Genomic DNA, 57671 nt, shown 5'->3' with positions numbered 1-57671 from the left:
TTCTTCACGACGATCCGTCATCACAGTCTGCACCATTCGACCGATTACGAGAGCACCCGGTGCAATTACGCCAATTCGCTGATTTTGCTGGACCGCGTATTCGGCACCTATCGTGAGGGCGAGGCCAGCGTGGTCGGTCAGGACGACCTCAAGCGACTGTCGATCCGCGAACAGTTCGCCTTTCCGTTCAAGCCGCTGATCGAACGCATCAGATCCCCGATCGCCTGACAGGCCCCCATCGCCTGACAGGCAAGGTCGGACAAGAGAGGCGCATCGGCACAACATCCGCGAAGATGGCCGGTCGTCATAAGAAAAGAACGTCTCCCGAAAGTCCGGCGCAGGCAGGCCGGGTGCGGGAGCCTCAGACCAAGGACAGGGAAGCAACATGACAGATCGCGCGAAATTGAGGGCAGTTCTGCTGTCCGCGACGATATTCACCGGCACGCTGGGCGCCATGCCCGCTCTGGCCCAGGATGCCTCCGCAATAGCCGAGGACTCCGGCGATGCCATCGTCGTCACCGGCACGCGCCGTGCCACCACGATCATGGACACGCCGATCAACATTTCCGCCATCGGCGCCGAGGAACTCAACCGCCAGCGCATCGACGACGTGCGCGACCTGGCCGACTTCACTCCCGGCCTGACGATCTCGGACACGGGTCCGGGTTCGACCGGATCTATCGTCCTGCGCGGTCTCAATGCCTCCGACGTCAGTGCCGATGGCGCGAATTACGACGATTCGCTTGGCATCTACCTCGGCGAAGTGCCGCTCTACTACGACTTCAAGCTGCTCGACATCGCCCGCGTCGAAACCCTGCTCGGGCCGCAGGGCACGCTCTACGGGCTGGGTACGCTCGCTGGCGCGATCCGTTACATTCCCAACCGCCCCAACACCGACGCCTGGGAAGCCTCAGGACACGGCCGCCTCTACGCCAAGGGCCATTCGGACAACTTCGGATACCAGGCGGACGGGATGATCAACATCCCGCTCGTACGCGACCATGTCGCCTTCCGTTCGGCCACCGGTTACTACTATGACCCCGGCTTCATCGATTCCCCGCTGCTGCTCCAGACCCCCGGCGTTTCGCTCCCGCAGCCGGGCGGCACCGACGGCGTGACCCAGCCGGAGTTCGCCGCCAACTTGCGCCGCCGCGAGGACCTCAACTTCGAGCGCACCTTTACCACGCGCAACCAGTTGCTGCTCCAGACGACGGAAGACCTCAAGGCGATCTTTACCTACGCCTTCCAGCGCACCAAGACCGACGGCGCGCAATCCAACAGCGCCGGCGTCATGGGCACGGGCAAGTATCAGAACGCCAGCCGTTATGAGGAGCCGGTGAACCGCCGCGCCCACCTCGCCAGCATGGAGATCGACGCGAACATCGCCGATATCGTCGACCTGGTCTCGACCACGGCCTACACCAATGTGCGCAGCCGTTCGCGGGGTGACAATACCGACCTTCTGCTCGATCTCGACTATGATTACGAACTGTTCCCGGCCTTTTCGAGCTGGAACGAGAGCGACGGTCGTCGCAAGCAGTTCAACCAGGAAATTCGACTGGTTTCGCGCCATGGCGGGCCGTTCAACTGGGTTCTCGGCGGTTTCTACAACCGGCAGAAGTACCATAACGACTATGCCGAGCACACGCCAGGCCTGTCCGACTTCTACGGCGTGACGGGCAATCCGGACGACCTCGAATATGTCAGCTACACCAAGTCGAAAGTCACCGAAAAGGCGATCTTCGGCGAAGGCACCCTGAAGGTCCTGCCGGGATGGCAGGTGACCGGCGGCGCGCGCTACTTCAAGTACTCGTCCGACGTCCAAGGCGCGCTGGTGCTGCCGCTGCTCGGCGATCCGCTCAGCCCCTATGACGTCGATCCGGCGGGCGGCAAGGCGAAGAAGGACGGCTGGGTCTGGAAGCTCAACACCTCCTACAACTTCACCCCGGACCTCATGGTCTACGCCACCTATAGCAAGGGCTACCGCATCGGCGGCCCGAACCGTGTCGCTCCCTGCCCCGATCCGGTACCGGCCGACCAGCAGAACGCCTGCGCCCTGCCGAACGAGATCCAGTATGGCCCCGACAAGACGAAGAACGCCGAAATCGGCGTACGCATGCAGCTGTTCGACCGCAAGCTGGCCTTCAACTTCGACGTCTTCCACATCAAGTGGGACGGCATCCAGGTCGACTCCGCTACTTATTACGGTGTGACCGGGATCACTGTGAATGGCGGCTCGGCCAAGTCGCAGGGCTTCGAAACCTCGTTCCAGTTCAAGCCGGTGCCGGAGCTTTCAATCCAGGGCACCTACTCTTACACCGATGCCAAGCTGACCGAGGACGTTCCGGGCATCATCACCATCCGCACGACGCCGAACGACTATGACGGACGGCCGAAATTCACCCAGCTCGACGCACTCGACGGCGACCGCCTGCCCGGCTCGGCCAAGAACTCGGGCAGCCTCGGCGCGACTTACACCGTTCCGATGGGCGAAGGCAGTGTGAGCGCTAACTGGACGGCGACCTACCGCGGCAACGTGGTTTCCCGGATCGGCTGGGATCGCGGCTATGGCGACAAGATCCCCAGCTACGTCCTCCATCGTGCCAGCCTGACTTACGAGACCGACAAGTACTCCGTCAGCCTGTTCGCGAACAACATCTTCGACAAGTACGCCGTCGTCTCGGTGGGTCAGGATCGCTCGCGCATCGGCGTCAACGACGGGGTTGCGGTGCGCTACTACCGCCAGGCCGTGATCACGCCGCGCACGGTCGGCGTCGAGGCCCGCATCAAGTACTGACCGGACTTACGACCCAGACGTGGAATAATGCGCCGCCGCCCGAAAGGGCGGCGGCGTTCTGCTATCCGGTCGCTATTCCCTGCTCTTCCAGCCACACGCGGGCGGGGACAAGCGCTTCTTCATAGGCCCGCCACTTGCCGATCCCGTCGCGGTTCATCGGCCGCCGCACTTGCGCGGCACTCGGCGTGGCGACCGCCGCGCGGTTTTCGTGGAACGACAGGCAGTTTTCGTCCCAGTCCAGTCCGCAATGAGCCAGCAGCCTGCGCGTCTCCCCCTCCTGATCGGCCACCAGCCCCTCATAGGACAGCTGCAGAACCGCGCCCGGCCACAGCCGCTCCCATAGGGCCATGAGCCGGTTGAACCGCGCATAGTAGCGCGCGGCGTCCATGAGATCGTAGGAATAGGCGTAATAGGCCGACTGGCTCGCAAAGAGGTTCTTGTAATTGCTCCAGAGCGTGTCCAGCGGTCCGCGTCGCAGGCAGACCACCCGCGCATCCGGCAGTGCCCGCAGGATATGGCCGATGTAGAGGAAGTTCGCCGGAAGCTTGTCGGTGAAGCGGGGCTTGCCCTGACTACAATGGACTTTCGCCCGCGCCAGATAGGCCTCACCCAGCGCGGCCGGATCGATCGTCCCGCTTGCCGCGACGGTATCGGCATCGAGCACGCGGCGCGACCCTGTGCCCGCCAGTTTCTTGACCGCCAGCGGCATCGCCTGCAACTCGCCCGCCGCCTCCACTTCGGGGTGCGAGGAGAGAATGCGGTCGACCAGTGTCGTGCCCGTGCGCGGCATGCCGACGACGAAGATCGGCGCTTCCCCGCGGCGCCCCTCGCCCTGTGCCAACGATGCGGTCCCACCGGAAAACAGCGCCTCGATCGCATCGAATATCGCCTCATCCTGCGCGAAATCGTAGCCGAGAACCTGTTTCTGCACCTGATTGGCAGCGGAAAGATGGCGCAGCGACCCTGCCGTATCGCCGAGATCTTCCAGTTCCTTGGCCAGCGCATAACGGATGCGCAGTCCATCGGCAGGAACCGGGTTCTTCTCCAACGCCGCCTGCAACCGAGCGACATGATTGGCCTCGGCCGTCTGGCGAGACAGGATCGCGAGCGCATAGTGGACGCGCGCATTGCCGGGGTCGCGCGACAGGATCGTCTCGTAGTGCCCGCGCGCCTGATCGACCTTGCCGGTAAAGCCGCTCGCCGCGGCCAGATTATAGCGATATTCGGCGTTCTGCGGATCGCACGCCACCGCCGCGGTGAACGGTTCCAGCGATCCTTCGTGATCGCCCAGCCGCGCCAGAACGCAACCGATCGTGTCGAAAGTGAGCGCATCGTCCGGCCCCGCCGCCATGGCCCTGCGCGCGATCACCGCAGCCTCGCCATCGCGCCGGACGAGGACCAGGAGCTTCGCCAGTTGCGCCAGATGCTCGGCCTGCCCCCCGCGCTCGACGGCCGCCTCGATCAGAGCAATGGCCTGCGCGACCTGTCCCTCCCCGGCAAGCGCCATGCCGAGCAGAAAATACCCCTCGGGCCGATCGGGAGCGCTTTCGATCAGTCGTTTCGTCGCGGGCACGGCTTCGGAAAGATCGCCGCGCGCAATCGCACGTCGCAGTTCCTGCTCAAGCATTGCAGGAGCGCCGTTCGAAAGGAAAAACGTCTTTGTCCATCGCGCCTTGCCTCGATCGTGGCCCCTGCCGATTTTCTGCCAAGAAAATGGATGAAGCGGAAGCCTGTCCGGAACGACAAATGGCCTTACGCCCCAAGGATCTGCGCAAACCGCCTACTCAGTGGTCAGATGTGCGAGTTTCTGGCGCGCGCGATAGATCCGCGTCTCCACTGCCTTGCGGCTGATGCCCAGAATTTCGGCGGCCTCGTCCTGCGACAGACCCTCGATCGCGCAAAGCAGGAGCGGCTCCTTCAACTGGACCGGCAAGGCCGCCAGCGCGGTATGGATGTGTTCGACTTCGCGGCGCGAAGCCAGTGCCTGCTCGGGATCGTGATCCGGGTCGGCAACGCCCGCAGCTTCCTCTATCGGCAAGGCGAAGGTGAAGAAGCGCCGCACTTTGCGACGCCGTGCCCAATCGTGGCACTTGTTGAGCGCGATGCGCAGAATCCACGCCCGAAACGGCCGTGCGGGGTCGTATCGGCGCAGCGCCAGGAAAGCGGCCACGAAGCTCTCCTGCGTCACATCCAATGCGTCGGCCTCGTTGCCAAGGTGCCCGCGCACCATGCGAAACACGGCATCCCGGTGCGCATCCATCAGCGCGGCGAACCCCGCCTGCCGGCCGGCGAGCGCCGCTGCCACCGCTGTCCGCTCATCCGGCGGTGTATCGAGTTCCCGCCCGGCCACGCCGGGTCAGTCCTGGGGTGCGGTCGTCAGTGCCTCGGCAACGGCCTTGTCGAAGCGCGCGGTCTGGTCGGACCGCAGCACGGCGCGCATGGCGAAGACGTGGCGAAGCGTCGCCTTCTGCAATTCACCCATGGCCATGTGCGAGCGGTCGACCGCCTTTTCCACGTCCGGGCCATAAGTATGTTCGTGCTCGATCGCACGGGCCAAGTCTGCGTTGGCGGCCCGCAACTCACCTTCCAGTTCGCTGCGATGCGCCTCGAAGCCCTGTTCCAGCGCATCGATCCGGCGGCGCTGCTCGCTATCGAGATCGAGTTCCCGGTGGAGCAGAACGTGAATCCGGCTCTCGTCCGGGGCGCCCGCGCGAAGCTTCTGGCCGATCCACAGCGCCCCCAGCGCGACCAGGAAAGAAACGAGCGCAACGAAACCGTAGCGCGAAACCTGCCCCACGGGTCAGGACGCCAGCAAATGGGACGGTGCGGAAGAAGGCATGCCGAGCAGCGGCTCGACCTGGGCATGCCGCGGCTGCGGAGAGGCGGCAGGGAGCGACAGACCGCCCCACAGTCCGACGACAGCGGCTACCCCGCAAGCCAGCCCGATGCCGCGCCGCCCCGCGAGACGCTCCCGCCCGGCAGCGAGGCCCGCCATCACGGCGCCGTCCATCGTGCCCAATGCTCCGGGCAGCGGCTCACTGCGCAGCAGCGAAAGCATATCGTCGATTTCGTTCATTCGGCCCGGTTCCACTTCAACCCTTATGCGGCGATACGCGCGGAAGACGGCCATCCCTCGAAACCTGCGAAAATTTTTCGAAGGGAAGCAAGGAACGGGTTCCGCTTCCTGCCTATGGTTTCCGCTAGCCCCAGGCAAGCCCGAGACGGGGCGCAGCCCGCCCCCGGCATGGCGATGTGGCATCCAGAACGGCATACGCGACCGATTCCGCGCTGCGGCTTCTATAATCATGTCATTCAAGGAGTGATCATGATCCGTTACGTCAGCCCTTCCTCGATGCTCGGTGTCGTCGGTCTTGTCTGGCTTTTCGCGCAAGCAGCCAAGGACCCGCGCCCCCAGGCGTTCTTCGAAATGCACACGGATGAGATGGTCTCGACACTGGCAGACTGCTCGACCGGCCTGCACTTCCCCCAAGAAGAGTGCCGCGCGGTGTCCGCCGCATTCCGCGACTTGTGCGACGGTCGCTATGCGCGTTCCGTCGATTGCAGCCTCGACCGCCCACTGCGCCACTGACGCAGCCCACTTCGACTGTCAGACGATAAGGTTCGGAAAAGGCAGCTGCGTGACGGCGACGGCAGGGATCGTGCCGTGATCGAACCGCAGCGCCTGTAGCTGCCCACGCGGCGCCGATGCGCTCAGGAGTCGGGCCGCTACGGCAGGCCAGCCCACCACACGGCCGCGCAAATATCACCACCTCGCCGATGCCGGTCGTCGCATGCCTCTACCAGGCAACGGATGAAAACCGGGCTTGGAAGCCGCCAGTGCCGACTTCGCGAATGCCCTGTTCGAAGCATTCACGATACTGAAGGTCGGCGGAAAGCGAGAAAGTCAGGCTGCGAGTTGCAGATCCTCTGCCACCGGAGCTTCCGGTGCCGCTTCAAGAATGGCTTCGGCAGGAACAGTCTTCTGATCGAGCACGGGCATATACCGCTCGGCCACGACGACATTGCGGCGATAGGCGAAATAGAGCGACATCAGGGAGAACATGGGACACCTCGGAAGCAGCCTTTGCTGCATTGCAACATGTCGCTTATGTGATCGCCCCGGCGCTTGCATGCAAATGCAAGGTCCTCGCCCTTAGTTGCATGAAACGCATCCTCTAGGTTTTCGAAAATTCAAGCGGGAGCCGGTTCCGCGAAAATCGGCGCAAATCAAGATCGATCCATCATATAAGTGATGGTTTTCATGGAGTTTGATGCAGCCGCCCGCTAGATTGCAGTTAGCTGCAGCCTCCTTACACAAGCGCCGTCGATACCGTTCGCTATGCTCCACCGACGCTTGCAGCGATCTCAATCGGAAATCTTCCACCTCTACTGACGCCTCGAAATAAGCCCAGCACGGGAATGAGCTAGTCTATTGCATCATGTAGCGGGAATAAGTTGCGTGAATTGCAACGACAACTTCAAGTCTTGCAACTCTTTGACACAAAGAGGGAAACAAGGACTCCTTCCCGGACACGGTCGAGCTTGGCTGCCTATCAATCTTGAGGGTGATCTGTTCCTGCCGGAACCAGATCACCCTTCATTTCTCCTTACTTTCCATATGGTCAGGTGGCTTCACCCGACCCCAAAGGGCTTCAACCCTTGTCCAGCTCGGCCGCGGCGATCGCGGTGAGATTGAGAATGCCGCGCGCCGTGACGCCCGGCGTCAGGACGTGGATAGGCTGGGCCAGTCCCATCAGGATCGGCCCGACCGTCGGCGAACTGGACGAAGCCGAAAGCGCCGTCAGCGTGATGTTGGCCGCATCCAAATTCGGCATCACCAGCAGGTTCGCCGGTCCCTCGAAACGGGCATCCGGAACCAGACGGTCGCGCAAGGCCTGGCTGAGCGCGACATCGGCGTGCATTTCGCCATCCACCTGCAAGTCCGGCGCTGCCGCCTTCACGATCTCCAGCGCCGCGCGCATCTTGCGTGCACTCGGACTATGCGAGGCGCCGAAGTTGGAGTGCGAAAGCAGTGCCGCACGCGGACGCAGGCCGAACTGCTTGATCTGCTCCGCGCCGAGCCGCGCCATTTCGGCAATCTGCTCCGGCGTCGGATCGGGCACCATGTGCGTGTCGGTAATGAACAGCGCACCGGCATCGAGGATCAGGCCGGAGAGCGCATAGACGCGGCTGATATCGGGCGCCCGGTCGATCACGCGCAGGACGTGCTCGATCTGACCCCAGTATTCCGAACGTCCGCCGACCAGCGCCGCCTCGGCGCGGCCGGTGCGCAGCATCAGGGCTGCCGTGACGGTCGGGCGGCGATAGACATGGCGCAGTATCTCGTCCGCCGGCACGCCCTTGCGCGAGGCAATCGCGCGATAGGCCTCGACGAGATCGGTCATGACCTCGTGATCGGTTTCCGGGTCGATCACCTCGACATCGCGGTCCAGTTCGAAGCTGAGACCGAGGTCGGGCAGCTTCGGCTCCAGAATACGGCGGCGGGCAATGATCGTCGGGCGCGCAATTCCTTCATCGAGCACGTCCTGGATCGCACGCAGCACGCGCACGTCTTCGCCTTCGCCGTAGACGATCTTGCGTCCGGAACCGCGCGCAGCTTCGAAAACGGGGAGCATGAGCTGGCCGGAACGGGTGTTCTGGCGGGTCAGTTTGCGCTTGTATTCATCGAGGTCGATCGTCTTGCGAGCGACACCGCTTTCCATCGCCGCGCGGGCGACGGCCGTGGCGATCTCTCCGATCAGGCGCGGATCGAACGGGGTCGGGATGATATATTCCGGCCCGAACACCAGCTTGCGGCCGCCATAGGCCTGGGCCACGCTATCATGCGCAGGCAGCCGCGCGAGCGCCGCGATGGCTTCCGCCGCCGCCGCCTTCATCTCCTCGTTGATCGCCGTCGCGCCCACGTCGAGCGCACCACGGAAGATGTAAGGGAAACACAGGACGTTGTTGACCTGATTCGGATAGTCCGAACGTCCGGTAGCGATGATCGCGTCCGGGCGAACGTCGCGGGCGAGTTCGGGGCGGATTTCCGGTTCGGGATTGGCGAGCGCGAAGATCAGCGGATTGGGGGCCATCAGCGGCAGCCATTCCTGCTTGAGCACGCCCGGCGCGGAAAGGCCGAGGAACAGGTTGGCACCGGGCAAGACTTCGGGAAGCGAGCGCGCATCGGTCTGGCGGGCATAGCGCGCCATGTTGGGCAGCATGCCCTCGCGGCCCGAGTGGATCACGCCGTCCTTGTCGGTAAGCGTGACGTTCTCGATCGGAAGGCCCATCGACACCAGCAGGTCGACGCAGGCCAGCGCCGCAGCGCCCGCCCCCGAAGTGACGAGCCGCGCTTCCGCCAGGGTCTTGCCCTGAAGCACCAGCGCATTGCGCACGGCGGCGGCAACGACGATGGCGGTGCCGTGCTGGTCGTCATGGAACACCGGAATGTTCATGCGCTTCTTCAGCTCGGCTTCGATATGGAAGCACTCGGGCGCCTTGATGTCTTCCAGGTTGATGCCGCCGAATGTCGGCTCCAGCAGGGCGACGGCTTCGATGAACTTCTCGGGATCGGTGGTGTCCACCTCGATGTCGAACACGTCGATATCGGCGAACTTCTTGAAGAGGACGGCCTTGCCTTCCATCACCGGCTTCGAGGCCAGCGCGCCGATCGCGCCGAGGCCGAGCACGGCCGTGCCATTGGAGATGACCGCCACGAGATTGCCGCGCGCGGTATAATCGAGTGCCTTGCTGGGGTCCGCAGCGATTTCCTCGCAGGGTGCGGCGACCCCGGGAGAATAGGCCAGCGCGAGATCACGCTGGTTTACCATGCGCTTGGTCGGCTCGATGCGGAGCTTACCCGGCTGCGGATGGAGGTGATAATCGAGAGCGGCGCGGCGGAGATTGTCGTCCATGGCGCTCTCCATAGGCAAAGGATTCGCGCTTGCCTATGCCTTCCTGACCAGCATCTTTTCCTCGCCTTGCAGAAGCATCCCTACACAATCGGCCGGGTTGCGTCGGCCATTCCGGCACGTCCGCCGCGCCTCTGGGCGTCGGAGCAATGTTATCCACAGACCATTTCCAATCTTCCTGAAGCCCTTCAGCAGGCTCAACCAGTGTCTAAAAGCACCGCAAACTGGGGCTTAAGAGCACTTGTCCCGGCACCACACCTTCCAATTCTGACTGTCATCAGAATGACTTGTTCACTTTGGTGCAAGGCCCCTCCGCCCAATCGGTGGCTGCCCGGAAGAGGGCCGGGGAAGATAAGTTACTGGAGTTAGAATATGCGTATTGCACTTGTTTCGCTCGCCGCTGTTGCCGCCGTCGCTGCCGCCTCGCCCGCTTTCGCGAACGAGACCCGCGTCGAAGCCCGCACCGGCGTGATCTGGGACGGTAGCGACAGCGATGCCGTGGCCGGTGCCGCCATCGGCTACGACTACGATCTCAACGACAAGTTCTTCGTGGGTGTCGAAGGTTCGGCCGACAAGGTGCTGACCGACAACACCCGCGTCTCGTGGGGCGTCGGCGGCCGCGCCGGTGTGAAGCTCACCCCCGCCACCAAGCTCTATGCCGCCTCCACCTGGCAGTCGAAGTTCACCAAGTACGGCAACAGCGCCGTCGGCGTGGGTGGCGGCATCCAGCAGGACCTCGGCAACAAGTTCTACGGCAAGGTGGAATACAAGCACCTGATCGTCGGCGACAACACGCCGGACGCGGACCTGGGTCTCGTCGGCGTCGGCATGAAGTTCTGATCTGACGGCTTCGCTCCGGCTGCCATCACGGCCAGCCACCGGGAAAGCCGGGCGCAAGACGTAGGAAAGGGCGGCTCGAAAGGGCCGCCCTTTTTTCGTCCCCGGCGCCGCCCGTGAATTTTATCCACCCCCATTCCGTCAGCCTTCGTTCTTCGATATCGATAGGGTTTCTCGGGTGGGATCGAGATCACCAATCGGGACTGAGAACAATGACGGAATTTGCGTTGGGACTGGCGATCCTCGCCGCCGCGAGCCTGCCTGCCGCGACGGAGAACGAGGAACTGGAAGCCTTGACCGGCCGCGCGGCGGTGGAAAGGCTGGCGGGCAACACGCTGGAGGAAGACGATTCCGCCGTGTCCGGCGCCCATATCATCTTCCTCAAGCCCAACGGCATCGCCCGGATGCGGGAACACGCGCCTCAGGGCAAAGGTCAACCGATCATGAAGCAGCGCTGGACGATCAGCCCCGACGGCCTGCTCTGCGTTTCCGAGAGCAGCCGCCCACAGGACCGTGATACCGAATGCGCCAGCATCTCGATCAGCGGAGACCGCGTGGAAATGAGCGTGCCGGACCTCGACGAGCCGCTGACCGCGCGCCTGCTTCCGGGCAATCCCTACAAGCTCTGATTTCCAGAACCCATCACGCGGCGCGCAAATCGAAGGCGCGCCGCGAGGCTTCCACTTCGCCCAGGTTCTCCAAGGTCCAGCGGTAGAGCGCCTTGAACGGCGCATGGAGCGAATGACCCAGCGCGGTGATCTCATACTCGACGCCGACCGGCGAAGTCGGGATAACCCGTCGGTGCAGCAACCCGTTGCGCTCAAGCTTGCGCAGGCACTGGGTGAGCGCCTTCTGCGTCACCCCTTCGAGATGGCGCTTGATAGCATTGAAACGCATCGGCCCCGGCACCAGCACGGTCAGCACCATCATCGACCACTTGTCCGCGATCTGGTCGAACAGTTGGCGGCTGGGACAATCGATGGTGAAATGCTGGCATTCGGGCAACGCGGTTTCCTCCAGTATACTTAGGCGATCAAAGGTGCCTCATTGACGCTAGGTTTACAGTTTATACCTAGGGGCAACCTGTTTCAACGGAGACCTGCCCGCATGTCGGCATCTGATACCGAAATCCTGTTCCGCCCCTTCACCATCGGTTCGCTCGAACTGCCGAACCGCATCGTGATGGCGCCGATGACGCGCGGCTTCGCGCCCGAAGGCATTCCCGGAGCGCCGCAGGCGGCCTACTACCAGCGCCGCGCCGAAGGCGGCGTCGGGCTGATCCTGTCCGAAGGCACGGTGATCGACCGCCCGGCCTCGCGCAACATGGCGGGCATTCCGCTGTTCCATGGCGACGCGGCCCTGGCGGGCTGGAAGAACGTGATCGAGGCCGTCCATGCAGCCGGCGGCAGGATGGGGCCGCAGATATGGCATACCGGATCGACGGTCGGCCCCGATGGTTGGGACCCCGGCGTTCCGGTCGAAAGCCCCTCCGGCCTGCTCGCGCCGGGCACGCCGCGCGGCCAGGCGATGAGCGAGGAAGACATCGCCGATGCCGTCTCCGCCTTCGCCCGCGCCGCCGCCGATGCCAAGCGCCTCGGCTTCGACACGGTCGAACTCCACGGCGCCCACGGCTACCTGATCGACCAGTTCTTCTGGTCGGGCACCAACGAACGCGCCGACCGCTACGGCGGCGCCACGATCCGCGAGCGCTCGCGCTTTGCAGGCGAAGTCGTCTCTGCCGTGCGCGAGGCGGTGGGTCCGGGCTATCCGATCATCCTGCGCCTCAGCCAGTGGAAGCAGCAGGACTATCTCGCCCGTCTGGCCGAGACGCCCGACCTCATGGCCGACTGGCTGCAACCGCTGGTCGATGCCGGGGTGGACGTGCTCCACTGCTCGCAGCGCAGGTTCTGGGAGCCGGAATTCGCCGAGATCGACGGCGAGAACGGCCTCAACTTCGCGGGCTGGGCCAAGAAGCTGACCGGCGCGGCAACGATCAGCGTCGGCTCGGTCGGTCTTTCCGGCGAGTTCCTCGCGGCCTTCGGCGGCGAAAGCTCCACGTCCACCAAGCTGGACGGCCTGATCGAGCGCATGGAACACGACGAATTCGACCTGATCGCGGTGGGCCGCGCGCTGATCGCCGATCCGGACTGGGTTTCGAAGGTTCGCGAGGGTGAAGCCGCCAAGCTCAAGGGCTTCAACGCCGCCGCTCTCGGCGAACTCGTCTGACGCATGATCGCGGAGCGCCAGTCGGCGCTCGGCGATAGCATTTCAGGCCTTGGCCCACTCCCCAAGGGTCACGTAGTCGATCTTGCCCGTGCCCAGCACCGGCAGCGCCTCGACCCGGCGAATGTCGCGCGGGACCATGAGTTCGGTGATGCCGCTCGCTCGCGCCCATTCCTGAAGCGCCTTCGCATCGGGCGCTTCGACTGACGTGAAGAGCACGAGCTGCTCGCCCTTCTTCGGATCGGGCCGGGTGACGACGGCATGTTCCGCGCCCGGCCAGACCGCCGCGGCATAGCCCTCCACCGCCGGAAGCGAGACCATCTCGCCGCCGATCTTGGCGAAGCGCTTGGCGCGGCCACGAATGGTAACGAAGCCCGCCTCGTCGATGGTGACGATATCGCCGGTGTCGTGCCAGCCCTCCCCCGGCGGTTGCAGCAGGCCCGGCGCAGAGGCGAGGAGATAGCCCGCCATCACGTTCGGCCCGCGAATGGCGAGGCGGCCGCCCTCGGCAATGCCCGGCACGGTCTCCAGCTTCGCCTCGATCCTCGGCAACAGGCGGCCCACCGTTCCGGCCTTGAAATGCATCGGGGTGTTCACCGCGATCACCGGGGCGGCCTCGGTCGCGCCGTAGCCTTCGAGGATGCGCAGGCCGAACTTCTCGGCATAGACCTTGCGCGTCTCGTCGCGGACTTTCTCGGCGCCCGCGAAGATGTAGCGCAGCGAGTAGAAGTCGTAGCCGTGCGCCATACGGGCATAGCCGGAGAGGAACGTGTCGGTGCCGAATAGGATCGTGGCATTGGCGTCATAGGCCAGCGCGGGCACGATGCGGTAGTGCAACGGGCTCGGATAGAGCACCGTGCGGATGCCGTTCAGCAGCGGCAGCAGGGTGCCGCCGGTCAGGCCGAAGCTGTGAAACACCGGCAGCGCATTCAGCACCACGTCGCTGCGGTTGAAGTCGATCCGGGCGGCCAATTGCGCGCAGTTCGACAAGAGGTTGCGATGGGTGAGGACCACGCCCTTGGGCGTCCCTTCCGAGCCGCTGGTGAACAGGATCACCGCCGGGGCATCGGGCGAGATCGCCAGTTTGCGGTGACGGCGGGCAATGCCGCCCTTGCGCAGCGCCGCTCGGAGCTTGGCGCCGCCGGAGATCGTCGCGGCCACCTCCTCCAGCCGGACCACCGCGATCCCGTCCGCCTCCAGCGCCGCGACGACATCGTGGAGCTTGGCCTGCTCGACGAAAGCATCCGCCGTGACGACGGTGCGGATTTTCGCCGTCGCGCAGGCCGAGCGCAGGTTGGCGAGGCCCGCCGTGAAGTTCAGCATGGCGGGAACGCGGCCATAGGCCTGCAGCGCGAAGAAGGCGACGACGACGCCGTTCACGTTCGGCAGCAATACGCCGACATTCTCGCCCTGCACGGTGCGCGCCGCGAGCTTTCCGCCCAAGAGCTGCGCCCCGATCAGCAGCCGGTCGTAGCTCAGCGGCTCGCGCTTGACGTCCTCCACCACTTTGGCCTTGCCGCCGTGGAGCGCGCGGGCGTCGCAGAGCGCCTTGAACAGGGTCTCCTGCGTGTCGGTGGTGTCGAAGATCATGCCGCTCATCTCGTCGTAAAGACGGCGGCCCGCGATGGCGCGGCGCTCGCGGGCGCTCATCTCGCCCTCGATCGAGAACCGGCGCTGCGGCAGGACGGTCAGCGTGATCTTGGGGAACCAGCGGCGGTGGACTTTGCCTTTGAGATAGGAGAACGGCGTGCGCTGCGGCCCGTCGAGACGCACCGGCACGATCGGCGCATCGGCCTTGTCGGCGACCATGCCGGGGCCGTCGAAAACCTTCATCAGCGCGCCGGTGACAGTGATGCGCCCCTCGGGGAAGATCACCAAGGTACGCCCCTCGCGTACGGCCTTGACCATGGCTTTCGCGGCCATCGGGTTGGTTGGATCGACCGGGAAGGCCTCGAACAGCTTGAGGAACGGCTGCACCCACCAGGCGCGGGAAATCTGGGTGTTGATCGCGAAAGTCGGCTTGCCGGGGAGGAAAGCGCCCAGCAGCACGCCGTCGAGCAGGCTGAGGTGATTGACCACCACGACCGCGCGCTCGCCGGGCTGGGGCATGTTCTCGATGCCCGTTACCTCGACGCGGTAGAGCGCTTTCAGCACGCCCCGGATCACGCTCTTGAACAAGGTCTCGGGCAGGAGCCAGATGCTTACGAGCGCCACGAACAGCGAGGCAAACCCCAGCGCGCCGATCAGGCCCGGCACATCGACGCCCGCCGAGAGCAGCCCGGTAATCGCCAGCACGACCAGAACTGTCACCGCCGCATTGACGATATTGTTCGCCGCGATGATCCGCGAGCGTTCCTCGGGGAGGCTGTACATTTGCAGGATCGCATAGAGCGGCACGATGAACATGCCGCCGGAGAAGGCGATCACCGCGAGATCGGCGAGGATGCGGAAGGTGCCCGGCGTCGCCAGGAACTGCTCGAACGAAGCACCTGCCGTGCGTACAGAGAAGTCGCTGGTCGAAAGCCAGAGGTCGATCAGGCCCAGCGCCAGACCCAGCGCCGAGATCGGCACGTAGCGCGCGGAAACCTCGCCGCCGAGCAGCTTGTTCACCGCCAGCGAGCCGAGCGCGATCGTCACCGAGAAGATCACCAGGAACACCGTCGCCACTTCCTGCCGCGCGGCAAGCGTCCCGCTGACCAGCGGCGCGAACTCGGAGACGAGCACCGCGCCTGCTGCGAAGAACCAGCTGATGCCGAGGATCGAGAGCCAGACCCCGCGTCCGTGGCGCGCGGTCCTGAGGATATGCATCGTTCCGCGCCAGAGGTTCCAGTCGATCGGATGTTCCCCGCGAACCGGCGGCGCGGGCGGAATGGCCAGCGCGGCGAGATAGCCGAACATGGCGATCCCCATCGCCGCAAGCCCCGCCTCCCAGGCCGGGATCACACCCGCCAGAAGTTGGCCGCCGAGGATCGCGAGGAACGTGCCTGCCTCGATCAGCCCGGTCCCGCCCATGATTTCGTGGCGGCCCAGGTGCTGCGGCAGGATCGAATACTTGACCGGCCCGAACAGGGTGGAATGCAGCCCCATCAGGAACAGCGCGGTCATCAGCGCGGAGATCGACTGGAACCAGAACCCGGCCAGCCCGATCGACATGATCGCGACTTCCGCCAGCTTGATCCAGCGCACCAGCCGCGCCTTGTCGATCCGGTCGGCCAGTTGTCCGGCGAGCGCCGAGAACAGGAAATAGGGCGCGATGAACAGACCTGTGGCCGCCGCCGCCAGCATCTCCGCCTTGTCCGGCTCGCTGGCGAAGATGCTGAAATTCGCCAGGAACAGCATCGCGAACTTCAGCAAGTTGTCGTTGAACGCCCCCAGGAACTGGACGACGAACATTGGCGCGAAGCGGCGCTTGGCCAGCAGCGAAAGGTCAGGTGCGGACATGTCTCTCTTCCCCCATCGGACCGATCGCCGGTAGCCGGTTCCTCACGCGCCGCGCTTCAGCCGCCGCAGCGCACGGCGTAATCGGCAACCGAGGGATCCTCGTTATCGCCAACGGTGGTGACTGCAAGAGCGGCTTCGGGGCGCTTGTAGTCGAAAGCGCAGAAACCGAAGCCCGTGCCCGAGCAACTCGCCACTTCGGTTACGCCCTTTGCCGCGAGATCCGCCTCGCGCGAATCCTCGCGCCCCTCGGCATCGCCATTGCCGACGGCATCCCAGCCTGCCTTGGCCAAAGCCTTGCGCGCCTTGGTGATCGGCATGCCGTAGATATTGGGAATAGGCGTACCGCCGCCGCAGGCCATTTCCTTTCCGGCCAGCTTCTGGATGACCAGCCCCTTCCCGTCGACGACCCGGATATCCGCGAACGGCGCCGGGACGATGTCACCGTCCCAGATACGCAGCGAATCCTCCTCGAACGGGAGAATTTTCGCGATGCTCTGCTTGCTAGACGAAGGCGCGTAGGCGATCGCGATGATCGTCTCGCCGTCGAAAATCGCGACATTGCCCTTGCCGATCTCGCAGGACCCGCTGGTCGCGGGTTCGAACGATCCGGCAAAGCTGACGGCGCGGTACTTGCCGATCCGCCCTTCCCCGGTTACGCCCCAACCGGCCTTCGCCACCATGCGGGCAGCGGGCGACTGCGGCGCCTTGAGCAACCAGTCGCATTCGGACTGCGAGGATGCGCTTGCAGGTGCCTTGGGCAGCTTCGTCACCGGGTTGAATGCGACGGCGGCGATGTTCGACTTGAAACTGTCGCCCTCTTCCTGCGCCGCATCTTCGGCGGCTGCAGTTTCCTCGGCGGCCTGACTGGCGCCTTCCTTTTTCGCGTCGTCTTTCGAAGAGGAACAGGCCGACACCAGCGTCAAAGTGGCCAGCGCGACAGGCAAGATCAACTGCTTCATCGTGTCATTCTCCTTGGAACCATCGGCCCACGAACCATCATGTTCGGAAACTGCCACGGTAATGATCGGTGTTCAATATTATTTCGAACACTGCTCAATTACAAAGACAGTCATATCTGCTCGACCATGTCGCCGACGAGACCGGGACAGTGCATGCTGCCCGCATCCCGGACACCGCAACACCGTCAGCGGCATCGAAAGGTGGAAAGAGCGGCCATCAAGACTATGAAATCCCTTTCACAATACCCTGTCGATCGGACATCGGCATGAGCGACGTTTCCCGTGAGGATCGAGGTATAGGGCGAATGCGCCGCGTTGTGCGAGATTTTCGGCGCATCGAACCCCGCACTTCTGATCCATGCCTGCCCATTATGCGAAACCTTCGATAGAAGCCTGTTATCGTTCGCGTTTTTTCAGAGACGCGGCCCTCCGCTTCTCCAGCGGCTGTCCGATTTCACCGGACCAGACCCTCAACATCGACGTACAGGTTGCCCAAGATGAAGACTGACTATGGCCTCCCCGATCCCGCAGGCCTGCTCCCCGACCGGCCGATTGCGATAAGGCGGCCCGGCTTTGCCGATCGCTTTCGCATGCTGTTCTTCGGCGTAACGCTGGGACTGGTCTCGATCGGCACGATGGTCGTGGTCTGGCCCGGCCTCTACGCCGACTATCGCATCCTGCGCGATCCGGTCGAAGTTCCCGAGGCCTCGCTCGTCAGCAGCGAGTGCAAGACGAAGAAAATGAGCGTCAACTGCGAAGCCGGCATCGCCTATCCGCGCGACGGACAGACGCAAATCCGCTCGGTCGAGTTCTCATTCATGAGCCTCACATCCGGCGACTACGAGACCACCATCGTCGCCGAAAAGGGCAATCCGGACAACATCACCCTGTCGCTCGCCATCGACGAGTTCTGGAACCGCTTCATCGGTTCGGCGGTGATCGTGTTCGGATTGGGCGCCGTCGCAGTGCTCATGGTGCGGCGCTTCCTCCATCTTTCCGCCACGCTGAAGGCGCTCAAGGAACCCGCGCGCCTGCAAGCGGTCTGGGCGCGCATTACCTTGAAAAGCACGAAATGGGGCAAGACCCGGATCACTTATTACCCGATCGTAGGCCTCAAGAAGGGCTTGGGCATCGTCAGCCTGTTCCCGAAGAACGAGACCCCGTGGATGCACTATGATCCGGCACAGAACGAGACGTTCGCGCTGGCCGTGCGCCATCCCGGCGCACTGCTTCCAGTCATGCTCGACGAGGAATTCGACCGCCTCGACCTGAACCCGCAGGAAGTGGCCGAGGCTCGCACTGCCAGGGACCGGCTGGCGCAGCATATCCCCGGCTGACAGGCCTGCGCAGGCGCGCGACTTCAGGTCGCCGCTTGCGCCCCCACTTGCGCCGCAGCCAGGCTTTCCCGCACGCGGGCGAGCGCCAGTTCCACCGGCTCGCGCTCGCCCATGAGCGCGAAACTGCCGTTGATGTCGAACATGCAATGGCCATGGACCGTCGCCACCAGCGAGCGCGCCAGGCGCGGTGCCTGCGCGCGGCTGTCGGCGGGAAGGACTTTAGCCACTTCCTCCACGACGAGTTCGGTAAGCTGACCGCGCAAGGCATCATGCTCTTCCGGCAGGCGGATGTCCGGCGGCAGGTGATGGTCGTAGATCGCCATCCATGCATTGCGATTGGCGCGGGCGAAACCGAAGTAGCCCTCCACCAAAGAGCGAATGCGGTCGTCCCCGGCACTGCCGAGGGCCTGGCGCATGTAGTCGGTCCACAACACGAACGTACGCGTGTTGATGGCAATGATAAGCTGGTCGTAGTTGCCCATCACGTTGTAGAGCGTACCGATCGAATACCCGATACGCTTGGCCACTTCGCGCGCGGAAAACCGCGAAAATCCGACGTCGGCCATGTGCTTGTGACCTTCGACGATGAGCATCTGCTCCAGCTCTTTGCGGCTGTGATCGGATCGTCTTCCCATATGCCGACAATCCTAACGATCCCTGTTAGAAATGTACAGCGTCCAATTTTATATTGAACATCGATTAATTTCGTTATACCCCTTTGCGGAAATCAACAGGTTGAGGAATGCCCATGCCCTGTTTCCACGCAGAGACCCATCGCTTTGCCCTCCGCACGCTTGCAGCTTGCGCGCTGGCGCTTTCCAGCGCGATGGCGGCCCCGGTCATGGCCGCCCAGCCTGATGCCGCCATTGCTGCGCTCAGCCGCCTGTCCGCCGCCCAGCTCGACACCGGCGCCGGACCGGGCAATGCCTTCCTGAAGGGCTTCTTCCCCCAAGGCTGCGGGGCGCCGGGCGGACCACCCGCACCGCAATTCGAAGCATTCTGCGCCTGGTCGTCCGCCGACGAGGCCGATTTCGACCTGCTCGTCGGTCTGCAGGACCGCAGGGTCGTGAGCGTGGTGACCGAGCCTTACGCGCTCGACAGGACGCTCTGGGAATGCCGCCCGCTCTACGAGAAGAGCGACGAAGTGCCTTCGGACCTCCAGGTCTGCAGCGTGCGCAGTGCAAGCATCGCGGACCGCGCGAACTGGGCAAGGTCGTGGAAGACCTTCCTCAGCGCGGTCAACTGAGGAGCATCCGATGTTCAAGTCGATCCTGATCTCCACGCTCGCCTTATCGGCTCTCGCAGGCGCAGCCCCGGCCATGGCGCAGACACAAGCCGAACCGCCCACACCGCGTTACGACGATCTGATGAGCGCAATGTGCAAGGCTCCGGCGCAGGACCGTTCCTGCGTCCTCGAAGGCAAGCGCCTGACATACTGGCTGAGCTTCGACAGCGCCGTGGGCGGCCGCAGGCTCTATACCGCCGTCGCCACCGCCCAGAACGAGGCCGAGCCAGGCGAAGCGCAGGATTTCGGCCCCGGAATGAAGCTCTCACTGGCACAGGTCACTTATGCGCTCGAAGGCGGTGCCTGGAAGCTGTTGGCGCGCCAGATCGATTTCGGCGCCGTCTATTCCAGCGGCGCCGCCGGAAATCCGCCGATGGACGATGACGGCGTCCCGCTGTTCCGGCAGGCGGTCGGCGACAGCGTGTTGATCGGCTATCCAACGCTCGCCATGGCAAACGAAGGCATCAGTATCCACGCATACGGCATGTTCCGTTCCGCGCCCGCCGGTCGCTGGATCTACGCGGGCGACATCGTGACCGGCTCCGACAACGGCGCGGGATGCGATCCCCAGGAAGAGCCACGAAGCTGTTATTCCAGCATCGGCACGCTCAGCCTCACCGGGCGCACCAAGGGCGGCTGGCCGGAAGTGAAGGCCGATCCGACCGGCAGTCTCTACGACCTCAAGACCGGCAAGGTGCGCGGCGCGACGGCAGCGGATGCAAGCTTCTGGACCTTCGACACGGCCAAGGGCGTCTATGCCGCCCCCAAGCGCCGCTGAGGAGAAACGCTGGCATGACCCCCCGCTTCCCGACCGTATTGCTGCTGGGCGCCGCGCTGGCAGCGAGCGCCACATCGACGCCCGCCCCGGCTGCCCCCAAAACGACGACAAGCACGAGAATCGCCTCGTTCCAGACCTTCTTCTCCCAATTCCGGCAAGCGGTTCTGGCCAACGATCGCAACCGCGTCGCCGATATGACAGCCCTTCCCTTCAACGACTTCAGCGGCGGCGAAGTGGATCGCAGCGCTGCCACGAAAGCGCAGTTCCTCGCCCATTACGACCGGATTTTCACGCCCGCCGTGATCGCCGGAATCCGGGCAGGCAAAATCCGCTCCTTCAAGCCCGGTAGCGATGATGGCGAAGCGCCCGGTCCGATCTCCAAGGGCGAATATCTTCTCGATATTCCAGAGTACGCCGACCAGCTGATCTTCACCCCCACCCCATCCGACTATCGCCTGACCCGCATTCCCTTCTATTCCTGACCCGCAACCCGCGAGAGGACTGGCGATGGCCACCGAATATACAGACATCATGCCTTCGGGCGATGAAACCGGTGAATGGCCGCTGCGCGCCTGGGGCCTCGCCCTGCTCGGCGGCCTCGCGGGCCTGGCCATCTACTGGATCGTCCGCCCGGACCATTATCGCGCCGATTTCGCCGCAATCCCGGTCCGCCTCGCTCTGGCCACTTTCCTTGGCATCGGGGCACTGGTCTTCGGGTTTCTCATCGAGCGAACCCGCATCCACTGGAGCGCGGCCTGCGCGGCAATCGGCGGGGCCGTCGTCGCGCTGACGATCTACTGGAACGGCCCGTTCGGCGGAAGGCACAGCGATGAGCCGTGGCGGATCGTCTGCGCCGTACTCGCCATCGCCGTCGCGGCGCCGCTGTTCCAGGCCTGGCGCGATGCCCATCCCGCGGGCCGCGCGGGAGAGGCCGGAAAGTTCGCCATCCCCTATCCCGAGGCCCACAGTCACGCCTGGACCAATGTGGTGCTGTGGTGCGCGGCCTGGGTCTTCGTCGGTGTGGTCTGGGCCATGGTCCTGCTGCTGTCCGAACTGTTCCGCCTGATCGGCATCAACCTGCTCAAGGAACTGCTCGACAAGGACTGGGCGGCGCTTTGCCTTACCGGCGCGGCGCTCGGCGCGGGCATCGGCCTTCTTCGCGACCGTGACGGCATCCTGCGCCTGCTCCAGCGCGTAGTGACGACGATCCTTTCGGTGCTGGCGCCGGTGCTGGCGCTCGGCCTGGTGATCTTCCTCGCCGCCATCCCCTTCACCGGCCTCAAACCCCTGTGGGACGCGACCCGCTCGACCAGTCCGATCCTGCTCGGCTGCGTGATCGGCGCGCTCTCGCTCGCCAATGCCGTGATCGGCGACCGCACCGCGCACGAGGCACGCAATCGCTTGCTTCAGGCCAGCGTCGCAGCGCTGGGCATTGCAATGCTGCCGCTCGGGACGATCGCGGCGATTTCGACCGGCCTGCGCATCCAGCAATATGGACTGACGCCGGATCGTCTCTGGGCCGTCGTCTTCACCGCCATCGCCTGCGCCTACGGCCTTGCCTATTTCTTTGTGCTGGTGCGATGGCGCATCGCCGCTGCCCCGCACCTGCGTATCGCCAACTTGCGCCTGGCGGGTGCACTGTGCCTCGTTGCCCTGGTGCTCTCGACGCCGCTGATCAACTTCGGCGCCCTCTCCACCCGCGACCAGCTCACCCGGCTGGAAAGCGGGCGAACCCCGCTCGACAAGTTCGACTGGCGCGCCCTTCGCTTCGACTTCGGCCGTTCCGGCGAAGCAGCCACGCGCCGCCTCGCCGAAACCGGCCGCACGCCCGCGATCCGCGCCGCCGCAAGGAAAGCCCGCGATGCACAGAACCGCTGGTCGCTCGATCCCGTCTCGCTCGAACTGAAACGCCAGCCGATCGAGGCCGAACGCCTGCTCGTCCTGCCGCGCGGCACCCGGCTTCCCCAGAACCTCCAGGACCAGCTCAACGGCTACGCGGCCTGCGGTTACAGCGGCGCCTGCACGGTGCTCCATACGCCCGGCAGCGACGAGGCGGTGATCGTTACCGCCAATGACAGCAACCTCTGGAAACTCGAAAACGGCAAGTGGAACAGCGCACCGGCACGGCCAGTCGTGTCCGGCAAGGCGGTTTACGAACGCCTGGAAGCCGCACTCAAGGCTGGTAAAGTCGAGACGCGGACCGTGACCCGCCGTCAGGTCTTCATCGACGGGCAGCCGGTCGGGCAGGACTTCGAATAGTCCGGACAAGCGAAAAGCCGCTCCGCCGTCATGCAGCGAAGCGGCTTTTCGTCATTCAACCGGCTATATAGTCCTTCCGGAATTGCTGCAGTTGATCGTTGCGCCAGAGATAATGCTTGATCTCGCAGTCCAGGCTATCCAGCGAGAAAGCCGATCCGGCGCCGAAAACACTTTCCCTGACAATACAGTCGGCACCGACGAATTCCTGCCAATCCTTCTGGGCCTCGTCGAGATAACGGGCCGCTACCGCGTAATCGGTTGCATCCGGCCCCTTGCCCTTCAGCACCTCATGGATCTGCACAAGCAGGCGGTCCTGGGCGGCCTTCAGTCCGTCGCGATACTCGCGCATGCAGTAGGCCTGTGCCACGCTGGAGCTGTCCCCATCGCTACACTGGCCGGCATCGTCGTCCACTTGCGTGTCCTGTGCAGAGGCGCCCTGCGGCGCCAGGGATGTCAGCATGGCCAGAGCGAACAGGGCGGGCAGCTTCACGGATTTCATCGGAAGTTCCTTGTCTTGAAACAGGGCAAATTCATTTCGCACGCCGCAGCAGGACGAACCCGCCGATGACGAATGCGACCGCGATCAGCGTCATCGGGATGCCGAAGATCAGAACGAAAAAGAACAGCGCGGTACCCTCGTCACGGCCGGGACTGCCCGAATACCCCATCAGCGCCGAACCCAGACCGCCAAGGAACTGGGCAAGAACGGCCGCTCCCACGACGATGCAACCCCAGCCATTGCGCCGCGAGGGCATGACCCGTCGTACGAGCAGCCATGCCACGGTAATCGCCAGAACGAGAGCGGGAAGGAAGGCCAGCGGCATTGCCGCCCCGGCGAGGCCCGGAACCGCCGCGAGGATCATCGCGAACAGCGGTTGCGACAGCCACCCCGCGATCAGTCCGACCGCGCCCGGCACGATCCATTCCGAAGCGGAAGACCTCATCGCCCCGCCTCGCAGGCAGAAAGCGAAACGACTGCTCCGAACTTCAACGATGCCATTGTGCGGCCTCACTGCAAGGAAAGTCCCGGCAGCAGGCCTAGATCACAATTTACCCATGTTCAATATTTAATTGACCATCGATCAATTAAACCTGCTGGAGCCAGTTCCGCAGCAGAAAATTGATCTGCTCGGGATGCTCCAGCGCGGCCATGTGCCCGCACGAGCCGATTTCGTGATAGCTGGAACCGGCAATGCGCTCATGAATCTCGCGCGCATGATCCGGCGGCGTGATGCGATCGCCTTCGCCCACCACGACCATCGTCGGCACGCGGATCGCCTGAAGTCCCTCCAGCGAATCGGGGCGTGTCATGATTGCCTGCTGCTGGCGGATGAAAGCATCTCCGCCGACACGCGAAGCCATGCCGCGCATCTCGTCGGCCACGAGACCTTCCGTATGATCGGCGTGGACCAGCTGGCCCAGCAGCTTGTGGGTAATGCCCACGAACTTGCCACGTCGCAGCGATTCGATCCCGATCTTGCGCTGCAGGGTGCGCTCCGGCGTATCGCTGCGTGCGCTCGAATTGATGAGGGCAAGGCGCGAGACGCGCTCAGGCGCGCGGCGCATGATTTCCAGCGCGACGTAACCGCCCATCGACAGCCCGGCGAGCGAGAACCGGCGCGGCGCGGCAGCCAGGGTGCGCTCGGCCATGGCGCCGATCGTGTCGTCCAGAGTGAGGTCGGCGACCATCGGCGCCGCCACGTCGGCCAGCGCGTGAATCTGGCGACGCCAGAGCGCCTGATCGCAGAGCAGGCCCGGCAGGAACACGACCGGCTCCAGCGCTGCACCCGCTGCCGGGACGCGCTCGGCGCCCCAGTTCCGGTCCGCCACCACATTGCCAATGCTCTCGATCGCCAAACTTGCCATGTCTAATCTCCTGAGGCCCAGATGGGCTTGCGCTCTTCATCTGTCCAATTCATGATGATGACGATCTTGATACATTTTAGGTATGACGTGGAACTCCGGCACATCCGCTACTTTCTCGCCGTCGCCGAAGAGCGGCACTTCACACGGGCGGCCCAGCGCCTGGGCATCGGGCAACCCCCGCTCAGCCACCAGATCAAGGACCTTGAGCGCGAGGTCGGCACACCGCTGTTCCACCGCATCCCTCAGGGCGCCGAATTGACCGAAGCCGGACACGCCTTCGAGGAACGGGTGCGACAGATACCCGAGATCGTCGCCGATGCGGTCAGCGCCGCACAGCGGGCGGCAGCGGGCGAAACCGGCCGCATCCGCGTCGGCTTCACCGGCTCGGCCGCCTTCAATCCGCGTGTCCCCCGGACGATCCGCGTCTATCGCCGCCGCTTCCCCGATGTCGAACTGAGCCTGGCCGAACACAATTCCAACGGCCTTGTCGAAGGACTGAGGAACGGCACGCTCGACGCCGCCTTCCTGCGGCCCGACGCCGTGGACAAGCAGGGCCTGCGCCTGTTCCATCTCGCCGACGAACCGCTGATCGCCGCGCTCGCTTCCGCCCGCATGCCGCACGGCGACCCGATCCGGTTGGAACAGCTTGAACAGGACCCCTTCATTCTGACCCCACGCGCCCTTGGCCCCACGCTGTTCGATGCGACGCTGGAGGCCTGCCGACAGGCCGGTTTCGAACCCGTGCTCGGGCAATCAGCTCCGCAGGTCGCCTCCGTCCTCGCGCTCGTGGCCGCGGAACTGGGCGTGGCGCTGGTGCCGGAATCGATGCGCGACGCCTCGTTCAAGGGCGTGACCTATCACGACCTCGAAGGCGATCCCCCGAAAGTGGCCCTGGCTCTCGCCGTCCGCAGCGACGAACGGGCCGCCACGGTCGCCGCCTTCACGGCAGAGGCACGCTTCCCGTCCGAATCGGAGCAGGATTGAATGCCGAAACACGATTGAACGATTGCATGGATCGGCAGCGCCGTTTACCCGGCGCTAACCATCCTCCAGTAGTCATAGGCAATGTCCCGCAGCCCTTTCAGACGCGTCCGCCTGTCGCTGCGCGAAGCCGTTCTGACCGCCACCTCCTACTTCGTCTGCGCCGCCATCGCGCTGCAGCTGACCCGTTTCGACGGCGGGATCGCCATCGTCTGGCTGGCCGGTCCGGTGCTCTTCGCGCGCCTCAGCACCACGCCGCGCTGGCGCTGGGGGGCGATCATCCTGGCCTGCGTTCCGGCAGCCTTCAGCGCCTCGTTCCTGTTCGGGATACACGGCCTGGCCGCGATCCCGCTGCCGCTGCTCTGCATTGCCGAAGCCTGGCTCGCCGCTTGGCTGATCCGCCGCCTCTATCCGCGCTTCGGACGCTTCCAGTCCCTGCCGGAAGTCGCCTCGTTCCTGCTTGTGGCGGGAGTCCTCGTCCCGGCGCTCACGGCATTCGGAGCCGCCCTTTCCGCACACCTGGCCCGCGACCTGCCCTACTGGCCGGCCTGGCGCGACTGGTACGCAGGCCATGCGCTCGGCCTGGTGACGTTCGCGCCGCCCTTGCTGCTCGCCTTGCGCGGCGAGGCACGGCAATGGTTTGCTGTCTCGGAAAAATCGCGGATGCGGGAAGCCCTGCTGCTTCTCGGCCTCGTGGCGCTGACGTCGCTGGCGACTTTCGGTCAGGAGAGGATTCCGCTGGTGATCCTGCCGTTCCTCCCCACGATCGCGGCCACCTTGCGGCTGGGGCGGTTCGGCGCGGTATCCTCGATCCTGATCCTGGTGACGATCGGCCTGTCATTCTCGCTGGCCGGGCACGGGCCGACCACGCTGCTGGATCTGCCGATGGGGCAGAAGTTCCAGGTCCTGCAGATCTATTTCGCCACGATCGTTCTCACCATTCTGCCACTAGCCGCCGAGCTGCGCTCCCGGCGGCGACTGGTGGACCGGCTCCATGCCGCCGAGGCGCTGCACCGGCTGGTGCTGGACCGGATGAGCGACATCGTCGTCAGGGTCAACGCGGCAGGCGTGGTGCGCTATGCCTCGCCCTCGGCCTCGCGGGTTTCCGGTTACGACCCCAGCGAACTGGTCGGCCAATCGATGTTCCGCCTGGTCCCGCCGGAGGATCACGACATCATCGTCGAAGCACGCCGCAAGGCGCTCGCCGATCCCGAAAATCATGCGATCATCGAATATCGCGTCCGCCGCAAGGACGGCACGCTCGTCTGGGTCGAAAGCCACATGCGCAGCATCGTCGACGATCACGGCCGCACGACCGGAACCGTAAGCATCATCCGCGAGGTCACCCAGCGACGTCTGCTGGTGGAGAATCTCACGGCGCAGGCCATGACCGATCATCTCACTGGCGCCTGCAATCGTCGGGCATTCGACGAATCCCTCCGGAGCCTCCTCGCCGAACGGCAGCCCTCCGGCACGGACGAAAGCGTCGCGGGATGCCTGGCAGTGTTCGATCTCGACCATTTCAAACACATCAACGACCGTTACGGCCATGGCGCAGGAGACGAGGTGCTGGTCCGCTTCGTCTCGATCCTGCGCGGCGCAGTGCGTGACGGCGATGTCGTCGCACGTCTCGGCGGCGAGGAGTTCGCAGTCCTGCTGGGCGGATTGACCGTCGATCAGTCCCATCTCGTCTGCGAGCGCATCCGCACCCGCTTCGAAGAGACCAACATCCTGGATTCGTTCGGCAACAGCGTGCAGGCCACCGTCAGCATCGGCATCGCCCCGCTGGTTCATGGCGGCGAAAGCCGGGAAATCCTTTCCCAGGCAGACGATGCCCTCTATCGTGCCAAGCGCGACGGTCGCAACCGCACGAGCCTGCCGATTGCCGTCCCAACCGACGAAAAGCGCAGCGCCTGATCGCAGCACCCGTTGGTGTTTCCATCACGTTCTTGCCGAAACCCTTGCGTTTCCGCGCTCCGGGCTTCACAATGCTGCAATGCAAAATCACGCGTATTCCATTCCGGCCTGAAAAACGAGCATGATCGATACCCGACTTTCCCTGATGGAAGCGATTTCGTTCCGTCGCACCGTTCATGCCCGCTATAACGGCGGCATCGTCAAGCTCGCCCCGCATCTCATGTTCGAGCGGCATGGCGATCTTTTCGTCAGCGCCCTCAACCTCAGCAAGGCCTGGCGCTCGCCCGAAGAACAGCGCCTCGGCCAGTTCAAGCTCGCCGGACTCGAAGTCACCGAACTGCTCGACGAAGTCTTCGAGCCGCTCGCCACTTACGAAGCCGCCACGCCGCGCATCGACGACACCCTGCTCCTGGCGGTCTGACCGGCTGAGCCGCGCGCTTTCGGTCAAGACATGACGGATCTCTTCGCCGGTTCCGCACCGCAGCATCGACTACCGCTGGCCGCCCTGCTCCGTCCTGCCTCGCTGGACGAAGTGATCGGCCAGGACCATGTGGTCGGGGCAGGATCGATCCTGCGCCGACGGGTGCGGGCGGGTTCGCTCGGCAGCGTGATCCTCTACGGCCCGCCGGGAATCGGCAAGACCTCGATCGCGCGGGCCGTAGGCGCCATGCTGGGCAAGACCTTCCGCCCGCTCAATGCCACGCGCGCCGGAGTCGCGGAAATCCGCAAGCTCGCGGACGAGGCGCGCGTCCATCCGCTGCTGATCTTCGTCGACGAAGTGCAGCGCTTTTCCGCCACCCAGACCGACGACCTACTGTCGATCTGCGAGGAAGGCATTGCCGACTTCATCGGCGCGACCACCGGCAATCCCTACCACGTCCTCACCCCGGCGCTGGTCTCCCGCTCGACCATCCTCAAGCTGGAACCGCTCTCCATCGCCGACATGGAGAAAGTCGTGCACCGGGGGATCGACCATCTCCGGGCAAGCGGCGTGGCTCTGGGGGTGACGCCCGAGCAGGTCCGCATGATCGCAGGCCGTTCCGGCGGCGACGCCCGGCGCGCGCTGACCACGCTGGAAAGCCTGGCGCTCGGCCACGAGGACGCCGCGTTCGATGTGACCGACGCGATGCTGGAGGAGGCCTATGCCGCCGCTCCGGTCAATCACGACAGGTCCGGCGATGCCCATTACGACGTGGTTTCCGCTTTCGTGAAATCCATGCGCGGTTCCGATCCGGACGCCACGCTCTACTGGCTCGCGCGCCTGATCCACGGCGGCGAGGACCCGCGCTACATTGCCCGCCGGATCATGATCCACGCTTCCGAGGACGTCGGCCTCGCCGATAACACCGCCTTGCAGACGGCAGTGGCGGCGCTCCACGCGGTGGAGAAGATCGGTTATCCCGAGGCCCAGATCGTGCTCGCCCATGCCGCGCTGCACGTCGCCCGTGCGCCGAAGTCGGCCTCGTCCTCGCGGGGGGTTGCGGCAGCGCTGCAATTCGTCGCCGCACAGCCGCCAGCGCAAGTGCCGCTCCACTTGCGCGACGCCCATTACAAGGGCGCCGAAAAGCTCGGCCATGTCGGCTATCAATGGCCGCACGACGATCCGCGCGGCTGGGTCGACCAAGTCTATTCGCCGATACCCAAAGGTTCGCTCTACCGCAGCGAGGCGCGCGAGGCAGGCACGTTCGAGCGCCGCGCCGACGAACACTGGCGCCGCGTGACCGGCATCGACCAACCCCGCCGCGACGGCGAGTAGTGCAAGACGCGCCCAACCCGCCCAACATGAATCTTTTGTAACCTCGCCTCCACGCCCGCTCCATGGCGGCAGGACTAGAAAGGTCATGCGGCCCGGGAGCCGAATGTGACATTCGCACCCTCGTCATTGCCTCCGGTTTTCGGGCCGCACCTTCCGAAAGACCAATGAAACTCCGGGCGGCGTTCCCCCACGCCGCCCGGACTTTTCGTGAGGCACGCCGTGGCTGCACCGATTTTCTTCGACCCTACCGGAAACCGGCGCGTCCGGGTCCGTCGTCTGTCGTTCCTCGCCCTGCTCTCGGCCATCGCCGCCTGCGCCGTCTTCGCGACGACCGTGGCCAGCGTGCCCGCACCGCCGCCCCTGCCGATCGCCTACGAGCATGCCTCGCCGCTGCCGTTCCGCGCACAGATCGGCCACCTGACGCGGCGCGCCCGCAAGTTCCTGTTCGGCAAGCCCGCCGTTCCCGCCGCCACGCCCGGCGCGAAGCCGATCACCGTCGGCTTCTATACGCCGTGGAGCGACGACAGCGCCACATCGCTGGAACGCCATATCGACCGGCTCGACTGGGTTGCCCCCGCCACGCTTTCAATCGACCAGACCGGCGCGCTCAAGATCGACGACGACGCCCGGCTCGACCACCTGCTGGCCACCGCCCTGCATCGCCCGCTCGTCGTGCCGGTGCTCCAGAATACCATCGACGGCGACTGGCAAGGCGATGCCACGGCCGCGCAGCTTGCCAATCCCGTCGGTCGTCATGCGCTGGAATCGCAGGTTTCCGCCTATCTCGACAAGACCGGCTATGCGGGCGTCATGGTCGATTTTGAGACCATGCCCAGCGGCAGCCTGCCGAACCTGCGCCTGTTCCTGAGCGAATTGCGCGCCCAGCTTGCCCCCAAGCACCGTATCGTTTCGGTCACGATGCCGATCGACAATCCGGACTGGTCGACCCGCGCTTTCGCAAGCGTGGCGGACCGGCTGGTGCTGATGGCCTATGACGAACACTGGCAGGGCGGCACGCCCGGCCCGATCGCCTCGAACCCGTGGTTCGCCCAGAAGCTGTCCCATGCGCTGGCAGGTTTGCCGCAGGGCAAGGCGATCGTCGCGCTCGGCGAGTATGCCTACAACTGGCACGACGGCAAAGCCGACAGCATGACCGTCGAGGAAGCCTGGCTCGACGCCCACGACAGCGGTGCCGCGCCCCAATACGATGCCATGAGCGGCAACACCGGCTATTCCTACGACGATCAGGGCCATCGCCACGACGTCTGGATGCTCGATGCCGCCGCCACCTGGAACCAGATGCAGGTCCTCTCGCGCCTTGGCGTCGGCGACATCGCGCTCTGGCGCCTCGGTTCGGAAGACCCCGGATTCTGGAGCACGGTCAAGGCCTGGAGGACCGGTGCGCGCCCCAACCTCACGCATCTGGTGCAGGCCGCCAATGTCGACGTGGAAGGCCAGGGCGAAATCCTCGACGTGACCGCCACCCCGCAGGACGGCAGCCGCGCAGTCCAGTTCGACAAGACCACCGGCATGATCTCCGCCGAGAGCTACACCCGCCTGCCGACGCCCTATGTCGTCCACCGCACGGGCGCCCTGCCCAAGAAGCTCGCGCTGACCTTCGACGACGGCCCGGACCCGACCTGGACCCCGCGGATCCTCTCGATCCTGGAGCAGTACCACGTTCCGGGCACCTTCTTCATGATCGGCGAAAATGCCCTCACCAATCGCGACCTCGTCAAGCGCATCGCCGACGACGGCGACGAGATCGGCAACCACAGCTACACCCACCCGAACATGGCCGAGGAAGCCGCGACCGGCATCGGGCTGGAACTGAACGCCACCCAGCGCCTGATCGAGGCCACCACCGGCCATTCGATCCGCCTGTTCCGCGCGCCCTATTTCGGAGACGCCGAGCCAACCACCGCCGACGAACTCGTCCCCGCCGCGATCGCCCGCGAGCACGGCTATACCGTGGTAGGCCTTCACGTCGATCCGGACGACTGGAAGCGCCCCGGCGTCCAGCACATCATCGACAGCACCATCGCGCAGGTGGAATCGGCCACGCCCGACCGCTCGGAAAACGTGATCCTGCTCCACGACGGCGGCGGCGACCGTTCGCAGACCGTGGCAGCTCTCCCCGTCATCATCGAGCGGCTGAAGCAGGACGGCTACACGTTCGTCCCCGTCTCCACTCTCGCCGGTCTCTCGCACGACGCAGTGATGCCCAAGGTGGACGGCGTGGACCTCGCCGCCGTGCGCGCCGACGTCGCCCTGTTCGGCGCGCTCGCGGCGATCCTCGTCGGCCTGAACTGGACTTTCTTCTTCGCGATCTCGCTGGGTGTGCTGCGCTCGATCGGTCTCGCCTCGCTCGCCAGCCTGCTGCGCCGCCCGCAGCCGATGGCAGCGCCGGAAGACACCTGCGACCCGCTCGTCACCGTCATCATCCCCGCCTACAACGAAGAGCGCGTGATCGAGGCCTCGGTGCGGCGCGTGCTCGAAAGCGACTACCGCCAGCTCCAGATCATCGTCGCCGACGACGGCTCCAAGGATCGCACCAGCGCCATCATAACCGAAGCCTTCGCCGACAATTCCCGCGTCGAACTGCTGACGCTCGTGAACGGCGGAAAGGCCGCTGCGCTCAACCGCGCGCTCAAGGATGCGCGCGGCAGCGTGATCGTGGCGCTCGATGCCGATACCCATTTCGAGGTCGAGACGATCTCCCGCCTCGTGCGCTGGTTCGCCGATCCCGCCATCGGCGCAGTGGCGGGCAATGCCAAAGTCGGCAACCGCGTGAACCTCGTCACCCGCTGGCAGGGCGTGGAATATGTGACCGCGCAGAACCTCGAACGCCGCGCGCTGACCAAGCTCGACGCGATCATGGTGGTGCCCGGCGCGGTCGGTGCCTGGCGGCGCGAAGCGCTCGACGATGTCGGCGGCTATCCGGAAGACACGCTGGCGGAGGACCAGGACCTCACCATCGCCATCCAGCGCAAGGGCTGGAAGATCGCCTACGACGAAGATGCCGTGGCCTGGACCGAGGCGCCGGAAAGCTTCAAGGCCCTGTCGAAGCAGCGCTTCCGCTGGTCTTTCGGCACGCTCCAGTGCCTGTGGAAGCACCGCGGCACTCTGGTGAAGGGCCGTCCTTCCGGCTTGGCCTTCATCGGCATGCCGCAGGCCTGGCTGTTCCAGATCGTCTTCGCGGTGGTCTCGCCCGCAATCGACCTCGCCCTGCTGATCTCGATCGGCGGCACGGCCCTGCGCATCTCGCAGCACGGCTGGGCGCAGACGCAGACCGACGTGCTGCGCATGGGCGCCTACTGGCTGGCCTTCACTCTGGTGGACCTTGCCTGCGGCTGGATCGCCTACCGCCTCGACACCCGCCGCGAGCGGTTCCGCCCCCTGCTGCTGCTGGCCCAGCGCTTCGTCTATCGCCAGCTCATGTACAGCGTGGTGATCCGCGCGGTGGGCGCCGCCTTCGCGGGCAAGGGCATTGGCTGGGGCAAGCTGGAACGCTCTGGCCGGGTCAGCGCGACACCTGCGGGTCAGCCCGCCGCCGCGCCCGAGCGGGACCTGGAACCGGCCTGAAAATTCAGAGTCCGTTTGAAAATTCGCTGAAGGCGAATTTTGCGGCACCAGCCCACGCCCCCACCCGACCACCCAACGGTAGTATCCTGCGGGTGGTCGGGTGGGGGCGCCTAAGTTCAAATGGGGCCAGTGCCGCTCTGAAAATGCCCTTACGGGCATTTTTCAAACGGACTCTCAGAACCGGGACGACGGGATGGTCAGCCTGATCTCCAGGCCGCCGCCCGTCGCATCCTCCAGCGCGATTGCGCCGCCATGGAGCTTGGCGACCGCCTCGACGAGTGCCAGCCCCAGCCCGGACCCGGCGACCGAGCGGCTGGGGTCGAGCCGCCCGAACCGTTGCAGCGCAGCCTCGCGCTGATCGGCGGCGATACCCGGACCATCGTCCCGCACGCCCAGCACGACCTGCTCGCCCTGCCGCTCGGCAAAGAGCGTGATCGCGCTGCCGCCTCCCGCATATTTGACCGCATTGTCGACCAGATTGCCGAGCGCCTGGCTCATCAGTTCCCGGTGCAGTGATACCGAGAGACCCCAAGGCGCCTCCGCCCGCAGCACGAAACCGGCATCCTCGGCATAAGGCTCGTAGAGAGCCGCCAGATCGCCGAGGAAGTCCTCCAGCAAGGTCTCCTCGAAGCGCTCGCGCCCGATCCCAGCCTCGGCGCGGCCGATCTGGAGCGCCGTCGTGAGGATGCGGGTCAGCGTATCGGCCTCGGTGAGCGCACGCTGCATCGCTGCCTCGGCGGCGGGGTCCGCCACTTCAGAGACGGCCTGCTCCAGCGCCGAGCGCAGCCGCGTGACGGGGGAGCGCAAGTCATGCGCCAGCCCCTCGGCCACGACCCGCAGTTCGCCCACCAGCGTCTCGATCCGCGCCAGCATCGCGTTGATTTCACCGGCGAGTTCATCGAAAGCATCGCCCGAACCGTCGAGCGGCACCCGCGCCTCGAAAGCCCCGCTGCCGACCCGGTGCGCGGTCTGCGCCATGTCGTGGACCCGCTGGCCGACCAGCCGCGAGGTCAGCACCGCCACGAGCGTCGCCAGCGGCAGGGCCAGAAACAGCGCCGCCAGCAAGGCCTGCTCGAAACTGCGCTGAAGCTTGAGATCGCGCCCGATCTCGATTCCCGCCAGCAGGATCGATCCATCGGCAAGGCGGGTTTCCGAAAGCGCCATCGTCTGCGGCTGGGTGCTGTCGCTGCGATAGAGCATCGTCTCGAACAGGCTTCCGGCCTCCGGATCGGGCGGCGGCAGCGCCGAAAGATTGCCCGCGATCGCCCGCCCCTCGCGGTCCGCCAGCAGCAGGACCGGCGCGCGGCGCCCCTCGTTGCCGAGACGGCGTTCGATATTGGCCTTCAGCGCCGCCGTGCCGCCGTCCTGATAGGTATCCAGCAAGTCGTCGCGCAGTTCCACGACCAGCGCATGCTGCTCGTCCCGCACGCTCTGCTGGCCCGCGACCCAGACGAACGTCAGCACGCCCCCGGTCGCGACGAGCTGGAACACGACGACCGGAACGAACAGACGAAACGTCGTCGAACGCAGGAAAGCCCTAGCGCGCCTGCCCATTCCTGTTTTCAAGCGGCGAGGCCAAGCCGGTAGCCCGCGCCGCGCACCGTATGGAGCAGCGGCACCGCACCGTCCTCGTCGAGCTTGCGGCGCAAGCGGCTGACATGGACGTCGATCACATTGGTGCCGGGGTCGAAGTGATAGTCCCACACCGCTTCGAGCAGCATCGTGCGCGTCACCACTTCGTCGATATGGCGCAGGAAATATTCGAGCAGGCGGAACTCGCGCGGCTGGAGGTCGATCGCGCGGCTGCCGCGCCGGACCTTGCGGGCGAGCAGGTCCATTTCCAGATCGCCGCAGACGAGCCGCGTCTCCACAGCCGCCTGTCCGCCGCTGCGCTTCACCAGCAGGCGCACGCGGGCCAGCAGTTCGGCGAAAGCGAAAGGCTTGGTGAGGTAATCGTCCGCGCCGGAAGTCAGCCCGGTCACGCGGTCGTCGGTCGATCCCAGCGCGGAGAGCACGATCACCGGCGTCTCGATCCCCCCGGCCCGCAGGGCGCCGAGCACCGACATGCCGTCCATCTGCGGGATCATGCGGTCCAGCACGATGGCGTCGTAAGTGCCGTCGCTCGCCAGAAACAGCGCATCGCGCCCGTTGCCCGCGCGATCGACGACGAAGCCCTCCTCGCTCATCCCCTTGGCGATGTAGGTGGCCGTGGCGTCGTCATCCTCGACGACCAGCAACTTGTGACCCATCTCTTCGCCCGGCCCCTTCACGTCGTATTACGGAGCCGTCAGCTCCGGCTCCCGGGCGAGATCGATCGTGCGGACCGCGCCCTGGTGCACCACGGTCAGGTGAATAGGCCTTTGTCCACGCGCAGACAACTCCTCTGCCAAAGCCTGAAGCGTCGGCGGCTCGCGCCCGTCGGCGCGCTCGATCCAGTCTCCCACGACAAGCCCCGCCTTCTCGGCATGGCCGCGCGAACGGACGCTGGTGACGACGAGGCCCGGCTGCGGCCCCGGCACGGGATCGGCGGTAAAGTCCAGCACCTGCCGCCAGTCCTCGCCAGGCGGGTTGCCGTGGGGGCGAGGCAGGCTCTGTCCGATCAGGTTGAAATGCCGCTGCGCCCAGAGATCGCCCCAGGTCAGCGCCCCGGTCACCGCCAGCAGCGCACCAAGCATCGGCAGGAGTCCCAGCAGGCGGCTCTTGCGCTCGTTGAGGTCGGTCATCGTCAAGCCGCTTCTCCCCGGAGGGGGGACCGGCTGGCACGGCACGGGTCCGAACAGGCAGGTGGGAAAACGGGCGAAACGAACATGGAACGGCAATATCCTCGGTACCAGCACGAGGCTGGCGGCAAGTTACACCCACGCCTTGCACTATCGCACCGCGCGGCGGCCAAGTCACATTAAGGAAAGTCCATGTTCGCTCCACCCGGCGGCAAGGTGGAACGGCGCAGAGCGGCATCATGACCACAATGCCTTCTCCCAGGCCGCGGCGCCGAACTGCTATCGTGATCGCGGCGATTCTCGTCGTCGCGGCGCTGCTGGTCGGCGTATTCGGCTGGCTCGGCGCGTGGAACGCCAGCCCGTTCGTGGACATGCCCTCGCATGGCAAGGTCGTCGAAGACCGCTACGCCGCCGTGCTGCTGTCCGGCGACATGGGCCTGCGCTCCGGGCTGGGCGGTGAACTTGCGACGCGCCTCGCCGATCACGGCATCGCCACGGTCGGCGTCAATTCGCTCAATTACTTCAAGGTCCGCCGATCGCCCGAGGAAGTCTCGGCGATGCTGGCGGAGGCCATGCGCCGCGCCATGGCGCTGGGTCATACCGATCGCGTGATCGTGCTGGGGCAATCCTTCGGTTCGGACATGGTCCATGTCGGGCTGGAGCATCTGCCCGCCGACATGCGCCGTCATGTCGCGCTGGTGGTGCTGACCGTGCCCACCCGCACCGTGTTCCTGCGCGTCTCGCCGCTCGAATGGCTGGACGAGACCCGGCCCGACGCCCCAGCTCTTCCCAGCGCCAGCAAGCTGAATTGGATTCCGGTCGTCTGCATCCATGGACGCGACGAACCGGAAAGCCTCTGCCCGCTGCTCCATCTGCCCCGCCTGACGCAGATCGTCCTGCCCGGCGACCACTATCTGAACAAGGACGCCGAGCGCCTGTTCGACGCCGTCCGCAGCGCCATTCTCACCCACACACTTGCCGGTCCGGAGACCGCCCGATGAACCCTTTCCGCCGCGCCCGCCTCGGCTTAATTCTGCCAATCCTCCTCGGCGCCCTGACCACCGCCGTTCCCGCGCGAGCCACCAATGCCGCCGATCCCTTCGGCCACTGGCTCAATCCGCGCGGCGACGTGGAAGTGGCGGTCGCCCCCTGCGGTGCCATGCTCTGCGGCACCGTGACCTGGGTCGGCGGCCAGGCCGTGGCGGACGCCGCCGATGCCGGGGTCGGCCATCTCGTCGGCACCCAGCTTCTGCGGGATTACCACCGCGAAGGGGATGGCGGCTGGCAGGGCCAGGTCTTCGTCCCCGACATGGGCGAGACCTTCTTCTCGCGCATCCACCAGCTCGATCCCGGCCATCTCAAGATCAGCGGCTGTATCCTGCACGGGCTGATCTGCAAGTCGCAGACCTGGACGCGGCGCTCATGAACACGGCCGTCCCACAAGCGCTATCGAGACGCCTCGCCAACCTGAAACCGCTGGCCCGCAGGCTGGCGGTTCCGGCGCAACTGGCGGTCGCGGCGCTGGTTCTGGCGCTCGCGGCGCTCTGCCTGCACCGGCTGGCGATGTCGCTGAACATTCACGCGCTGATGCGCACCGCCCGCGCAATCCCCGGCTGGCGCCTCGCCGCCGCACTCGGCCTGACCATGGCGAGCTACCTGCTGCTGACGATCTACGACGTCATGGCGCTGCGCACGATCGAACGGCCGCAACCCTACCGCACCGCCGCGCTCGCCTCGTTCACGAGCTATACGCTCAGCCACAACCTCGGCTTCGGCATCCTGACCGGCGCCGCCGCGCGCCTGCGCATCTACGGCGCCAAAGGCCTCACCACCGGCGAAGTGGCCCGCGTCACCGCCATTGCCGGGATCACTTTCTGGACCGGCGTCTTCGCCTCGGTGGCGCTGGCCCTGTTGGTCCATCATCGCCCGCTGGTCGCGGCGCAGCACGTCCTTCCCCTCGGCGTCCAGCACGCGGCAGGCGCCGTGCTGCTGGCGCTGCTGGGGGCGGGAACGCTGCTGGCCAGGCGCTGGCACCTGCCCGGCCCGCAGGCGATCGCGCGCATGACGCTGGTGGCGCTGGCCGATATCGCGGCGGCCTGCGGAACGCTCTACGTCCTGCTGCCCCATGCCGGGATCGCACTCTATCCGCCGCTGCTGCTCGCCTATGTGCTGGCCATCGTCGTCGCGCTGGTGAGCCACGTTCCCGGCGGACTCGGCGTGTTCGAGGCGACCGTCGTCGCGCTCTGCCCGCAGATCCCGGCCGGAGAACTCGTCGCCGCCCTGCTCGTCTACCGCATCGTCTATTACCTGGTGCCGCTGGCTCTCGCTCTCGTCCTGCTCGTGCGCCACGAACATGCCCGCTGGCGGCGCCCCGCCGTGCTCGCGCTGAAGGCGGGCGAGACCATGATGGTCAGCCTCGCCCCCCGTGCCATCGCCCTGCTCGTCTTCCTCGGCGGCGCGATCCTGCTGCTGTCGGGCGCGACCCCCGCCCTGCCCGAGCGCATGGCCGACATTCGCGGCATCGTGCCGCTGCCTTTCGTCGAAGCCTCGCAGATCGCCGCCAGCCTCGTCGGAACGTTATTGCTGCTGCTCGCCCCGGCACTCTACCGACGCCTCGATGCCGCATTCCTGCTGACCCGCGCGCTGCTGCTGGCAGGCGCCGCCTTCTCGCTGGCCAAAGGCCTCGACTGGGAAGAGGCGCTGACCTTGCTCGCCGTCGCAGGCGTATTGCAGATCGCCCGCAAGGGTTTCTGGCGACGCACCGCGCTGACCGCCGACGTGATGAGCGGGAACTGGGTCCTCGCCATGGTCGCCACGATCGCGCTGGTCACGGTGATCGGCTATTTCGCCCAGACCTTCCCCGCCTATCGCGGCAGTCTCTGGTGGAAATTTGCCTGGTCGGGCGACGCCTCGCGCTACTTGCGCACGAGCTTCGCCGTCGCGGTGGTGATGAGCGCCTCGATCCTGCTCGCCTTCCTGCGCCCCTCGCGCCGCGCCGTGCTGCCCGACGACGGCCCGCTCGACGTCGAGGCGGCGCTCCGCCACGCCACCCGCTCGGAATCGATGCTTGCACTTACCGGCGACAAGCGGTTCCTAGCCGGTCCCGAAGGCCGCTCCATGCTGATGTATCAGGTCCAGGGCCATTCCTGGATCGTCATGGGCGACCCGGTGGGCGATCCCGCCGACTGGCCCGAACTGCTCTGGCTGCTGCGCGAGCGGGCCGACGCCAACCAGGGCCGCGTCCTGCTCTATCAGGTCACGCCCGAAGTCCTGCCCATCGCCATCGACATGGGCCTGCAACTGATGAAGTACGGTGAGGAAGCGCGGGTTGATCTCTCCCGCTTCGGCCTCGAAGGCCCGGCAGCCCGCCCCCTGCGCCACGCCATGCGCCGCGCCGAGCGCGAAGGCGCCGAATTCGCCATCGTCCCCGCCGCCCGCGTGCCCTCGCTCATGGGCGAACTGCGCGCCGTCTCCGACGAATGGCTGCGGGCCAAGGGACAGCGCGAGAAGGCCTTCAGCGTGGGCCGTTTCGACGAGGCCTATATCGCTCGCTGCGATATCGCCGTGGTGCGCTGCGAGGGCCGGATCGTCGCCTTCGCCAATATCTGGAAGACGGCCGGGCGGGAGGAACTCTCGGTGGACCTGATGCGCCACCGCGCCGACGTGCCCTATGGCTGCATGGACTTCCTTTTCACCCGTCTGATGCTCTGGGGACGGCAGGAAGGCTATGCCTGGTTCAACCTCGGCCTCGCGCCGCTCTCCGGTATCGAGGCCCGCCGCCTCGCTCCGACCTGGGCGCGGGCGGCAGGGATGCTGTTCCGCCACGGCGAAGCCTTCTACGGCTTCGAAGGCCTGCGCAATTACAAGGAGAAGTTCGCGCCAGTGTGGGAGCCGCGCTACATCGCCTGCAACGGCGGCATGGCGACGGGCCGCGCCTTGCTCGACCTGCAAGCGCTGATCTCCGACGGCAAGGGCAGCGCCGCGCGGCAGCGCCACCAGGCGCGCAGGCCCTAGCGAAGCAGTCCCCGAAAACCGGCAGGTAGAAGCGAGGCGTGACTGTTCGGGCCGCCCGCCCGGCGCTATCGTCCTGCCGAGACGACCAGAAATCCGGAAAGCCCCCTCCCCGATGACCGTCATTGCCGCCCGCCTCTATCGCCAGGGCCACCCCGCCGAATCGGTTTCGCTCGACAGCTGCCCACCGCTGCTCGATCATGCCGCCGGACAAAGCGAGGACTTCGTCTGGATCGGCCTTCACGAGCCGACCGAGGCGGAACTGCGCGCCGTGCAGAAGACCTACGGTCTCCACCCGCTGGCCGTGGAGGATGCGCTGAAGGCGCACCAGTTGCCCAAAGTCGATATCTACGGCGACCAGCTCTTCGTGGTGGCCCGCACCGCCCATCTCGAAGGCGACGAGATCGTCTACGGCGAAACCTCGGTCTTCGTCGGCAAGCATCATGTGATCTCGGTTCGCCATGGCTCAGCCCGCGCCCATACCGAACTGCGCGCCCAGCTGGAGGCAGCGCCGACCCTGCTGTCCCACGGCGTCGACTACGTGCTCCACGCCATTCTCGACTTCATCGTCGATGGCTACCTGCCGATCGTCGAGACCATCGAGGAGAACGTGCTGGAGATCGAGAAGCGCGCGCTCGATGTCTTCCTGGACCGCGACGACGTGATGCGGCTGTTCGGCCTGCGCCGCGAACTGATCCGCTTCCAGCGCGTGCTCGCGCCCATGGCGGAAGTGAGCAGCAAGCTCGTCCATCTCGACGTGCCCTATCTCGACACGGCGGTGCGGCCCTATTTCAAGGACGTTTACGACCATGTCCGCCGCGTCGAATCCATGGTCGCCAGCCTGCGCGAAGTGCTGACCACGGTGTTCGAGGTCAGCCACCTGCTGGAATCGCAGCGACAGGGCACGATCACCCGGCAACTGGCGGCCTGGGCGGCGATCCTCGCCGTCCCGACCGCCATTGCGGGTATCTATGGCATGAACTTCGAGAACATGCCCGAACTGCACATGCGCTACGGCTATTTCGCCGTGCTGGGCGTGATCGCCGTGCTCTGCTCCACTCTCTACACCTGGTTCCGGCACACCAAGTGGCTCTGACCCTTAGAGCTGCATGCGAACCTGAAGGCCCAGCGCCAGCGCATTGGGCGTCGAGCGGAAGCTGAAGGCGCCGGGGTCGATGATGTACTGGACGTCGGGACGGATCACCAGCCAGCGGTTCGCCTGGAAGCCATAGCTCAGTTCCAGCGCAGTCTCGCCTGCGGGAAGCGAGGCGTAGCTCCCCGGAACCGGCGCGCTGTCGACGTGGAAACGGCGCAGGCGCGGATCGACGACGGCATGGGTGAAGCCGAGGCCGATGGTATCGGCATCGCGCCCCTTGAACGTGCCGATCTTGACCACACCGCCGGCATACCAGCGGCTGATCTGGCCTGAGACCTGCGGATTGGCGGTGAACTGGCCGAACAGCGAAACGCCCCGGCTGCTGCCACCTTCGCGGTAGATCATCTGATCGGCAAGGATATAGAAGCCGCCGCGGCCCCTGACGGTGCCGCCGCCGCCCTGCTTGTTCACCCTCGCGGTGTCGTAGTAGACGCCGACCTTGTAATGGCCGGGCAGTACGCGGCTGCCCGGACGGGTGCCGGGATCGTATTCCACCTCGAACGGCAGCAGCGCGCCGATCGTGCCGCCCGCGAACGGATTCCAGGCATTGTCCTCGTCATTGAGGCGCGGATTCACCTGGTAGACGCCGGTACGCAGCACCACGTCCGGACGCAGCTTGTACCGCACCGCGACACCCCAGCGGGCATTGGGATAGTTGTACCAGCCGCTGTCTCCCGACATCGAGAGCGGATGGGCGCAGAAGGCCGCGTTCACGAAGTTGCAGCCGATCGGCTGACCGCCCAGATCGTTGCCCATGGCAAAGTAGCCGACGCGGAAGTTGAGCTTTCCGCCCATCAGGTTCTGCTCGACGCTGGCCTCGGTCAAGCGCGCGTAATAGCCGCCCGCAGCTTCCTGGATCGGCAGGCGATTGCCCACGAAGTCCGAGGAAATGCCGACGCCGCGCCGGTCGTTGAAGGTCACGTGGACGATCCCGCCCTGCCATCCGGCCAGCTTGTCCATGTCGAAGTCAGCCCCGAGGCGAAGCTGGTGGACATAAGTGGTCCCGCGCCGCTGGCCACCGTCGACGGCGGCGAAGCTCTCCGACACGTAGTCGCCCCGGAACGTCACGCCGGCCTGCTTGAGGTCGCTGCGCAGCCCGCCCCAATTGCCGGTAAGCGTCTCGCGCGCGGCAGGTGCGGCAACGGTCTTTTCCGTGCTGATGACAGAAGCCATGGGTGCAGCCGCAGACTGTTCCCTGGTCTCGGCTCCGGATTCAACTGTAGTCTCTTCGCCGCCATCCTCTTCCGCATAGGCGGTCGTGGCGGCAAGAGGGGCGGCGATCAGCAGACCGCAGCCAGTCATTCGAGCGGTCATTCGGGCAAAGGATCGTGTCATGATGGAAAGCGTCGGGCCTCGGCCCCCTCCTCTCCGCAATCGATTGTGATGCGGGATTTTCTATATAGAATGAAAGGCGCGGGGACGGTGCCCATGCACCGCCCCCGTCAGCCGTCCCTGCGTTTTACGGCAGCTTGTAAGCGATCACGTAGTCCCCGCGATCGGGCGACTGGCGTGCACCGCCCGCGGTGATCACCACATACTGCTTGCCGGTCTTCGGCGACTTGTAGCTCATCGGGCCACCCTGGCTGCCGACCGGCAGACGGGCCTTCCAGACTTCCTTGCCGTTCGCCGAGTTGAAGGCGCGCAAGTAGTAGTCCTGGGTTCCGGCGATGAAGACGAGACCGCCTTGCGTCGCCAGCGTGCCGCCCAGCGTCGGCATGCCGATCGGGATCGGCAGGCCCATCTTGACGCCCATCGGGCCGGTGTCGCGCACGGTGCCGACCGGGACCTGCCACTTGATCTTGCGGGTCTTCATGTCGATCGCCGAAAGCGTGCCGAACGGCGGAGCCTGGCAGGGAATGCCGAGCGCCGAGAGGAAGCGATCCTTCACCACAGAATAGGGCGTGCCCTTCAGCGGAACGCTGCCCATGCCGGTATTGATCGCCTCACCGGCGGCGCCGGACTTGCCCGCCTGTTCCTTGGTCTGCGGGAACATCTGGACCCAGAGGCCGAGACGCATGTCGTTGGCGAAGATCGTGCCGCTGGTCGGGTCGATCGAGAGACCGCCCCAGTTCATGCCGCCCAGCGAACCGGGGAAGCTCAGCGACTTGTCGGTGCCGGGCGCGGTGTAGAGCCCTTCGTAGCGCATGCCCTTGAAGGCGATGCGGCACATGAGCTGGTCGAACGGCGTGGCGCCCCACATGTCGGCCTCGGTCAGCGGACCGACGCCGATCTGCGGCATGCCGACCGACTTGGGCTGCGTGAGCGAATAAGGCTCGCCCGGAATGTCGGCGGCCTTGACCTTGACCTGCGCCACTTCGGTCAGCGGCTTGCCGGTCGCGCGGTCGAGCACATAAAGCTGTCCGGCCTTCGTACCGAAGACGAGCGCGGGAACGGTGGCGCCGTTCTTCGCCGCGAAGTCGAAGAAGGTCGGCTGCATCGGCACGTCGAAGTCCCAGAGGTCGTTATGGACGGTCTGGAAGTGCCACTTTTCCTTGCCGGTCGTGGCATCGAGCGCGAGCATGGATGCACCGTACTTGTGGTCGAGCGAGGTCCGGGGAACGCCGTAGAGGTCCACCGAGGAACTGCCGACCGGCATGAACACGGTGTTCGACGCGGCATCGTAGGACATCGCCGCCCAGACGTTGGGGGTGGAGCGGGTGTAGGTCTGGCCTGCCGGGGGCATGCCGGTGATCGCGGGGTTGCCCGGATCGAAGGCCCAGCGAAGCTTGCCGGTGATCACGTCGAAACCGCGCATGACGCCGCCCGGCATGTCGACCTGGACGTTGTCCGCCACGCGGCCGCCGACGACCACGGTGGTTCCCGCCATCGTCGGCGCCGAGGTCAGCTGGTACTGCGGGTCAGGCGCATTGCCGAGACCGGCCTTGAGGTCGACGCGGCCGCCGTTGCCGAAGTCCGGGCAGAACTTGCCGGTGTCGGCGTCGAGCGCGATCAGCTCGGCATTGATGGTGTTCATCAGAATGCGGCGCTGGCACGGCGCGCCCTCCGGCAGGGTGACCGCAGTGATCGGGGTCGAGCCGGGCATGTGGGGCTGCTGGAGCGGTGCCTTGGCATCGAAATAGGCAAGGCCGCGGCAACGGTTCCAGACCGAAGCGCGCGCGTCGATCCGCGCCTTCCACTTCTCGCGGCCGGTGTCGGCATCAAGCGCGATGACATTGTTGTGCGGCGTGCAGACATAGAGGGTGTCGCCGACCTGGAGCGGGGTGTCCTGGTCCTCGGCGCCGTTGCCGTCGCTGATCGCGACGTCGCCGGTGCGGTAGGTCCAGGCGACCTTGAGCTTGTTCACGTTGTCGCGGGTGATCTGGTCCAGCGCCACGAAACGGCTGCCGCCGCCGGTATTGCCGTAGGCTTCCCAGTTCTTCTGCTCATGGGCAGGGTCGACCGGGATCAGCGCGCCTTCCTGGCCGGAGAACGCCACGGTCGCGTGCGGCACGAACATGCCGGCAAAACCGGCAGCGGAGGCAATCCCGACCACGGCGGCAACGCCGATGGCCGGTTTCCACGCAGGCACACGGCCCGCCGCGCGCAGCAGCAGCGGATAGGACAGCGCAACCACCGTCGCACCGACGCCCATAGCCAGCAGGCGGGAAATCAGCGGCCAGAACGCGAAGCCCACTTCCCACAGCGCCCAGAGCACCGTCAGCAGGAAAATTGCGCCGAACAGCAGTGCGCCCACCGGACGACGGCGGGCGATCAGGAAGCCGGAAACGAGCAGCGCGATCCCGGCCAACACGAAGTAGAGACTGCCTCCGAGGCTGGCGAGCTTGGCACCCGCGATCGTGAAGAAGAGCCCTGCCCCCAGGATCACTACTCCGAGCAGGAGTAGCCATGCTCTGGTCAGCAGACCACTGTCGTTCGTCGTGCCCCGCATGCGACACCTCCTTGCTTGCTTTCGTACGAAACGGATTCAGACCCACGCGACACGGAAACGGCAAAAGGGCGCGACAATGCCCACTTCGGAAATGCGAAGCGGGAAATACGCGCAACCAATGCTTTGCCGGATTAGGTGACCGCACGGATTGGAAGCGTCGCGCATAGCCACTCCACCGCATCTTCGACCAATTTGAATTGCGCAGAGGCAATCGTTTATTGCTTTGTTATTGCCATAATATTCCAAAACATAATGGCATGGAAGACCATCTTTTTGTTATGGAGGTGGCGCGCCCATCAACGGGAGCAACACACCCCTAATTGTCTACCATTTAGGTTGACAAACACCATCTGCCATGCAAGCCGCTGTCTTGCGTCAGGTTCATACGCAAGGAGCTCTATCCGCCCCTTGCATCCCGGCCCGCAAGTGACGAAATTGAGCCACCAGCCGGGTAGATACCGGACGAGGCCCCGACCGAAAAACGATGCGCCCGGCGACGCAGGGCGCGTCTTCCTCGTACCGGGGCAGGATGTGAAGGTAAGCGAATGTCGAATAACCCGCGCGCCGAACGGTCGTGGCTTCCCGGTTTTGGAATTCGGGCCGGTTTCGGAACCCAGGTCATGCTCGGCATGGTCTTCGGCCTCGCTGCCGGGCTAATCGTTCGGCAGATCGGACCGGACAGCGCCCTGGCCAGCGGCGCAACGGAAACCTTCCACACGATCGCGCAAATCTTCGTCCAGCTTCTGCGCACGCTGGTGCCGCCGCTGGTCTTCACCGCGATCATCGCCTCGGTGGCGGCGCTGCGCGGGCTGGACAATGCAGTGAAGCTGGTGGGCCAGACCCTGCTCTGGTTCGCCATCACCGCGCTGATCGCGGTGCTGATCGGCATCGCTCTCGGCCTGACCATCCAGCCCGGCCTCCATGCCAGCGTCGATGCCGGCGCCGCGCAAGTACCCCAGGCGGTGGGCGGCTGGCTGGACTTCCTCAAGGGGCTGGTTCCCGCCAACTACCTGGGAATCACGGCATCGACCACGCTGGAGGCCGATGGCCCGGCGACTTCGGTTTCGTTCAATGTCCTCCAGATCATCATCGCCGCCGTCGCGGTCGGCGCCGCTGCGGTAAAGGTCGGTGCGAAGGCCGAAGCCTTCCTGACCTTCATGACTTCGGCCAATCTCGTGCTGCGCCAGCTGCTGCGCTGGCTGATCGCGCTGACCCCGCTTGGTTCGGCGGCGCTGATCGCCAATGCCGTGGTCAGCTACGGCTGGGACGCTCTTTCCGCGCTCGGCGGCTTTGCGGGCGCGGTCTATATCGGCCTGGCGATCGTCATGCTGGGCGTATACCCGACCCTCCTGCTGCTCCACCGGATCAACCCGCTGCGCTTCTTCTCGGTTGCCTGGCCGGCGATCCAGATCGGCTTCCTCTCGCGCTCCTCGGTCGGCACGATGCCCGTCACCGAGGAAGTGACCGAGCGCCTCGGCGTCCCGCGCTCTTATGCCGCCTTCGCGGTGCCGCTCGGTTCGACCACCAAGATGGACGGCTGCGCGGCGATCTATCCGGCGATCTCGGCGATTTTCGTCGCCCAGTTCTACGGCGTGCCGCTCCAACTCTCCGACTATGCGCTGATCGTCTTCGTCTCGGTGATCGGCTCTGCCGCGACGGCGGGCCTGACCGGCGCGGTGGTGATGCTGACGCTCACCCTCTCCACCCTGCGCCTGCCGCTGGAAGGCGTCGGCCTGCTGCTCGCGATCGACCCGATCCTCGACATGGGCCGTACCGCCGTGAACGTCGCCGGGCAGGCCCTGGTGCCGACGATCGTGTCCGAGCGCCTCGGCATTCGCGGGCCGATGCAGATCGAAGCGGCGAACGAAGCGGTTCCCGCCGCACACTAACCCGGCGGGAACTTGTAAAAATGGGGCGATGGCTTTTGGCCACCGCCCCATTTTTTTTATTCAGCGCGCGTCCTCGGCATAGAAGCGCTGCATGTCGAGGCGCATCTGGTGCAGCGCCTCGGGGTTGAGATAAACCATGTGTCCCGCGGGATAGTAGCGGAACTGCAGGTTCTGCCGCAGGCCCGGCTCCAGCATCATGTGCTTGAGATCGCGCTCGGTCGAGAAGAACGGCGTCGCCATGTCGTAATAGCCGTTGAGCGACAGCACGCGCAGATGCGGATTGGTTCGCATCGCCGCGCCGAGGTCGGCCGTGACGTCGGCCACGTTCTGCGAGCGTCCCGCTGGCGGACGGTGGCTCCAGTCCCAGTCGAAATCGCCGCCCTCGCGCGCGCTCAGGCGGTAATCGAGATCGGTCTTGTACCCGAGCTGGGTGGTGAGCTGATCGAGGAAGCTGCCGACATAGAGCCCGCTGATCGCGGTGTCGGAAGGATCGTACTCGGGGCTTTCACCTGCCGCATCGGCATCGACGCCCTTGTAGCGACCGTCGAACCGGCCGACCGTCTCGCGTCCGCCGCGCAGCAGCTCCTTGCGGAAGCGGCCGAGATCAATGCGAAGGTTCGCCTGCTTGACGTAGTCCACCGAAAGCCCGGTGAAACGGCTGAGCTTCTGCGCCACGGCGTCTTCTTCGGCAGGCGTGATGTCCTGCCCCTTGGCGAGCGCGGCGGCATATTCGCCGTTGGCGAACTGACGGGCCTGCTCGACGAATTCGTCGACAGTGGCCGGGCGATCGGCGACGCGGCCATGATACCAGGCGACGGCGGCGTAAGTCGGCAGGTAGCCGATATGGATCGTGTCGAAACCGGACTGGCGAATGCCGTAGTTCATGATCGACGACAGCAGCACCACGCCGTTCAGCGCCATGCCGCGGTCTTCAAGCTGATAAGCCAGGGCGCCCGAGCGGGTGGTGCCGTAGCTTTCGCCGAAAATGTACTTGGGATCGCCCCAGCGCGCATTCTTGGTGACATAGCGCATGATCGCCTTGGCGAAAGCGTCCACGTCCTGATCGACGCCGTAGAAATCCGCGCCCTTGGCATCGCCCAGCGGACGGGAATAACCCGCGCCCACCGCGTCGAGGAACACCATGTCGGTGCTGCCGATCAGGCTGTCCGGGTTGGGGCCGACATCGTAGGGTGCCGGGCGCACCGCCTCGGGATTGCCGGTGCGGACGTGGTCGGGCGCGAAGCTGCCCATGCGCAGCCAGAGGCTCGCCGAGCCGGGGCCGCCATTGTAGAAGAACGTCACCGGACGGTGCTTACCGGGCGCAGTATAGGCGGTGTAGAACATGCTGGCGGTCGGCTTGCCCTGCGCATCGCGGATGGTCAGGGTTCCGGCGGTGGCGGTGTAGGCGATGGACTTGCCGTCCACTTTCGCCGTGCCCTTGCTGGTCTTCGTCACTTCCTCGACCGGCGCGCTGGCCCAGTTCGCGGCAACCGCCTCGGCCGTCTTTTCGGCATGCTGCTTGCCGGCGTCGGCGGCGTCACCCTTCTGGGCGAAGGCAGGCTGGGACAGGACGAGCAGGGAAGCAAAGGCAAGGGAGGCAGGAAGCCGCATTGAATTTCCTCTGGTTTTGAAGCGAACCGGAGGGTTTCTTATAGGATTATGACGGCGCCACAAGCCGCCCGGTTGCCTGTGCATGGAACCGCCTGCGACTTCACGGTTTGTCCTTCTGCGAGAGGAAGAAAGGACAATATCATGCGCTCGGGTCTACTCTGGCTGATCGGCGTTCCCATCCCCATCATCCTGCTGCTGGCGTACTGCACCGGCCATTTCTAGACGTCGCGGCCGAGCCGCAGCGAAGCGAGCGCGGCCACCAGCAGCGTCACTGCGGCGAAAGCCATCGTCCAGATCGGCTCACCCGGAAAGAACGCCTTCATGATCGATCCCATCACGGTCGCCACCAGAAGCTGCGGCAGGACGACGAAGACGTTGAACAGCCCCATGTACACGCCCAGCTTGGCTTGCGGCAGACTGCCGGCGAGAATCGCATAGGGCATCGCCAGGATCGAAGCCCAGGCGACGCCGATGCCGATCTCGCAGAGTACCAGCAGCCGGGGATCGCGCAGGATCATGAATCCCGCGAAACCGAGCGCCCCAAGTGCGAGACAGACGGCATGGGTCCACGCCTTGCCGAGCCGCGCCGCCAGCCACGGCAACAGCACCAGCGCCGCGATCGCCGCCACGCCGTTGTAGACGGAAAACAGCACGCCCACCCAGTTGCCCGCCGCCTGATAGGCCCCGCTCGCCGGATCGGCCGAGCCGAAATGATACTGAGCGACCACCGGCGTGGTGTTGATCCACATGATGAACAGCGCCGACCAGCTGAAGAACTGGACGAAGGCAAGCCGCTTCATGATCGGTGGCATGCCCGAGAAATCGCCGACGATCCCCGCCAGCATCGAAGCCTCCCGACCGGCCCGCGCCAGGGCAATCGCCGCGATCACCGCCAGCCCATATGCACCCAGCAGACCGGCAAGCAGGTAGACTTCCTTTTCGAGGCTCCACGACCAGACACCAAGCGCGACGAGACATCCGCCGACGATCCAGGGCAGACCAGACACCATGCTGCGGGCGGCGAGGCGCTCCGCGCCCGATGCGCTCTCCTCCGCTTCGCGAAAGGCAGCTTGCTCCTCGGGCGAATATTCCCGCGTCGTCAGCACCGTCCAGAGCACGGCGGCCAGCAAGGCAAGCCCGCCCGCCCGGAAACTGAAGCGCACGGTATCGGGAATGCCGCCGGGCGCAGCGACATTGCTCACGCCGAGATGGTCCAGCACATAAGGAAACAGCGATCCGACCACCGCGCCCAGACCGATGAATGCAGTCTGCACCGCATAGCCCGCCGTGTGCTGGTCGCGCCGCAGCATGTCGCCCACGAAAGCGCGGAACGGCTCCATCGAGATATTGAGGCTGGCGTCGAGCATCCACAACAACATGGCCGCCATCAGCAACCCGCCGCTCTCGGGCATGGCCAGCAAGGCTATCGTCGCCAGCACCGCGCCGCCGAGGAAATAGGGGCGGCGGCGACCGAAGCGGCCCAGCCAGGTCCGGTCGGAGAGATGCCCGACCACCGGCTGCACCAGCAAGCCGGTAAGCGGCGCGGCGATCCACAGCGCGGGAAGATCGTCGATCGAGGAGCCGAGCGACTGGAAGACCCGGCTCATATTGGCGTTCTGGAGCGCAAAACCGATCTGGATACCGAAGAAGCCGAAGCTGATGTTCCATAGCCCGGCCCAGCCCTGTTTCGGCTTTTCGAGCGTTTCGCCCCCCTTCATCGCGTCCCTTTCCCTTCAGCGTGATCTTCCGGCGTCTCGCTCTTCCCGGCCCTCGCACGGTGCTCCCGGCACGGCAACATGCATACGAATACGCAAGGTCAGCTCGAAGTACTGGCCGATGTGCTACGGCGAACGATCAGCCTGCCACCCAGCGTCGCGTCGGGAAGCGGACGCTCCTCGATCAATGCAACGAGAGTTTCGACCAGCCGTTCGCCCGCGCCTTTCAGGTCCTGCATGACGGTCGTCAGCGGAGGATTGGTCATGCTGGCGGCAGGCAGGTCGTCGAAACCCATGACCGCGACATCGCCGGGGATCGAACGCCCGGCCGCCACCAGCGCGCGCATGGCGCCGATGGCGATGAGATCGCTGGCGGCGAAGACCGCATCGCATTCCACCCCCTCGTCGATGAGCGACTGCATGGCCGCATGGCCAAGGTCCTCATGGCTGATCGCATCGCGCTGAAGCGCGGGATCGCAGGCCAGCCCCGCCTCTGTCATGGCCGCGCAGAGGCCGTGATAGCGCTCTGCGAATTCGGGATAATGCTCGTCCGCCTGCCCCAGGAAGGCGATCCGCCGGCGGCCCAGCCCGATCAGATGTTCGCCCGCCAGCCGCCCGGCGCCGAAATTGTCGGACCCTATGGTGGCGCCGATATTGTCCTCGCTCACCGATCCCCAGCGCACGAACTGGGTGCCCTGCCCAACCAGTTGCCGCAGGCGGCTCTCGTAGAGCGTATAGTCGCCGTAGCCGAGCAGGATCAGGCCGTCCGCGCGGTGACTGTCCTGATAGCGAACGTGCCAATCGTCCTCCATCTTCTGGAACGAGATCAGCAAGTCCAGCCCGCGCGCAGCGCATTGCCGGGTGATCGATCCCAGCATCGCGAGGAAGAAGGGGTTGATCTTCGAATCGTCGGGCGTCTGCTCCTCGAAGAACAGCAGCGCGATCGTGTTCGACCGCTGCGAACGCAGCGAGGAGGCATTCTTGTCGACCGAGTAGTTCAGCTCCCGCGCGATGGCTTCGATGCGGGCGCGCGTAGCCGCGCTCACCGCCTTGCTGCCCCGTAGTGCCCGGCTGACGGTGGGCTGCGACACGCCTGCCCGGTAGGCGATATCGAAACTGGTCGGCCTGTTGCCTGGTTTTCGTCCCATCCTCTCGCTTTCCGGCTCTTCCCGCTAAAGCCCTGTTTTCGCGCTGCTCGGCCCATGTCCGCAGCGTTGCATTCGCGCAACGCAACGTGGCCCTGCGGCACTTGCGTATACGTATGCCATATTATGCATTCACCTGTCCCGCCCTAAGCGAGAGGGAACAGGAAAGAGTCGCGGTGCAAAAACGCCGGACCTTCCACGGCCGCCTCCCGAGACAGCGAGGGATGCGGACGGTCACTTGAGGAGGAGGACAGGATGTCGCTTCATAAGCAGTTTTCGCGCCGCAATTCGTCTTCGCTGGCGCTTGCCGCGGCGCTCGCCGCCGCGCCCACCGGCGCCTTTGCGCAGGACGCAGCCCCGGCGGACGATCCCAAGCAGGATCAGGCGATCATCGTCACCGGCTTCCGCGCCAGCCTGGAATCGGCAGTCAACAAGAAGAAGCGCGCCGAAGTGATCGTCGAATCGGTTTCGGCCGAAGACATCGGCAAGCTGCCCGACGCCTCCATCGCTGAATCCATCGCCCGCCTGCCAGGCCTGACCTCGCAGCGCGTCAACGGTCGCTCGAACGCGATCTCGATCCGCGGCTTCGCGCCGGACTTCTCGACCACGCTGCTCAACGGCCGCGAACAGACCTCGACCGGTGACAACCGCGCGGTGGAATACGACCAGTATCCCTCCGAAGTCATCAACGCGGTCAACGTCTACAAGACGCCGATGGCCAGCCTGGTCGGCCAGGGCCTGTCGGGCACGGTGGACATGCGCACGATCCGTCCGCTCGATACCGGCAAGCGCATCGTCACCGTTGGCGCGCGCGGCGTCTATGCCGATCTCGGCAAGCTCAACAAGGGGTCCGACGACAAGGGCTTCCGCGTCAACGGCATGTACGTTGACCAGTTCGCCAACGACACCATCGGCGTGGCCCTCGGCGCCAGCTATAACGACGAACCTTACCAGGTGCAGGAGTTCAACGCCTGGGGTTATGCCGACGCGCCTGACGGCAACAAGGTGATCGGCGGCTCGAAGTCGTACAACACGTCGAGCAAGCTCAAGCGTCTCGGCCTCAACGGCACTCTACAGTGGCGCCCCAGCCCCAACTTCACATCGACGATCGACGCCTTCTATTCCGACTTCAAGGACGATCAGATCAAGCGCGGTATAGAACTGCCGCTATACTGGTCATCTGCCGTGCTCAATCCGGGCTATACCGCCGAGAACGGCCTCATCACCACGGGCAGCTTCTCCGACGTCAAGGGCGTGCTGCGCAACGACGTGTTCCAGCGCCACGCCAAGCTCTATTCCTTCGGCTGGAACAACGAATGGAAGGGCGACGACGGCTGGACCGCGATGTTCGACGCCAGCTATTCGAAGACCGACCGTAACGAACTGACCGTCGAAAGCTATTCCGGCACCGGCCGCCTTGGCGCGGGCGCCACCGACACGATCGGCTTCACCAGCGCGGCCAAGGGCACGACCTTCACCCACGGCATCGATTACGGCGACTGGAACCAGATTCTGCTGACCAGCCCGCAAGGCTGGGGCGGCACCCAGATCGGTACGGACGGCACCGCGATCTACGGCGGGCAGGACGGCTACTACAACGACCGCAAGATCAAGGACGAACTCTGGCAGTTCCGCACCGAAGTAAAGAAGGAGTTCGAATCCTCCTTCCTCAGCTCGATCCAGGCGGGGATGAACTACACCAATCACGCCAAATCGCTGACGCCGGAGGAATATTTCCTGGGCCTTGCCGCCAATACCGACGGCACGGTGAGCGTGGCAGTGCCCCAGCAGTACCAGCTCGGCACGACCGATCTCAAGTATCTCGGCCTCGGCAATGTCATCAGCTACAACCCGCTCGCGCTGATCCGCGACGGTATCTACAATCTGGTGCCCAACCCGACCGGAGACGTCGTTTCCAAGGGCTATGCGATCCGCGAAAAGCTGATGACCGGCTATCTCCAGGCCAATATCAAGTCGCAGATCGGCGCCGCCGAACTGACCGGCAACGTGGGCGTACAGGCGATCTGGACCGACCAGAACTCCAGCGGCGGCAGCGCCGCGCCCAATCTCGACCCGGTGACGGGGGAGCAGATCCTCAATCCCAACGGCTCGCCGAGCTATCTCTACGCCACGCGTAAGTCGAGCACCGACTATATCGATGTGCTGCCCAGCCTCAATCTCTCGCTGCGCTTCCCCAGCGACTTCGTCGTCCGCTTCGCCGCCGCACGCGAGATCATCCGCCCGCGCCTCGACGACATGCGCGCCTCGCTGGAATACGGCTATACGTTCACCAACGGTGTCGCCGCGGTGACGGGATCGTCGGGCAACCCGGACCTGCGCCCGTGGCGCGCCAATGCGCTGGACCTCACGTTCGAGAAGTACTTCGCCGCCAAGGGCTATATCGCCGCGCAGTTCTTCTGGAAGGAACTGAAGAGCTACATCTACAATCAGGACGTGGTGATCGACAGCTCGACACTGGCCCTGCCCAATCCGGGCAGCGGCTACACGATCTCGCCGATCGCGGTGATCAACGTGCCGGTCAACGGCCAGGGCGGCAAGCTCTACGGCGTGGAAGTGGCCGGGACCATTCCCTTCGATGCCTTCACCTCGGCGCTTTCGGGCTTCGGCCTCACCGGCTCGGTCGCCTATACGGAATCGAAAATCCATCCGACGCCGGGTGAGGCCGCTTCCGCGCTGCCGGGCTATTCGAAGTGGGTCGCCAACGGCACGGCCTTCTTCGAGAAGTGGGGCTTCAACGTGCGCGGTTCGGTGCGCTATCGTTCGACCTTCATTGGCGAAGTCTCCGGCTTTGCGGCCAACCGCACGCGGCGCCGCGCCCAGCCCGAGACGATCATCGACGCGCAGATCGGCTACGATTTCCAGCCGGGCAGCGCGCTGGAAGGGCTGTCCCTCTACATTCAGGGCCAGAACCTGACCAATGCGCCGTTCGTGACGACCAATCCGGGTGATAGCCGCCAGATCATCGACTACCAGCGCTATGGCGCGCGTTATCTTGCGGGCTTCACGTACAAGTTCTGAGCCCATCCGGGCTCGGGCAAGTTCTGAGCCCAGACTTTCGGTGTCGCAAAGGAATCTCCTCCTCCGCTGCGACACCGCACAAGCGGAACCGGGAAGTCCCTCTCCCTCCCTTCCCGGTTCCGCCCCCGTCACCCTGAACTTGTTTCAGGGTCCATGTGTCGGCCTTGCGCCACGACATCGGGCGCAAACCGCGTGACCGGTCTCGCATCCGAGGCCTCGGGGCGTGCTGATGGATGGACCCTGAAACAAGTTCAGGGTGACGATGACGGGAAACATCGGAGAATTTGAAATGAACCGCCTGCTTCCTTCTCTTCTGGCCTTGGCCGCATCGCTTGCCGCTCCGGTCGCGATGGCCGGTCCGCTGGACGACTTGCGCGCGCGCACCCCCGAACAGGAAGTGATCTACTTCGTCCTGCCCGATCGGTTCGAGAACGGCGATCCGTCGAACGATGCGGGCGGCCTGAAGGGCGGCAAGCTTGCCACCGGCTTCGATTCCACCGACAAGGCGTTCTACCACGGTGGCGATCTCAAGGGGCTGACCGCGCGGCTCGGCTATATCCAGAACCTCGGCGCGACGGCGATCTGGGTGGGGCCGATCTTCAGGAACAAGGCGGTGCAGGGGCCGAAGGGGAGCGAAAGCGCGGGCTATCACGGATACTGGATTACCGATTTCACCCATGTCGATCCGCATTTCGGAACGGATGCCGACTTCAAGGCGCTGGTCGATGCCGCCCATGCGAAGGGCATGAAGGTCTACATGGACATCATCGCCAACCATACGGCGGATGTGATCCAGTACCGGGAAGGCGCTGAACAGGGCTATCCCTACCGCTCCAAGGCGGACTATCCGTTCTCGCGTAAAGGCGGTCTGGGCGGAGCGCCGATCAACGCCGGCTTTGCGGGCGAAGGCGATGCCAGCGCGGCGAACTGGGCGAAGATGACCGATCCGTCCTTCGCCTATACCCCCTTCGTGCCGAAGGGCGAGGAGCGGGTGAAAGTGCCCGCCTGGCTGAACGACCCGATCTACTACCACAATCGCGGCAATACCGACTGGAAGGGCGAAAGCGCGCAGTACGGCGATTTCGTCGGGCTGGACGACCTTGCGGCCGAGAACCCGCGCGTTGTGGAGGGCATGATCGCGATCTACGGCGACTGGATCGACAAGTACGGCGTCGACGGTTTCCGCATCGATACCGCCAAGCATGTGAACCCGGAATTCTGGCACGCGTTCGTTCCCGCCATGAAGGCACGCGCCGCAGCGAAGGGTATCCCGAACTTCCACATCTTCGGCGAAGTGATGACGGGCGACTACGACCCGGCGCTGCTGGCCAGCTGGACGCGCAATGCCGGGCTGCCCGGCGTGCTGGATTTCGCCTTCATGCACGCGGTTCTGAAGGCGGCGGGCGGTGGCAGCAGCGAGGAACTGGCGCGCCTGCCCGATGATGACGGGCTTTACGAGGGCGGCGCCAAGGCGGCGATGCAATTGCCGACGTTCCTGGGCAACCACGATGCCGGGCGCGCAGCGATGTTCCTGAAGGCGGCGAACCCGGCGATGAGCGCGGACGAACTGCTGAAGCGCGACGAACTGGCCCACGCCATGCTGCTGACCCTGCGCGGCGTGCCGACGATCTATTACGGCGACGAGCAGGGCTTTGCCGGTGCCGGCGGCGACCAGCTTTCGCGGCAGGACATGTTCGCCAGCAAAGTGGCGATCTACAATGGCGAGGCGCTGGTCGGCTCGGCAAAGACCACGGCCACCGAAAGCTTCGATCCCGCCCATCCGCTCTACCGCCTGATTGCGCAGCTTTCCGCCTTGCGCGTGAAGACCCCGGCGCTGACCGACGGCCGTTCGGTCACCCGCGCGGCGTCGGAGAAGTCGGGCCTCGTCGCCGTCTCGCGCTTCGATCCCAAGACCGGGCGCGAAGTGCTGCTGGCCTTCAACACCTCGACCGCGCCGGTTTCCGCAGCTGTCGCCGTCGATCCAGCCTCGCTTGCGTTCGAGACGCTGGCGGGCACGGCCTGCGCCGCCACGGCCAGCGCGCCAGGTTCGGTGCGCATCGAACTGCCGCCGCTCGGCTTTGCGGTCTGCGCGGCCAAACCCTGATCCACTCCCCCCGGAAAAGACCATGACTGAACCTGCCGAATGGTGGCGCGGTGCCGCCATCTACCAGATATATCCCCGCAGCTTCGCGGACGCCAATGGCGACGGCATCGGCGACTTGCCCGGTATCGCCGCAAGGCTGGACCATGTGGCCAGCCTTGGCGTGGAGGCGGTGTGGATCTCGCCCTTCTACGCCTCGCCCATGGCTGATTTCGGCTATGATATCGCGGATTACTGCGCCGTCGATCCGATCTTCGGTACGCTGGAAGACTTCGACGCGGTGATCGCGCGGGCCCGTGATCTGGGGCTGAAGATCATCGTCGATCAGGTTTACGCGCACACGTCCGACAAGCACGCGTGGTTCGTGGAAAGCCGGTCCAGCCGCGATAACGCGCGTGCGGACTGGTACGTCTGGGCCGACCCCAAGGAGGACGGCACCCCGCCGAACAACTGGCAGTCGATCTTCGGCGGCCCCGCATGGCGCTGGGATGCGCGGCGCGGGCAGTATTACATGCACAACTTCCTGGCCGAGCAGCCGCAGCTCAATTGCCACAACCCGGAACTGCAGGACGCGCTGCTGGGCGTCGCGAAGTTCTGGCTGGACCGGGGCGTATCGGGCTTCCGCATCGACGCGCTCAACCATTCGATGCACGACCCGCTGCTGCGCGACAATCCACCCGCGCCGCAGGACGGCAAAGTCCGCACGCGGCCCTACGACTTCCAGATCCAGCGCTTCAACCAGTCGCATCCGGATATCCTTGCCTTCATCGAGCGATTGCAGGCGCTGATCGCCTCCTATCCCGATACCTATTCGCTGGCCGAAGTCGGCGGGCTCAATGCCGGGGTGGAGATGAAAGCCTTCACTCAGGGGCCTGCGCGGCTGAACAGCGCCTATGGCTTCGACTTCCTCTATGCAGAGAACCTGACCCCCGCGCGCGTCGCTGCCGCGCAGGAATTCTGGCCTGATGAGCCGGGCATGGGGTGGCCGAGCTGGGCTTTCGAGAACCACGACGCCCCCCGTGCGGTCTCGCGCTGGTGCGCGCCTGAGCACCGCGACGCCTTTGCGCGGATGAAGGCCATGCTGCTGCTGTCGCTCAGGGGCAACCCGATCGTGTTTCAGGGCGAGGAGCTCGGTCTGGAGCAGGACGAGGTGCCGTTCGAACTGCTTCAGGACCCCGAGGCCATCGCCAACTGGCCGCTCACCCTCTCGCGCGACGGTGTGCGCACGCCGCTGCCGTGGAAGGCGCAGGACGAGCATGGCGGCTTCACCAGCGGCCATCCGTGGCTGCCGCTCTCCGAAGCGAACCTCGCCCGCGCCATCGATCGGCAGGAGGCAGATCCCGCCTCGCTGCTGCACCTGACGCGGCATCTCATTCATGTGCGGCGTGACGATGCGGCACTGCGGCGGGGGACTTGCACGGTGCTGCTGGCTGACGAGACACGGCTGGTCTTGCGCCGCG

45 protein-coding genes (2 of these 45 only partly in view) are annotated in these 57671 nt (G+C 65.3%); 24 read left to right on the top strand and 21 right to left on the bottom strand.

Annotated elements, in window-relative coordinates:
* Together ACZ1II_RS03710 and ACZ1II_RS03705 are read left to right on the top strand one after the other, a co-directional pair.
* Positions 1 to 228 carry the 3' portion of a sterol desaturase family protein gene (locus ACZ1II_RS03710; RefSeq protein ID WP_465144522.1) on the top strand. 633 nt of this gene lie to the left of the window's left edge, so only the last 228 of its 861 coding nucleotides appear in the window; its start codon lies beyond the left edge, outside the window; its stop codon occupies positions 226 to 228.
* A gap of 157 nt (positions 229 to 385) precedes the next feature.
* A complete protein-coding gene (locus ACZ1II_RS03705; RefSeq protein ID WP_465144452.1) occupies positions 386 to 2797 on the top strand; it encodes a TonB-dependent receptor in 2412 nt (803 codons plus the stop codon).
* Positions 2798 to 2858: 61 nt separating this feature from the next.
* On the opposite strand, the gene ACZ1II_RS03700 is transcribed toward ACZ1II_RS03705, so the two are convergent.
* From ACZ1II_RS03700 to ACZ1II_RS03685, 4 genes are all read right to left on the bottom strand, one after another.
* Positions 2859 to 4424 (bottom strand): tetratricopeptide repeat-containing sulfotransferase family protein, encoded by a 1566-nt coding sequence (locus tag ACZ1II_RS03700; RefSeq protein WP_465144451.1) that lies wholly within the window; start codon positions 4422 to 4424, stop codon positions 2859 to 2861.
* A gap of 153 nt (positions 4425 to 4577) precedes the next feature.
* A complete protein-coding gene (locus ACZ1II_RS03695) occupies positions 4578 to 5147 on the bottom strand; it encodes an RNA polymerase sigma factor (protein ID WP_465144450.1) in 570 nt (189 codons plus the stop codon).
* A gap of 6 nt (positions 5148 to 5153) precedes the next feature.
* Positions 5154 to 5594, bottom strand: a complete 441-nt coding sequence (locus tag ACZ1II_RS03690) for a periplasmic heavy metal sensor (RefSeq protein ID WP_465144449.1) — start codon at positions 5592 to 5594, stop codon at positions 5154 to 5156.
* Positions 5595 to 5597: 3 nt separating this feature from the next.
* A complete protein-coding gene (locus ACZ1II_RS03685) occupies positions 5598 to 5873 on the bottom strand; it encodes a hypothetical protein (protein ID WP_465144448.1) in 276 nt (91 codons plus the stop codon).
* A gap of 249 nt (positions 5874 to 6122) precedes the next feature.
* On the opposite strand from ACZ1II_RS03685, the gene ACZ1II_RS03680 reads away from it, so the two are divergent.
* Entirely contained in the window at positions 6123 to 6386 is a 264-nt protein-coding gene (locus ACZ1II_RS03680; RefSeq protein WP_465144447.1) for a hypothetical protein, read from the top strand.
* A 315-nt stretch (positions 6387 to 6701) separates the two neighbouring features.
* Here ACZ1II_RS03680 and ACZ1II_RS03675 read toward each other — a convergent pair whose 3' ends face one another.
* Both ACZ1II_RS03675 and ACZ1II_RS03670 read right to left on the bottom strand, forming a co-directional pair.
* Positions 6702 to 6860, bottom strand: coding sequence for a hypothetical protein (locus ACZ1II_RS03675; RefSeq protein WP_465144446.1), 159 nt, complete (start codon positions 6858 to 6860; stop codon positions 6702 to 6704).
* A gap of 589 nt (positions 6861 to 7449) precedes the next feature.
* On the bottom strand, positions 7450 to 9714 hold the full coding sequence (locus tag ACZ1II_RS03670; RefSeq protein ID WP_465144445.1) for an NADP-dependent malic enzyme: 2265 nt from the start codon (positions 9712 to 9714) through the stop codon (positions 7450 to 7452).
* Between the two features lie 369 nt (positions 9715 to 10083).
* Between ACZ1II_RS03670 and ACZ1II_RS03665 the strand changes: the two genes are divergently transcribed.
* Both ACZ1II_RS03665 and ACZ1II_RS03660 read left to right on the top strand, forming a co-directional pair.
* Positions 10084 to 10551: an outer membrane protein gene (locus ACZ1II_RS03665; RefSeq protein WP_465144444.1), complete on the top strand. Its 468-nt coding sequence runs from the start codon at positions 10084 to 10086 to the stop codon at positions 10549 to 10551.
* A 209-nt stretch (positions 10552 to 10760) separates the two neighbouring features.
* Entirely contained in the window at positions 10761 to 11177 is a 417-nt protein-coding gene (locus ACZ1II_RS03660; protein WP_465144443.1) for a hypothetical protein, read from the top strand.
* A gap of 13 nt (positions 11178 to 11190) precedes the next feature.
* On the opposite strand, the gene ACZ1II_RS03655 is transcribed toward ACZ1II_RS03660, so the two are convergent.
* Complete coding sequence (locus ACZ1II_RS03655; RefSeq protein ID WP_334181355.1) at positions 11191 to 11553, bottom strand: winged helix-turn-helix transcriptional regulator; 363 nt, start codon at positions 11551 to 11553, stop codon at positions 11191 to 11193.
* Between the two features lie 102 nt (positions 11554 to 11655).
* Between ACZ1II_RS03655 and ACZ1II_RS03650 the strand changes: the two genes are divergently transcribed.
* Positions 11656 to 12774 carry an NADH:flavin oxidoreductase gene (locus tag ACZ1II_RS03650; RefSeq protein WP_465144442.1) on the top strand — a complete coding sequence of 373 codons (1119 nt, stop codon included), beginning with the start codon at positions 11656 to 11658 and terminating at the stop codon, positions 12772 to 12774.
* A gap of 42 nt (positions 12775 to 12816) precedes the next feature.
* On the opposite strand, the gene ACZ1II_RS03645 is transcribed toward ACZ1II_RS03650, so the two are convergent.
* Positions 12817 to 16212 (bottom strand): acyl-[ACP]--phospholipid O-acyltransferase, encoded by a 3396-nt coding sequence (locus tag ACZ1II_RS03645; RefSeq protein WP_465144441.1) that lies wholly within the window; start codon positions 16210 to 16212, stop codon positions 12817 to 12819.
* 56 nt (positions 16213 to 16268) lie between these two features.
* Entirely contained in the window at positions 16269 to 17171 is a 903-nt protein-coding gene (locus ACZ1II_RS03640) for a hypothetical protein (RefSeq protein WP_465144440.1), read from the bottom strand.
* A 497-nt stretch (positions 17172 to 17668) separates the two neighbouring features.
* Between ACZ1II_RS03640 and ACZ1II_RS03635 the strand changes: the two genes are divergently transcribed.
* Entirely contained in the window at positions 17669 to 18508 is an 840-nt protein-coding gene (locus ACZ1II_RS03635; RefSeq protein ID WP_465144439.1) for a hypothetical protein, read from the top strand.
* A gap of 23 nt (positions 18509 to 18531) precedes the next feature.
* Here the strand turns inward: ACZ1II_RS03635 and ACZ1II_RS03630 are convergent, their stop codons facing one another.
* Positions 18532 to 19143, bottom strand: coding sequence for a TetR/AcrR family transcriptional regulator (locus ACZ1II_RS03630; protein WP_465144438.1), 612 nt, complete (start codon positions 19141 to 19143; stop codon positions 18532 to 18534).
* 113 nt (positions 19144 to 19256) lie between these two features.
* Here ACZ1II_RS03630 and ACZ1II_RS03625 point away from each other — a divergent pair, with 113 nt between their 5' ends.
* The 4 genes from ACZ1II_RS03625 to ACZ1II_RS03610 are packed head-to-tail and all read left to right on the top strand — an operon-like array spanning position 19257 to position 22830.
* A complete protein-coding gene (locus ACZ1II_RS03625) occupies positions 19257 to 19754 on the top strand; it encodes a hypothetical protein (protein WP_465144437.1) in 498 nt (165 codons plus the stop codon).
* Positions 19755 to 19764: 10 nt separating this feature from the next.
* Complete coding sequence (locus ACZ1II_RS03620; RefSeq protein WP_465144436.1) at positions 19765 to 20571, top strand: hypothetical protein; 807 nt, start codon at positions 19765 to 19767, stop codon at positions 20569 to 20571.
* A 14-nt stretch (positions 20572 to 20585) separates the two neighbouring features.
* Complete coding sequence (locus tag ACZ1II_RS03615; RefSeq protein ID WP_465144435.1) at positions 20586 to 21053, top strand: hypothetical protein; 468 nt, start codon at positions 20586 to 20588, stop codon at positions 21051 to 21053.
* A gap of 25 nt (positions 21054 to 21078) precedes the next feature.
* Positions 21079 to 22830 carry a DUF4153 domain-containing protein gene (locus ACZ1II_RS03610; protein ID WP_465144434.1) on the top strand — a complete coding sequence of 584 codons (1752 nt, stop codon included), beginning with the start codon at positions 21079 to 21081 and terminating at the stop codon, positions 22828 to 22830.
* Between the two features lie 55 nt (positions 22831 to 22885).
* Here the strand turns inward: ACZ1II_RS03610 and ACZ1II_RS03605 are convergent, their stop codons facing one another.
* From ACZ1II_RS03605 to ACZ1II_RS03595, 3 genes are all read right to left on the bottom strand, one after another.
* Positions 22886 to 23329: a lysozyme inhibitor LprI family protein gene (locus ACZ1II_RS03605; protein WP_465144433.1), complete on the bottom strand. Its 444-nt coding sequence runs from the start codon at positions 23327 to 23329 to the stop codon at positions 22886 to 22888.
* A gap of 31 nt (positions 23330 to 23360) precedes the next feature.
* Positions 23361 to 23774, bottom strand: coding sequence for a hypothetical protein (locus ACZ1II_RS03600; RefSeq protein WP_465144432.1), 414 nt, complete (start codon positions 23772 to 23774; stop codon positions 23361 to 23363).
* A 142-nt stretch (positions 23775 to 23916) separates the two neighbouring features.
* Positions 23917 to 24696, bottom strand: coding sequence for an alpha/beta fold hydrolase (locus ACZ1II_RS03595; protein ID WP_465144431.1), 780 nt, complete (start codon positions 24694 to 24696; stop codon positions 23917 to 23919).
* An 87-nt stretch (positions 24697 to 24783) separates the two neighbouring features.
* Here ACZ1II_RS03595 and ACZ1II_RS03590 point away from each other — a divergent pair, with 87 nt between their 5' ends.
* The 5 genes from ACZ1II_RS03590 (at position 24784) to ACZ1II_RS03570 (ending at position 32935) form a co-directional block, all read left to right on the top strand.
* Positions 24784 to 25680: a LysR family transcriptional regulator gene (locus ACZ1II_RS03590; protein WP_465144430.1), complete on the top strand. Its 897-nt coding sequence runs from the start codon at positions 24784 to 24786 to the stop codon at positions 25678 to 25680.
* 81 nt (positions 25681 to 25761) lie between these two features.
* Positions 25762 to 27594 carry a sensor domain-containing diguanylate cyclase gene (locus tag ACZ1II_RS03585; protein WP_465144429.1) on the top strand — a complete coding sequence of 611 codons (1833 nt, stop codon included), beginning with the start codon at positions 25762 to 25764 and terminating at the stop codon, positions 27592 to 27594.
* A gap of 121 nt (positions 27595 to 27715) precedes the next feature.
* Positions 27716 to 28015: a hypothetical protein gene (locus tag ACZ1II_RS03580; protein WP_465144428.1), complete on the top strand. Its 300-nt coding sequence runs from the start codon at positions 27716 to 27718 to the stop codon at positions 28013 to 28015.
* Positions 28016 to 28045: 30 nt separating this feature from the next.
* The gene (locus ACZ1II_RS03575) at positions 28046 to 29350 is read left to right on the top strand and encodes a replication-associated recombination protein A (protein WP_465144427.1); all 1305 of its coding nucleotides are present in this window, start codon (positions 28046 to 28048) and stop codon (positions 29348 to 29350) included.
* A 219-nt stretch (positions 29351 to 29569) separates the two neighbouring features.
* Positions 29570 to 32935, top strand: coding sequence for a glycosyltransferase (locus ACZ1II_RS03570; RefSeq protein ID WP_465144426.1), 3366 nt, complete (start codon positions 29570 to 29572; stop codon positions 32933 to 32935).
* Between the two features lie 174 nt (positions 32936 to 33109).
* Here the strand turns inward: ACZ1II_RS03570 and ACZ1II_RS03565 are convergent, their stop codons facing one another.
* The 3 genes from ACZ1II_RS03565 to ACZ1II_RS03555 are packed head-to-tail and all read right to left on the bottom strand — an operon-like array spanning position 33110 to position 35658.
* Positions 33110 to 34489 (bottom strand): sensor histidine kinase, encoded by a 1380-nt coding sequence (locus ACZ1II_RS03565; protein ID WP_465144425.1) that lies wholly within the window; start codon positions 34487 to 34489, stop codon positions 33110 to 33112.
* An 8-nt stretch (positions 34490 to 34497) separates the two neighbouring features.
* Positions 34498 to 35184 (bottom strand): winged helix-turn-helix domain-containing protein, encoded by a 687-nt coding sequence (locus tag ACZ1II_RS03560; RefSeq protein WP_465144424.1) that lies wholly within the window; start codon positions 35182 to 35184, stop codon positions 34498 to 34500.
* Positions 35185 to 35211: 27 nt separating this feature from the next.
* Positions 35212 to 35658 carry a PDZ domain-containing protein gene (locus tag ACZ1II_RS03555; RefSeq protein ID WP_465144521.1) on the bottom strand — a complete coding sequence of 149 codons (447 nt, stop codon included), beginning with the start codon at positions 35656 to 35658 and terminating at the stop codon, positions 35212 to 35214.
* Between the two features lie 281 nt (positions 35659 to 35939).
* On the opposite strand from ACZ1II_RS03555, the gene ACZ1II_RS03550 reads away from it, so the two are divergent.
* The 4 genes from ACZ1II_RS03550 to corA all read left to right on the top strand — a co-directional run bounded on the left by ACZ1II_RS03550 (position 35940) and on the right by corA (position 40762).
* Positions 35940 to 36656: an AcvB/VirJ family lysyl-phosphatidylglycerol hydrolase gene (locus tag ACZ1II_RS03550; protein WP_465144423.1), complete on the top strand. Its 717-nt coding sequence runs from the start codon at positions 35940 to 35942 to the stop codon at positions 36654 to 36656.
* Positions 36653 to 37081, top strand: coding sequence for a DUF2147 domain-containing protein (locus ACZ1II_RS03545; RefSeq protein ID WP_465144422.1), 429 nt, complete (start codon positions 36653 to 36655; stop codon positions 37079 to 37081). The genes ACZ1II_RS03550 and ACZ1II_RS03545 overlap by 4 nt, the downstream gene beginning before the upstream one ends.
* Positions 37078 to 39669, top strand: a complete 2592-nt coding sequence (mprF, locus tag ACZ1II_RS03540; protein ID WP_465144421.1) for a bifunctional lysylphosphatidylglycerol flippase/synthetase MprF — start codon at positions 37078 to 37080, stop codon at positions 39667 to 39669. The genes ACZ1II_RS03545 and mprF overlap by 4 nt, the downstream gene beginning before the upstream one ends.
* Before the next feature lie 112 nt (positions 39670 to 39781).
* On the top strand, positions 39782 to 40762 hold the full coding sequence (corA, locus tag ACZ1II_RS03535) for a magnesium/cobalt transporter CorA (protein ID WP_465144420.1): 981 nt from the start codon (positions 39782 to 39784) through the stop codon (positions 40760 to 40762).
* Positions 40763 to 40765: 3 nt separating this feature from the next.
* On the opposite strand, the gene ACZ1II_RS03530 is transcribed toward corA, so the two are convergent.
* Positions 40766 to 42124, bottom strand: coding sequence for a carbohydrate porin (locus tag ACZ1II_RS03530; protein ID WP_465144419.1), 1359 nt, complete (start codon positions 42122 to 42124; stop codon positions 40766 to 40768).
* A 157-nt stretch (positions 42125 to 42281) separates the two neighbouring features.
* Complete coding sequence (locus tag ACZ1II_RS03525; RefSeq protein WP_465144418.1) at positions 42282 to 44711, bottom strand: glucose/quinate/shikimate family membrane-bound PQQ-dependent dehydrogenase; 2430 nt, start codon at positions 44709 to 44711, stop codon at positions 42282 to 42284.
* 545 nt (positions 44712 to 45256) lie between these two features.
* Between ACZ1II_RS03525 and ACZ1II_RS03520 the strand changes: the two genes are divergently transcribed.
* A complete protein-coding gene (locus tag ACZ1II_RS03520) occupies positions 45257 to 46600 on the top strand; it encodes a dicarboxylate/amino acid:cation symporter (protein WP_465144417.1) in 1344 nt (447 codons plus the stop codon).
* A 60-nt stretch (positions 46601 to 46660) separates the two neighbouring features.
* Here the strand turns inward: ACZ1II_RS03520 and ACZ1II_RS03515 are convergent, their stop codons facing one another.
* From ACZ1II_RS03515 to ACZ1II_RS03505, 3 genes are all read right to left on the bottom strand, one after another.
* Complete coding sequence (locus tag ACZ1II_RS03515; RefSeq protein ID WP_465144416.1) at positions 46661 to 48211, bottom strand: S10 family peptidase; 1551 nt, start codon at positions 48209 to 48211, stop codon at positions 46661 to 46663.
* Positions 48212 to 48429: 218 nt separating this feature from the next.
* On the bottom strand, positions 48430 to 49929 hold the full coding sequence (locus ACZ1II_RS03510) for an MFS transporter (protein ID WP_465144415.1): 1500 nt from the start codon (positions 49927 to 49929) through the stop codon (positions 48430 to 48432).
* Between the two features lie 98 nt (positions 49930 to 50027).
* Positions 50028 to 51074, bottom strand: a complete 1047-nt coding sequence (locus tag ACZ1II_RS03505; protein WP_465144414.1) for a LacI family DNA-binding transcriptional regulator — start codon at positions 51072 to 51074, stop codon at positions 50028 to 50030.
* A gap of 252 nt (positions 51075 to 51326) precedes the next feature.
* Here ACZ1II_RS03505 and ACZ1II_RS03500 point away from each other — a divergent pair, with 252 nt between their 5' ends.
* The 3 genes from ACZ1II_RS03500 to ACZ1II_RS03490 all read left to right on the top strand — a co-directional run.
* Positions 51327 to 54110 (top strand): TonB-dependent receptor, encoded by a 2784-nt coding sequence (locus ACZ1II_RS03500; RefSeq protein ID WP_465144413.1) that lies wholly within the window; start codon positions 51327 to 51329, stop codon positions 54108 to 54110.
* A 289-nt stretch (positions 54111 to 54399) separates the two neighbouring features.
* Positions 54400 to 56214 carry an alpha-amylase family glycosyl hydrolase gene (locus ACZ1II_RS03495; RefSeq protein ID WP_465144412.1) on the top strand — a complete coding sequence of 605 codons (1815 nt, stop codon included), beginning with the start codon at positions 54400 to 54402 and terminating at the stop codon, positions 56212 to 56214.
* Positions 56215 to 56236: 22 nt separating this feature from the next.
* A protein-coding gene (locus ACZ1II_RS03490) for an alpha-amylase family glycosyl hydrolase (protein ID WP_465144411.1) crosses the window boundary here: on the top strand, positions 56237 to 57671 show its 5' portion. The gene runs 158 nt beyond the window's last position; the window shows 1435 of its 1593 coding nt (coding positions 1-1435); the start codon lies at positions 56237 to 56239; its stop codon lies beyond the right edge, outside the window.

The sequence above is a fragment of the Novosphingobium sp. BL-S-20 genome (genome assembly GCF_055521635.1).
This window is presented reverse-complemented; position numbering and strand designations above follow the sequence as displayed.

What these genes read in the sequence shown, in the direction of transcription:
- ACZ1II_RS03640 (WP_465144440.1), bottom strand. Translation starts at nt 17,171, where the DNA reads ATGAAGCAGTTGATCTTGCCTGTCGCGCTGGCCACTTTGACGCTGGTG.
- ACZ1II_RS03615 (WP_465144435.1), top strand. Translation starts at nt 20,586, where the DNA reads ATGACCCCCCGCTTCCCGACCGTATTGCTGCTGGGCGCCGCGCTGGCA.
- ACZ1II_RS03635 (WP_465144439.1), top strand. Translation starts at nt 17,669, where the DNA reads ATGAAGACTGACTATGGCCTCCCCGATCCCGCAGGCCTGCTCCCCGAC.
- ACZ1II_RS03575 (WP_465144427.1), top strand. Translation starts at nt 28,046, where the DNA reads ATGACGGATCTCTTCGCCGGTTCCGCACCGCAGCATCGACTACCGCTG.
- mprF (WP_465144421.1), top strand. Translation starts at nt 37,078, where the DNA reads ATGAACACGGCCGTCCCACAAGCGCTATCGAGACGCCTCGCCAACCTG.
- ACZ1II_RS03495 (WP_465144412.1), top strand. Translation starts at nt 54,400, where the DNA reads ATGAACCGCCTGCTTCCTTCTCTTCTGGCCTTGGCCGCATCGCTTGCC.
- ACZ1II_RS03660 (WP_465144443.1), top strand. Translation starts at nt 10,761, where the DNA reads ATGACGGAATTTGCGTTGGGACTGGCGATCCTCGCCGCCGCGAGCCTG.
- ACZ1II_RS03525 (WP_465144418.1), bottom strand. Translation starts at nt 44,711, where the DNA reads ATGCGGGGCACGACGAACGACAGTGGTCTGCTGACCAGAGCATGGCTA.
- ACZ1II_RS03585 (WP_465144429.1), top strand. Translation starts at nt 25,762, where the DNA reads ATGTCCCGCAGCCCTTTCAGACGCGTCCGCCTGTCGCTGCGCGAAGCC.
- ACZ1II_RS03560 (WP_465144424.1), bottom strand. Translation starts at nt 35,184, where the DNA reads ATGGGTCACAAGTTGCTGGTCGTCGAGGATGACGACGCCACGGCCACC.
- ACZ1II_RS03510 (WP_465144415.1), bottom strand. Translation starts at nt 49,929, where the DNA reads ATGAAGGGGGGCGAAACGCTCGAAAAGCCGAAACAGGGCTGGGCCGGG.
- ACZ1II_RS03555 (WP_465144521.1), bottom strand. Translation starts at nt 35,658, where the DNA reads ATGACCGACCTCAACGAGCGCAAGAGCCGCCTGCTGGGACTCCTGCCG.
- ACZ1II_RS03685 (WP_465144448.1), bottom strand. Translation starts at nt 5,873, where the DNA reads ATGAACGAAATCGACGATATGCTTTCGCTGCTGCGCAGTGAGCCGCTG.
- ACZ1II_RS03675 (WP_465144446.1), bottom strand. Translation starts at nt 6,860, where the DNA reads ATGTTCTCCCTGATGTCGCTCTATTTCGCCTATCGCCGCAATGTCGTC.
- ACZ1II_RS03530 (WP_465144419.1), bottom strand. Translation starts at nt 42,124, where the DNA reads ATGACTGGCTGCGGTCTGCTGATCGCCGCCCCTCTTGCCGCCACGACC.
- ACZ1II_RS03500 (WP_465144413.1), top strand. Translation starts at nt 51,327, where the DNA reads ATGTCGCTTCATAAGCAGTTTTCGCGCCGCAATTCGTCTTCGCTGGCG.
- ACZ1II_RS03620 (WP_465144436.1), top strand. Translation starts at nt 19,765, where the DNA reads ATGTTCAAGTCGATCCTGATCTCCACGCTCGCCTTATCGGCTCTCGCA.
- ACZ1II_RS03515 (WP_465144416.1), bottom strand. Translation starts at nt 48,211, where the DNA reads ATGCGGCTTCCTGCCTCCCTTGCCTTTGCTTCCCTGCTCGTCCTGTCC.
- ACZ1II_RS03520 (WP_465144417.1), top strand. Translation starts at nt 45,257, where the DNA reads ATGTCGAATAACCCGCGCGCCGAACGGTCGTGGCTTCCCGGTTTTGGA.
- ACZ1II_RS03650 (WP_465144442.1), top strand. Translation starts at nt 11,656, where the DNA reads ATGTCGGCATCTGATACCGAAATCCTGTTCCGCCCCTTCACCATCGGT.
- ACZ1II_RS03670 (WP_465144445.1), bottom strand. Translation starts at nt 9,714, where the DNA reads ATGGACGACAATCTCCGCCGCGCCGCTCTCGATTATCACCTCCATCCG.
- ACZ1II_RS03630 (WP_465144438.1), bottom strand. Translation starts at nt 19,143, where the DNA reads ATGGGAAGACGATCCGATCACAGCCGCAAAGAGCTGGAGCAGATGCTC.
- ACZ1II_RS03580 (WP_465144428.1), top strand. Translation starts at nt 27,716, where the DNA reads ATGATCGATACCCGACTTTCCCTGATGGAAGCGATTTCGTTCCGTCGC.
- ACZ1II_RS03545 (WP_465144422.1), top strand. Translation starts at nt 36,653, where the DNA reads ATGAACCCTTTCCGCCGCGCCCGCCTCGGCTTAATTCTGCCAATCCTC.
- ACZ1II_RS03600 (WP_465144432.1), bottom strand. Translation starts at nt 23,774, where the DNA reads ATGAGGTCTTCCGCTTCGGAATGGATCGTGCCGGGCGCGGTCGGACTG.
- ACZ1II_RS03700 (WP_465144451.1), bottom strand. Translation starts at nt 4,424, where the DNA reads ATGCTTGAGCAGGAACTGCGACGTGCGATTGCGCGCGGCGATCTTTCC.
- ACZ1II_RS03595 (WP_465144431.1), bottom strand. Translation starts at nt 24,696, where the DNA reads ATGGCAAGTTTGGCGATCGAGAGCATTGGCAATGTGGTGGCGGACCGG.
- ACZ1II_RS03605 (WP_465144433.1), bottom strand. Translation starts at nt 23,329, where the DNA reads ATGAAATCCGTGAAGCTGCCCGCCCTGTTCGCTCTGGCCATGCTGACA.
- corA (WP_465144420.1), top strand. Translation starts at nt 39,782, where the DNA reads ATGACCGTCATTGCCGCCCGCCTCTATCGCCAGGGCCACCCCGCCGAA.
- ACZ1II_RS03705 (WP_465144452.1), top strand. Translation starts at nt 386, where the DNA reads ATGACAGATCGCGCGAAATTGAGGGCAGTTCTGCTGTCCGCGACGATA.
- ACZ1II_RS03505 (WP_465144414.1), bottom strand. Translation starts at nt 51,074, where the DNA reads ATGGGACGAAAACCAGGCAACAGGCCGACCAGTTTCGATATCGCCTAC.
- ACZ1II_RS03680 (WP_465144447.1), top strand. Translation starts at nt 6,123, where the DNA reads ATGATCCGTTACGTCAGCCCTTCCTCGATGCTCGGTGTCGTCGGTCTT.
- ACZ1II_RS03645 (WP_465144441.1), bottom strand. Translation starts at nt 16,212, where the DNA reads ATGTCCGCACCTGACCTTTCGCTGCTGGCCAAGCGCCGCTTCGCGCCA.
- ACZ1II_RS03610 (WP_465144434.1), top strand. Translation starts at nt 21,079, where the DNA reads ATGGCCACCGAATATACAGACATCATGCCTTCGGGCGATGAAACCGGT.
- ACZ1II_RS03625 (WP_465144437.1), top strand. Translation starts at nt 19,257, where the DNA reads ATGCCCTGTTTCCACGCAGAGACCCATCGCTTTGCCCTCCGCACGCTT.
- ACZ1II_RS03665 (WP_465144444.1), top strand. Translation starts at nt 10,084, where the DNA reads ATGCGTATTGCACTTGTTTCGCTCGCCGCTGTTGCCGCCGTCGCTGCC.
- ACZ1II_RS03565 (WP_465144425.1), bottom strand. Translation starts at nt 34,489, where the DNA reads ATGGGCAGGCGCGCTAGGGCTTTCCTGCGTTCGACGACGTTTCGTCTG.